Below are 57,671 nucleotides of genomic sequence, written 5' to 3'. Positions count from 1 at the left end.
GGCGGCATCGGCGGCACGCTCGCCGGCAACGCGCTGTCGCTCGCCGCGGTGGCCGCCACGCTGACCGAGGTGCTCACCGACGACGCGTTCGCGCACATGGAGGCCCGCGCGGTCGAGTGGACCGACGGCGTGCAGCAGGTGCTCGACGAGACCGGTGCGCCCTGGCACGTGACGCGCCTGGGCTGCCGCGCCGAGTACGCCTTCTCGCCCACCGCGCCGCACGACGGCGCCGAGGCCGCGGCGTCCGACGACTTCGCGCTGCAGCAGCACCTGCACCTGCACGCCCTGAACCGCGGCCTGCTGCTCACCCCGTTCCACAACATGGCGCTGATGAGCCCGGCCACGACGCCTGCCGACGTGCAGCAGCACACCGACGCCTTCCGCGAGTGCGCCACCGAGCTCTTCGCCCGACCGGGCGCCTAGGCACGGCGTGCTGCGCGCCGGGCCGACCGACTCGCTGACGGACGTCGCGGGGCTGCGGGTGGGCCACGCCACCCGCGACGGCGTCGGGTGGCTGACCGGCACCACGGTCGTGGCGGCCGACCCCGACCTGCTGCCGGACGGCGTGGTGGCCGGCGTCGACGTGCGCGGCGGCGGGCCCGGCACCCGCGAGACCGATCTGCTCGACCCGCGCAACGCGGTGCAGCGGGTGCACGCGATCACCCTCACCGGCGGCAGCGCGTTCGGGCTGGCGGCGGCGGACGGCGTGCTGGCCGAGCTCGAGCGGCGGGGTACCGGCCTGCCGGTGGGTCCCGGCGTCGTGGTGCCGATCGTGCCGGCCGCCGTGGTGTTCGACCTGGCGCGCGGCGGTGACGTCGCCCACCGGCCCGGCCCGGCGGAGGGCACCGCGGCGGTGCTGGACGCGTTGTCCCGCAACGGTTCCGGGCCCGTCGACCAAGGTTGCGTCGGTGCCGGCACCGGTGCCGTGGCGGGCGGGCTGAAAGGCGGCGTCGGGTCGGCGTCGGCGGTGCTCGGCGGCGGCGCGACGGTCGCAGCGCTGGTGGTGGTGAACGCCGCGGGGTCGGTGCTCGACCCGCGCACCGGACGGCTGTGGGGCGAGCGGCACCTGCTGCCCGGCGAGCCCGCGCCGGCGGTGCGGGAGGGCGCGCTCGCCGGGCACCTGGCCAGGGTGGCGGCGCTGCGCCGCGAGCTGCAGCGACCCTCGGCGGGGCAGGCGCTGGCGACCACGCTGGTCGTCGTCGGCACCGACCTGGCGCTCGACAAGGCGCGCTGCGCGAAGGTCGCCGGCATCGCGCACGACGGGCTCGCGCGGGCGATCGACCCGGTGCACACCATGGTCGACGGCGACACAGCGTTCGCGCTGGCCACCGGGGCCCGGCCCGAGCCCGACGCGGCCGAGCTGCACGAGCTGCTCGCCGCGGCCGGCGACGTCGTCACCCGGGCCGTGGTGCACGCGGTGCTCGCGGCCACCACGACCACCACGGCCGCCGGGTCGTGGCCGTCGTACCGCGACGAGCTGGCCGGCGGCGCACCCGTATCCTGACGCCTCGTGGCTTCGACGGAGGGCGTGGGCGTGTCGCAGGGTGTGCAGGGTGACTGGGTCGCCGAGGAGGCCGACCGGGTCGTCGCCGAGGCCGAGCGGCGCGGCACGCCGGTGGTGTGCGCGTCGGGCATCTCGCCGTCCGGACCGGTGCACCTGGGCAACCTCCGCGAGCTGATGACGCCGCACCTGGTCGCCGACGAGGTGCGCCGCCGCGGCGTCGAGGCCCGGCACGTGCTGTCGTGGGACGACTTCGACCGCCTGCGCAAGGTGCCGGCCGGCGTCCCCGAGTCGTTCGCCGAGCACATCGGCCGGCCGCTGACCGCCGTGCCCGACCCGTGCGGGCAGCACGCGTCGTGGGCCGAGCACTTCAAGGAGCCGCTGCGGGCGGCGCTGCACGAGCTGGGCGTCGTCGTCGACGAGATCAGCCAGACGCAGATGTACACCTCGATGGCCTACCGCGAGCAGGTGCTGCACGCGATGGCGCACCGCGCCGACATCGACGCGGTGCTCGGCCGCTACCGCACCAAGGGGCCGGACGGCGGCGAGCCCGACGGCTCGGACGACGCGTCGACCGGCCGCGACTACTTTCCGTACAAGCCGTTCTGCGCCGTGTGCGGCCGCGACAGCACCACCGTCGTCGGCTACGACCCGGCGAGCACCGAGCTGCGCTGGACCTGCGCCTTCGACCACGCCGGCTCGTTCGCCCTGGGTGAGGAGTCGCCCGGCAAGCTGGTGTGGAAGGTCGACTGGCCGATGCGCTGGGCGTTCGAGCGGGTGACGTTCGAGGCCGGCGGCGTCGACCACTCGGCCCCCAACTCCAGCTACACGGTGGGCTCGCAGATCGTCCGCGAGGTGTTCGGCGGGCTGCCGCCCGAGTACCTCGCCTACTCGTTCGTCGGCGCGCCCGGCACCGCGAAGATGAGCAGCAGCAGAGGTGGCGCCGCGACGCCGCTCGACGCGCTGCACGTCGTCGAGGCGCCGGTGCTGCGCTGGCTCTACACCCGCCGCAAGCCGAACCAGGCGATCACGGTGTCGCTCGACCACGAGGTCGGCCGGCTCTACGACGAGTGGGACGCGCTGGGCCGCAAGCTGGCCGGCGGCAGGGCGACCCCGTGGGAGACCGCGACGCAGGCCCGCTCGGTGCGCACCGCCGAGCGCGAGCTGACGCAGACGCCGCGCCCGTTCCCGTTCCGGTCGCTGGCCTCGGTGCTCGACGTCACCGGAGGCCGTGACGAGCAGGTGCTGCGGATCCTGCGCGACATGGCGCCCGAGGAGCCGGTCGCCGACCTCGACGCCGCGCGCCCCCGCCTCGACCGCGCCCGCGCCTGGGTCGAGGAGTACGCCGACGAGGCCGACCGCACCCGCGTGCGCGAGACCCCGGACGCCGAGCGGCTGGCCGCGCTCACCGACGACGAGCGCGAGTCGCTGCGGCTGCTCGTCGCCGGGTTCGACGCGCTCGGCGGGGACTGGACGCTCGACGCGCTCACCGACCTGGTCTACGGCGTCCCGAAGCAGCGACTCGGCCTGCCCCTCGACCTGAAGAAGCCGACGCCCGAGCTGCGCACCGCCCAGCGCGAGCTGTTCGTGCTGGTCTACGAGCTGCTCACCGGCCGCGACACCGGTCCCCGGCTGCCCACCCTGCTGCTGGCCATCGGGCCCGACCGCGCACGCGCCCTGCTCGACCCCGCCCGCCCCGCCTGACCCGACCGACTCGCCTGACTGGGTCGGCGTCCACCGGGCGCGGTCGCCGCCCCGCCCGCAGGCTGGAGGCATGACCGACCTCGTCCCGGCTCGCGACCGGCCGGTGCCCGTGCGCACCATCGCCACCACCATCGCGATGGTGCTCGGCACCCTGCTCGCCATCGGCCTGCTCTACGAGGCCCGGCGCACCGTCGTCTGGCTCGTGGTGGCCGCGTTCTTCACGGTGGCGCTGTACCCGGTGGTGAGCTGGATCGAGCGGCACGTGCGCTGGGCGCGTCGGTCGGTGGCGACGCTGGTCGTCTTCCTCGTGGTGCTGCTCGTGATCGCCGGCCTGGCGACCGCGTTCGCCGTGCCGCTGGCCCGCGAGGGCACCCAGTTCGCCGCCCAGCTGCCGCAGACGATCGACGACGCCCGCGCCGGCCGCGGTCCGATCGGCGACCTGCTCGAGCGGACGAACGCCCTGCAGTACGTGCAGACCCACCAGGAGCAGATCCGGTCGATCGCCCAGAACCTCACGACCCCGGCCGCGGGCGTGCTGCGCGGGGTCGCGACCGGCGTGGCCGGCGTGGTCACGATCTTCGTGCTGGCGTACCTCATGGTGCTCGAGGGTCCGAAGGTCGTCGACGGCCTGCTGCACCTGATGAACCCGCGCACCGCCGAGCGGGTGCGCCGGGTCGGCAGCGACTGCGCCGGCTCGATCACCGGCTACATCTCGGGCAACCTGCTCATCAGCGTCATCTGCGGCGTCCTGACCTATGCGACGCTGAAGATCGTCGGCATCCCGTTCGCCGGGCTCATCGCCTTGTTCGTGGCAGTCGCCGACCTGATCCCGCTGATCGGCGCGACGCTCGGCGCGGTGGTCGCCTGCCTCGCCGCGCTGGTCGACTCGGTGCCGTCGTTCGTCGTGGTGGCGATCTTCTTCGTGCTCTACCAGCAGCTGGAGAACCACCTGCTGCAGCCGCTCATCCTGGCGCGCACGGTGAAGCTCAACCCGCTGGCGGTGCTCGTCGCCATCCTGGTGGCGGTCGAGCTGGCCGGCATCCTCGGGGCCCTGCTCGCCATCCCGGTCGCCGGCATGATCCAGGTCATCTCGCGCGACCTGTGGGACCACCGCCGCGGGCGGATGAAGGACCAGCCGACCGTCGGCGAGGACCGCGAGGTCGTCGAGCTGCCGGCTGACACGGCGGTCGAGCACCGCTGACCCGTTTCCACGGAAGCAGATTCCGTGGAATGCATCTAGCACGCTGCCGGTTGACCCCGGCGTGACCGATCTCGGCGAGCTCTTCAGCGACCTCGTCCGCCTCGAGACCGAGCTGTGGGACGCCGTCGACCGGCGCCTGCGGGCGGAGACCGACCTCGGGGCGGGTGGGTACGACACCCTGCGGGTGATCGGCCGCACGCCGTCGTGCCGGGTGCTCGACGTCGCCCGGCAGCTGTCGATCACCGTCGGCGGTGCCAGCAAGGTGGTCGACCGCCTCGAGGCGGCCGGCCACGTCGCGCGACGTGCGCACCCCGACGACCGCCGCTCGTCCGTCGTCGAGCTCACCCCGCCGGGGGCCGACGTCCTGGCACGCGCGGCGGAGGTGGTCGACGCCGAGCTGCGCGCACGCGTCGGCGACGTGCTGCCCGCGCGCCCCCTCGCCCAGCTGCACACCACCGTCCGGCGGCTGCGGGCCGCCCAGAAGGAGCACTGACGTGCCTGCTTCCACGACGCCCACCACCATGCGCGCCGTCGTCCTGGACGGGCCCGGCCCGGCCGACGCCCTGCAGCTGCGCGAGCTGCCGGTGCCCGTGCCTCGGCCCGGCCAGGTGCTGATCCGCGTGCGCGCCAGCGGCCTGAACCGCTCCGAGCTGCACACCCGGCTCGGGCTGGCGGAGGGCGTCGTGTTCCCGCGGGTGCTCGGCATCGAGACCACCGGTGTGGTGGCGGCCTGCCCCGGCGGCGAGCTGGCGCCGGGCCAGCAGGTCGCCGCGATGATGGGCGGGATGGGCCGCACCTTCGACGGTGGCTACGCCGAGTACGCGTGCGTACCCGTGTCGCAGGTGGTGCCCTTCCGCAGCGACCTCGAGTGGTCGGTGCTGGGTGCCGTGCCGGAGATGCTGCAGACCGCCAACGGCTCGTTGGCGGCGATCGACGTGCCGGACGGCGGCAGCCTGCTGGTGCGCGGCGGGACGTCGTCGGTCGGGCTCGCGGCGGCGGTGCTGGCGAAGCAGCGGGGCGTCACGGTGCTGGCCACGACGCGCAGCGCCGCACGGGCCGGTGCGCTGCACGACGTCGGGGTCGACCACGTGCTGGTCGACGACGGCGACGTCGCCGACCAGGTGCGGGCGGTGCTGCCGGAAGGCGTCGACGGTGCGCTCGAGCTCGTGGGTGCGCCCACGCTGCGCGACACCCTGCGCGCCGTGCGCCCGCACGGCACCGCCTGCTTCACCGGCATGCTGTCGAACCAGTGGGTGCTGCCGGACTTCTACCCGATCGACGTCATCCCGAACGCCGTGCGGCTCACCGCCTACGCGGGCGACGCGAGCGACCTGCCGGCCGTGGTGCTGCAGGGGTTCCTCGACGCCGTCGCCGCCGGCACGGCCGTGGTGCCCGTCGGGCGGGTGTACGCGCTCGACGAGATCGCCGCCGCCCACGAGGCGATGGAGGACGGCACCGTGGTCGGCAAGCTGGTCGTCGTCCCGTAACCCGGGTCAGGCGTTCTGCGGGAAGCCCAGGTTGAGCCCGCCGTGGCTCGGGTCGAGCCAGCGGCTGGTGACGACCTTGCCGCGGGTAAAGAAGTGCACGCCCTCGGCGCCGTGCGCGTGGCTGTCGCCGAACAGCGACGACTTCCACCCGCCGAACGAGTAGTAGGCCATCGGCACCGGGATCGGCACGTTGACGCCGATCATGCCGACCTGCACCTCGTGCTGGAAGCGCCGGGCGGCGCCGCCGTCGTTGGTGAAGATCGCGGTGCCGTTGCCGTACGGGTTGGCGTTCACCAGCTCGAGGGCCTCGTCGTACGACGCCACGCGCAGCACCGACAGCACCGGGCCGAAGATCTCGTCGGTGTAGACGCTCATGTCGGGGGTCACCCTGTCGAGCAGCGTCGGCCCGAGCCAGAAGCCCTCGGCGGCGCCGTCGAACTCCTGCTCGCGGCCGTCGACGACGAGGTCGGCCCCCGCCTCGCTGCCGGCCGCGACGTACCCGGCCACCTTGTCGCGGTGCTGCTTCGTCACCAGCGGGCCCATGTCGCAGCCGCGGCGGCCGTCGCCGGTGCGCAGCGTCGCCACGCGCTCGGCGATCTTGGCGACCAGCTCGTCGGCGACCGGCTCGACCGCCACGAGCGCCGAGATCGCCATGCACCGCTCCCCCGCCGACCCGAACCCGGCGTTCACCGCGGCGTCGGCGGCCAGGTCGAGGTCGGCGTCCGGCAGCACGACCATGTGGTTCTTCGCCCCGCCGAGCGCCTGCACCCGCTTGCCGTTGCGGGTGCCGGTCTCGTAGACGTAGCGCGCGATCGGCGTCGAGCCGACGAACGACACCGAGGCGACGTCGGGGTGCTCGAGCAGCCGGTCGACGGCCACCTTGTCGCCGTGCACGACCTGCAGCACGCCCTCCGGCAGCCCCGCCTCGGCCCACAGCCGGGCGACGAGCAGCGACGCCGACGGGTCCTTCTCGCTGGGCTTCAGCACCACCGCGTTGCCGCAGGCGATCGCCACCGGCAGGAACCACAGCGGCACCATCGCCGGGAAGTTGAACGGGCTGATCACGGCGACCACGCCGAGCGGCTGCCGGATCGAGTAGACGTCGACCTTCGTCGAGACGTTCTCGCTGTAGCCGCCCTTGAGCAGGTGCGGGATGCCGCAGGCGAACTCGACCACCTCGAGGCCGCGGGTCACCTCGCCCTCGGCGTCGCTCAGCACCTTGCCGTGCTCGGCGGTGATGGCCGCCGCGACCTCGCCCTTGTGCGCGTCGAGCAGCTCGCGGAACCGGAACAGCACCCGCGTGCGCACCGCCAGGGACGCCTCGCCCCACGCCTCCGCGGCCGTCGCCGCGCCGGCCACCGCGAGGTCGACGGTCGCGACGTCGGCCAGGTCGACCCGGCCGGTCACCTGCCCGGTCGCCGGGTCGAAGACGTCACCGGCGCGCTCGCTGCTGCCGCCGAACGGCTTGCCGTCGATCCAGTGCGTGATGCGGGCTGGGCTGCTGCTGGTGGTCATGCCACCACTGTGGCCCACCGGGATCGCACCCCGAGACCACAGCCTGTCGCCGAACCCGCACGACGGCCGGACGATGTGTCAGGGCCGTGAGCCGGCGTCCGGCGTCGGCCGGGGCCTCGAGTCCGCGTCCGTGCAGGTCGTCGTCAGGTGGTGCGTGCAGGCGTGCGGACCCGGGTGCTTCGGTCTGCAACTGTGCGTGATCGGAAGACCCCTGTACGTGAGCGCCCCCGCCCCGTACAGTCGGGGGTACCCCGGCCGAGGACACCGCCCGGGAGCCACGCCTCTCCCGGCGGACGTGGGTACGCGCGTGCCAGGTCGGCACGCGGCGAGAGGCCCACGATGCTGCCCACCACCCCGACGACCCGACCCGTCGCGCCCGGGCCGACCCAGGTCGCACCGGCGGCGGACCCGCGCACGTCCGAGCGGCTGGCGCTGAGCCTGCTCGACGCCATGGAGGCCGCCACCTGCGCGGTCGACCGCGCCGGCCGCATCACCGCGGTCAACCGCGCCTGGCGCGAGGAGACCCGGCGCGGCGGGGGGCGTCCGGCTCGCAGCGGGATCGGGGTCAGCTACCTCGAGGTCTGCGAGGCGGCAGGCGGCGACGAACCGGTCGCGCGCGCGGTGGCGGCCGGCATCGGGTCGGTGCTCGACGGGACGGCCGGCCGTTTCGAGCTGGAGTACCTCTGTCCGGGGCCGACCGGCGACCGCTGGTTCAGCGTGCGCGTCAACCCGCTGTCGGATGACGGGGCCGTCGTTTCGCACGTGGACGTGACGGCCATGAAGAGCGCGCGGAGGGCGCTGAGGCACCTCACCCTGCACGACGCGCTGACCGGTCTGCCGAACCGGCTGCTGCTGGCCGACCGCATGGAGCAGGCGCTGGTGCGCGCGGGACGAACCGGCGCGAGCGTCGCCGTGGCCTTCCTGGACGTCGACCGCTTCCAGCTGGTCAACGACGCCCTCGGCCACCCGGCCGGCGACGAGCTGCTGCAGGCGCTCGCGTCACGGCTGCGGGGCCTGCTGCGCCCGGACGACACCCTGGCCCGCTTCGCCGGCGACGAGTTCGTCGTGGTCTGGCCGGACGTGGCGCCCGGCGACGAGGCCGAGCAGCTGGCGCAGCGGGTGGCCGAGGCGTTCCGCGACCCGTTCGAGCTCACCGGAGGCAGCGTGCGGATCACCGCCAGCGTGGGGTACGCGGTCGGGCGCCACCCGCAGCGGGGCGACGACCTGCTGCTCGACGCGGACGCGGCCATGCACGACGCCAAGAGCCGGGGCAGACAGGGTCCGCGCCGCTGCACCGACGACCTGCGCGAGCAGAGCGCCAGCCGGCGACGGATCGAGGCCGACCTCGTGCGGGGCATCGCCGGCGGGGAGCTCGCCGTGCACTACCAGCCGGTCGTCGACCTCCGGACGCGGACGGTGGTGGGGGTCGAGGCGCTCGTGCGCTGGCACCACCCCGACGGTCTGCGCATGCCGGACACCTTCATCCCGGTGGCCGAGGCCACCGGGTTGATCGTCCCGCTCGGCGCCTGGGTGCTCGAGGAGGCCTGCCGCCAGGGGGCCGCCTGGGCAGCGGTCGGCCTCGACCTGCGCGTGGCCGTCAACTTCTCCGCGAGGCAGATCGGCCACAGCGACGTGATCCCGGGCATCCGGCATGCGCTCGAGGGCAGCGGGCTGCCGCCCGACCGCCTGCTGGTCGAGGTCACCGAGTCGTCGGTGCTCGAGGACGCCGAGCTGGCGCAGCTGGCCTTCGAGCAGATCCACGACCTCGGGGCCAGGGTGGCCATCGACGACTTCGGCACGGGCTTCAGCTCGTTGCTGTACATCAAGCGGTACTCCGTCGCCGCGCTGAAGATCGACCGGCAGTTCGTGGCCGACGTGGGCCGCGACGGTGACGACGACGCGATCGTGGCGAGCGTCGTCTCGCTGGCTCGGGCGGTGCGGGCCGAGTGCATCGCCGAGGGCGTCGAGACGTTCGCGCAGCTCGACCGGCTCGACGCGCTCGGGTGCGGCTACGCGCAGGGCTACCTGCTGGGCCGCCCGGTGGCCGGCCAGGACCTGCCGGCGGCGGTGCGCGCTGCCGAGGCGCTGCTGACCGAGCACGACCGGTGCAGCGCGTGACTGACCCGGCCGATCAGCTGTCGAAGCCCAGGCCCGCCTTGTCGAGCGCCTTCAACCAGACGCCCCGCCGGCCCTGACGCCGGTCGGCGCGGGCGATGGCGCGGCGGGTCAGCTCGATGCCGGCCCAGCGGAACGGCTCGGGCGGGAACGGGATCGGCTTGCTGCGCACCATCTCCAGCGACGTCCGCTCGTTCTCGCGGCCGGCCAGCAGGTCGAGGCAGACCTGGGCGCCGAAGCGCGTGGCCCCCACCCCGAGCCCGGTGTAGCCGTTGACCGCCGCCACCCGCCCGCCGTGCGACGTCGCCCAGAACGCGCTGAACCGCGAGCAGGTGTCGATGGCGCCGCCCCAGGCGTGGGTGATGCGGACGCCGTCGAGCTGCGGGAACGTCTGCAGCAGGTGGTCGGCGAGCACCCGCTCGGTGCGGGCGTTGCGGGCTCGTCGTCCGCTCATGTCGTTGCCGAAGTAGTAGAGCGCGTCGTACCCGCCCCACAGCAGGCGGTCGTCGGCGGTGCGCCGGTAGTAGTGGAACTGGTTGCCGGCGTCGCCGATGCCGTAGCCGCGCGGCCACGACAGCGCGTCGAGGACGTCGGCGCCGAGCGGCTCGGTCACCAGCACGTGGTCCCACACCGGCACGACGTACTGGCGCAGCCGCCGCACCGGCGACGGGAACACGTTCGTGCCGAGCACCACCCGGCGGGCACGCACCGTGCCGGACGTCGTCCGCACCGCCACGACGTCGCCGAGGTCGAGCAGGCCGGTGACGCGGGTCTGCTCGTGCAGCCGGCCCCCCAGCCGCTCGACCGCGTCGGCCAGACCCCACGCCAGCCGGGCCGGGTCGAGGGTCGCGACGCCGTCCGGGTCGTAGAGGCCACCGAGGTACGTCGGGGAGTCGGCGAGGGCGCGGGTCTGCGCGGCGTCGAGCAGCCGGTGCCGCAGGCCGAGCGACGTCGCGACCTCGTGGTCCTCGCGCAGCCCGTCGAGCTGCCACGGCTCGACCGCGACGTCGAGCTCGCCGGCCCGGTCGAACGCGCAGTCGATCCCGTACCGGCGCACGGCGTCCTCGATGGCGTCCAGGTTCTCCTGGCCCAGCCGGGTCAGCAGCGGCATCTCGTCCGGCCACCGCTCGACGCCGTTCGCCAGCCCGTGCGTCAGGCTCGCGGCGCAGAAGCCGCCGTTGCGACCGGTGGCCGCCCAGCCGATGCGGTGCCCCTCGAGCAGCACGACGTCGGCGCCGGGCTGCTCCTCCAGCGCCAGCAGCGCGGCCCACAGCCCGGTGAAGCCGCCGCCGATCACCAGCAGGTCGACGTCGACGTCGCCCACCAGCGCCGGGCGCGGGGCCGGCCGGTCGGGGGTGTCGAGCCAGTACGGCGTCGAGCTCGCACCCTCGACGTGGATGCCGCTCACGGCAGGCTCATCTCGCTCGGCGCCGGCTCCCGATGACCTGGCCGGCGACGACGAGCAGCACGGCGAGGAGGAACATCGAGAAGCCGATCACGTTGGCCTGCGCGGGGATGCCGCGCAGGTACGACACGTAGACGAACTTCGGGAACGTCGTCGTGTCACCCGACACGAAGTTCGTGATGATGAAGTCGTCGAACGACAGCGAGAACGACAGCAGGGCCGCCGCCACGATGCCGGGAGCCACCAGGGGCAGGGTCACCCGGGTGAACGTCGTCCGCTCGCTGGCGTAGAGGTCCATCGCGGCCTCCTCCAGCCTCGGGTCGAGGCTCTGCACGCGCGCCTTCACCGTCACCACGACGAAGCTGAGGCAGAACATGATGTGCGCGATGACGATCGTCCAGAAGCCGAGCTTCAGGCCGACCCGCGCGAACCCCTGCACGAAGAGCGTCAGCAGGCTGGCGCCCATGACGACCTCGGGCGTGGCCATCGGCAGGAAGATCAGGATGTTCGTGGTCGAGCGGCCGCGGAACCGGTGACGCACCAGGGCGAACGCGATGAGCGTGCCGAGCACGGTGGCGACGACGGTGGCGATGAGGCCGATCTTCAGGCTGTTCGCCAGCGCGCCGCACACACCCGGTGCGCCGCAGGGGTTCTCCCAGTAGCGCAGGGTCGGGCTGCCCTCGGGGTTCCAGCTGATGTTCGACCGCTTGTAGTTGTTGAACGAGAACACGAACGTGTAGGCCACCGGCACGAACAGGTAGACCAGCACCAGCACGGCGACGATCGCGACGACGCGCCGCCCGAACCACGCGCGCGCGGCGGTCACACCAGCTCCTCGGTGCCGGCCCTGCGGATGTACAGGAACACCAGCAGCAGGATGAGCGCCATCAGGGTGAACGACAGCGCGGCCGCCACCGGGAACCCGTTCAGCACCCGGAAGAACTGGCTGTCGATGACGTTGCCGACCATCTTGGTGCCGCGGTCGGAGCCGAGCAGCTCGGCGTTCACGTAGTCGCCGGCCGCCGGGATGAACGTCAGCAGGGTGCCGGCCACCACGCCGGGCAGGCTGAGCGGGAACGTCACCTTGCGGAACGTGGTGAAGCCGCTGGCGTACAGGTCGCCGCCGGCCTCGATCATCCGCGGGTCGACCCGCTCGAGGCTGGCGTAGATCGGCAGCGTCATGAACGGCACGAAGTTGTAGGTGATGCCGGCGACGACCGCCATCCACGTCTCGGTGATGTGCCCGCTGGGCACCAGGTGCAGGAACTTCAGCGAGTGCGCCACCCAGCCGTCGTCCGCGAGGATCTGCCGCCAGGCGATGGTGCGCAGGATGAACGAGGTGAAGAACGGCGCCACGATGCAGATGAGCATCACCCCGCGCCACCGGCCGGCCTTGAACGCGATCGTGTAGGCCAGCGGGTAGGCCAGGCAGAACGCGAAGAACGTGGCGAGCGCCGCGTAGAGCAGCGACCGGCCGAAGTGCGGGGCGAACTGCGTGATGGCGTCGACGTAGTTGCCGAAGTTCAGGTCGCGGTAGTAGAAGCCCGGGAAGCCGGGGTACTGCGACTGCAGCGACACCGTGAACAGCTGCACCAGCGGTGCGACGAAGAAGATCGTCAGCCAGGCCAGCCCTGGCAGCAGCAGCAGGTACGGCAGCCAGCGGTTGCGCTGCTCCTGCGGGGGCGGCGGGGTGACCTTGTCGCCGACGCCGGGCGCGTGCCCGGTGGTGCCGGCGGCGACGGCGGTCACGCGCGGGTCCCGGTCGTGTCGACCGGCTCGCCGTGCCGCTCGGCGTCGGCCGTGGCGTCGCGCGCCACCTCGGCCGGCGTCACGGGTGCGGCCACCGCACCGGCGTCACCGCTGCCGCTGCCGGGCACCAGGTCGGGGTCGACGCCGGCGTGCAGGTCCTCGTCGCCGCGCAGCCCGAAGGTGTGCTGGGGGTCCCAGCACAGGCGCACCTCGTCGCCGCGGCGGGCCAGCGCCCCGAGCCCGGTGTTCTGCGAGAACACCGTGAGCAGGCCGACGCCGGGCACCCGCACCAGGTACTGCGTGCTGACGCCGAAGAAGGAGGCGTCGACGACCGTGCCGGGGCCGACGACGTTCGCACCGGACGGCGGCTCGTCGCCGGCCGCGAGCAGCGACACCTTCTCGGGCCGGACGCCGACCACGACCTCGCCCTCGCCGACCGGGCTGCGGCCGGCCGGCACGTGCACCCGGCCGCCCGCGACGTCGACGCCCAGCACGTCGCCCGAGCGCTCGACCACGGTGCCGCGCACCAGGTTCGACTGGCCGAGGAAGTTCGCGACGAAGGCGGTGGCGGGCTGCTCGTACAGCTCGGCGGGCGGGCCCATCTGCTCGATGCGCCCGTGGTTCATGACGGCCACGGTGTCGGCCATCGTCATGGCCTCCTCCTGGTCGTGCGTGACGTGGATGAACGTCAGGCCGACCTCCACCTGGATCTGCTTCAGCTCGACCTGCATCTGCCGGCGCAGCTTGAGGTCGAGCGCGCCGAGCGGCTCGTCGAGCAGCAGCACCTCGGGCCGGTTCACCACCGCGCGGGCCAGGGCCACGCGCTGCTGCTGGCCGCCGGACAGCTGCGCCGGCTTGCGGCGGGCGACGTGGGCCAGCTGCACCAGCTCGAGGGCCTGCGTCGCGCGGGCCGCGGCGTCCGGCTCCTTGCGGCGGCGCAGCCCGAACGCGACGTTCTCGTGCACGTCGAGGTGCGGGAACAGCGCGTAGCTCTGGAAGACGGTGTTGACCGGCCGCTGGTAGGGCCGGGTGCCGGTCAGGTCGGTGCCACCGATGCCGACCCGGCCGGACGTCGGCTGCTCGAGCCCCGCGACCATGCGCAGCGTCGTGGTCTTGCCGCAGCCCGACGGGCCGAGCAGCGCGAAGAACGACCCGCGCGGCACCTGCAGCGACAGGTCGTCGACCGCGGTGAAGTCACCGAAGGTCTTGGTGACGTGCTCGAGCGTCAGGTCGCCGGTGGCGCCTCGCACCTCGGATGCCCTGGCCATCAGTTCCCGATCACCTTCGACCACTCCTCGCTGTACCGGGCATCGCGCTCGGAGTCGAGCGCCTTGAACACCGACACGTTCTTCAGGAAGTCCGCGTCCGGGAAGATGAACGGGCTCTTGGCGAGCTCGGCGTCGATCTTCTCCATCTCGGCCTGCGCGCCCTCGACCGGGCAGACGTAGTTGACGTACGCCGCCACCTCGGCCGCGACCTCCGGCTCGTAGTAGTAGTCCATGACCCGCTCGGCGTTGCGCCGGTGCCGCGAGGTGATGGGGATCATCATGTTGTCGGACCACAACATGCCGCCCGAGTCGGGGATGACGAACTCCCAGTTCGGGTTCTCGGTCTCGGCGCGCAGCACGAACAGGTCGCCGCTCCAGACGATGCCGGCGATCGCGTTGCCGCTCTGCAGGTCCTGCAGGTAGCTGTTCCCCTTGATGCGGCGGATGTTGCCGTCGCGCACGCGCTTGTCGACCTCGTCGATCGCCGACGTGAACTGCGCGTCGGTGAAGTCGCCGCCGGGGTCGGCGCCCTGCTGCTTCATGATCAGGCCGAGGGTGTCGCGGAACTCGCTGAGCACCGTGATCTTGCCCTTGAGGTCGGGCGCCCACAGGTCGTCGAGCGACTTCAGCTCGCGGCCGACCTTCGACTTGTCGTACCCGATGCCGGCGAAGCCGCTCTGCCAGGTCAGCGAGTGCTCGCGGCCGGGGTCGAAGCCGACGTCCTTGAGGGTCGGCAGCAGGTTGCCCGCGTGCGGCATCTGGATGAGCTCGAGCGGCTGGCACAGCCCCTGCTGGATGACCCGGTTCGCCATCCAGTCGGTGAAGACGAAGATGTCGCGCTGGATGTCCTGCCCGTTGCGCAGCTGCGGCGCGATCTTGCTGAAGTAGCTGTCGTTGTCGTCGACGTCCTCGGAGTAGTCGACGCGGATGCCCGTCTCCTTGGTGAAGGCCTCGAGCGTCGGGTACTTCTTGGTGTCGTCGTCGTAGTCGAGGTAGGCCGTCCAGTTCGCCCACTTCACGATCTTCTCGGTCTCCGAGAGGTCCTGCGGCAGCTTCACCTGCACCGCCCCGCCCACCGGCGGGGTGGGCGGCGCGCAGGCGGCGAGGGCCGCGGCTGCGCCGGCTCCCCCGAGCCCGGCGAGGAACGCACGACGGCTGGTGGCGCCGCGGCCCAGCGCCGCGAGCTGGCGCACCAGCGGGTCCTGCGGTGGGCGTCGGGTCACGCGGGCTCCTCGGACGAGTCGACGGGGGTGGTGGTGCGGTCGGTGAACACCGTGCGGTGCCAGGGCTTGCGGGCGGTGCCGGTGAGGTCGGTCATCACGTGCTTGACGCTCGTGTACTCCTCCAGCGAGTAGGCGCTCATGTCCTTGCCGAAGCCGGACGCCTTGACGCCGCCGTGCGGCATCTCGCTGATGATCGGGATGTGGTCGTTGACCCAGACGCACCCGGCCTGGATCTCGCGGGTGGCACGGCCGGCGCGGACGACGTCGCGCGTCCAGGCCGAGGCGGCGAGGCCGTACTCGGTGTCGTTCGCCAGCTCGATCGCGGTGTCGTCGTCGTCGAACGGCACCACGCACAGCACCGGCCCGAACACCTCGTCGCGCCAGATCGACGCGGTGCGGTCGATGCCCGCGACCAGGGTGGGCTCGTAGTAGGCGCCGGCCGCCAGCGCACCACCGGGAGCCGCACCGCCGCAGACCACCTTCGCGCCCTCGGCGCGGGCCCGCTCGACGTGCGCCGCCACCCGCCCCTGGTGCACCCGGCTGATCAACGGACCCTGGTCGGTGTCGTCGTCGAGCGGGTCGCCCAGCCGGACGGCGCGCATCAGGTCGGCGACGCCGGCCACGAAGTCGTCGTGCAGCGAGCGGTGCACGATCGCCCGGGTCGCCGCCGTGCAGTCCTGGCCGGTGTTGATGAGCGCACCCGCCACGGCCCCGTGCACGGCCGCCTCCAGGTCGGCGTCGTCGAACACCACGAACGGCGCCTTGCCGCCGAGCTCGAGGTGCACCCGCTTCGCGCTGCCCGCAGCGAGCGACATGACCCGCCGCCCCACCGCCGAGCTGCCGGTGAACGACACCATCGCGACGCCGGGGTGCGCGACCAGGTGCTCGCCGACGTCCGGCCCGGCGCCGGTGACGACGTTCAGCACGCCCGCCGGCAGCCCGGCCCGGGCACCGGCCTCGGCCATCAGCAGCGCGGTCAGCGGCGTCAGCTCGCTGGGCTTCAGCACGATGGCGTCGCCGGCCGCCACCGCGGGCAGCACCTTCCAGGCAGCCATCTGCAGCGGGTAGTTCCAGGGCGCGATCGACCCGACGACGCCCAGCGGCTCGCGGCGCACCACCGAGGTGTGGTCGGCGCTGTACTCCCCCGCAGCCCGGCCCTCCAGCAGCCGCGCGGCACCGGCGAAGAAGGCGGTGTTGTCGATGGTGCCCGGCACGTCGAACTCGCGCGAGAGCCGGATCGGCTTGCCGGTCTGCGAGGTCTCGGCGCGGGCCAGCTCGTCGGCGACCGCCTCCAGCTCGACCGCCCAGCGGTGCATCACCGTGCTGCGCTCGGCCGGCGGCGCCGCGCCCCACTCGCGCTGCGCCCGGGTGGCCGCCTCGACCGCGGCGTCGACGTCGGCCGGCCCGGCCAGCCCACCGACCGCCACCGCGCGACCGCTGGCAGGGTCGACGACCTCGTGCCGAGGGGCGGCGTCGCCGGCGAGCGGGGCCCGGCGCGCGCCGTCCACCCACTGCAGCTCGGCGTCCACGGCGAGGTACCTCCGGGGGTCGGGGGGGATCGGTGCGGCCGATAGTGGCACGGGCTCGGACCATTGGGAAGGCGCTTCAACGGTTCGAGTGCCGATCGCGCGATCCAGCAACGAAATCGTGACCTGCAGCGCGGATCAGCGGTGCAGCACGGTTGACGGAGCGCGATTCGACGGTCACCCTCGGCACCAGCAGGATGACAACCGCGTCGTGCCGAGGGCCGACACGCTGTGAGGGGGCCGGGGTGCTGCCGACCGTGCGCGAGGTGCTCGAGCTGCCGGTGCTGGCCGCCGGCGACCCGCACGTGCTGAGCGGCGCCGACCGGCTCGACCACGAGGTGCGCTGGGCGCACGTGGCCGAGATCGCCGAGATCGGCGGGCTGCTGCGCGGCGACGAGCTGGTGCTGACCACCGGCGTCGCGCTGCCACGCTCCGACGCCGGCCTGGAGGCCTTCGTCACGACGCTCGCCGAGGTGCCGGTGGCCGGGCTCGTCGTCGAGCTGGGGCACGCGTTCACCGGACGGCTCCCGGGCGCCATGGTGCGCGCGGCGGCGGCGGCCGGGCTGCCGCTGGTCGAGCTGCGGCGCGGCGTCCCGTTCGTCGAGGTGACCGAGGCGGTGCACGGCCGGGTGATCGACGCCCAGCTGGCGACGCTGCGGCAGGCCCAGGCGATGCACGAGACGTTCACCGAGCTCGCGGTCGAGGGCGCCGAGGCCGCCGAGGTGGTGCGCCAGGCCGCGCGGATGGCGGGCGCGCCGGTGGTGCTCGAGACCCTGGCGCACCAGGTGGTCGAGCACGACGCGGCCGGGCAGGACGACGCCCGCCTGCTGGCCCGCTGGCAGCAGCGCTCGCGCGCCGTGCGGGTCGAGGGGCGGGCCGGCACCGACCCGGCGAGCGGCTGGGTGGTGGCCGGCGTCTCGGCGCGCGGCGAGGACTGGGGCCGGCTGGTGATGGTGCGACCGCCCGGGCAGGCCGGCAGCAACCAGGACGTCGTGCTGCTGGAGCGCGCCGCCACCACCCTGGCGCTGCACCGGCTGATCGCCCGCGACCGCGAGGGGCTCGAGCGGCAGACCCACCGCACGCTGCTCACCGCGCTGCTCGACCACGCCCACCCCGACGCCGAGATCGCGCTGCGGGCCCGCGCCCTCGGCGTCCCGCTCGACGGCCGGCGGCTGGTCGGCGCCGTCGTCCGCTGGCCCGACGCGACCGGCGCCGCGACCCTCGCCACCCAGGCCCGGCTGCCCGACCTCGCCGACGCGCTGGCCCAGCCGACCCGCGAGGCGAGGCTGCCCGCCCTGGTCGGCGCGCTCGACGACAGCACCGTCGGGGTGCTCGCCGCGCTCGACCGGCGTGACGCCGAGGTCGCGGTGCTCGACCGGCTCGGCCGGGCCGTGGAGAAGGTGGTGCGGGCCCGGCTGCCGCGGCTCGAGCCCGACCGGCTGGTGACCGCTGCCGGCTCGGTGGTGGCGGGCCTGCGCGACGCCCGCCGCTCGGTCGTCGAGGCGCAGCAGGTCGCCGACGCCGCCGAGCACCTGCCGCACCAGGGACGCTTCGTGCGGATGCACGACGTCGGGGTGCGCGGCCTGCTCTCGCTGCTGCGCGGCGACGCCCGGCTCGAGACCTTCGTCGAGCGCGAGCTCGGCCCGCTGCTCGCGCAGACCGACCGCCGCTCGGCCGGGCTGCTCGCCGCGCTGCGCGCCTACCTCGAGGCCGGCCGCAACAAGTCGGCTGCCGCCGCGGCGATGCACCTGTCGCGCCCGGCGTTCTACGACCGGATGACGCACCTGCAGGACCTGCTCGGCGTCGACCTCGACGACGTCGAGACCAGCCTCGCGCTGCACCTGGCCCTGCTCGCCCACGACACCCGCTGACCCCTATTGCGCGCGTCAGCCCGGTTTGCGCACGTCAGCCCGCTCCCGAGGGTGCCGGGAGCGGGCTGAGCCGCGGAAAGCGGGCTGACGCGCGGAAAGGGGGGGTGCGGGGTTCAGCTGTCGAGGTTGGCCATCACGTGCTTGATGCGCGTGTAGTCCTCGAAGCCGTACATCGACAGGTCCTTGCCGTAGCCGCTGTGCTTGAAGCCGCCGTGCGGCATCTCGGCGACGAGCGGGATGTGCGTGTTGATCCAGACGCAGCCGAAGTCGAGGGCGTTGCTGACCCGCAGGGCGCGTCCGAGGTCCTTCGTCCACACCGACGACGCCAGGCCGTACTGCACGCCGTTGGCCCAGGCGATCGCCTGGTCCTCGTCGGTGAAGCGCTGCACGGTGATGACCGGGCCGAAGATCTCTGACTGCACGGCCTCGTCGTCCTGGCGCAGGTTCGACACGACGGTGGGCGACCAGTAGTAGCCGTCGCCGAGGTCGGCGCGCCGCGCGCCCCCGGCGTCGAGCGAGGCGTGGTCGGGCAGCCGGTCGAGGAAGCCCTGCACGTGCGCGAGCTGGTTGGCGTTGTTCACCGGGCCGAGCAGCGCGTCGTCGTCGTCGGGCAGGCCGACCTTCGCGCCCTTCGCCTGCTCGGCGAGCGCCGCGACGAAGTCGTCGTGGACGCCGGGCGCGGCGAGCACGCGGGTGGCCGCGGTGCAGTCCTGGCCGGCGTTGAAGTACCCGGCGACCGCGATCGCCTCGGCCGCGGCCTCGACGTCGGCGTCGTCGAACACCACGACGGGCGCCTTGCCCCCGAGCTCGAGGTGCACGCGCTTGACGTCCTTCGAGGCGGCCTCGGCGACGGCCATGCCGGCCCGCACCGAGCCGGTGATCGACACCATCGCGGGGGTCTTGTGCTCGACGAGCGCGGCGCCGGTCGAGCGGTCGCCGGTGACGACGTTCAGCACGCCCGGCGGCAGGAACTCGGCGGCGATCTCGGCGAGCAGCAGCGTGGTCTCGGGCGTGGTGTCGCTGGGCTTCAGCACCACGGTGTTGCCGGCGGCGATGGCCGGCGCGAACTTCCAGACCGCCATCATCATCGGGTAGTTCCACGGCGTCACCTGACCGATGACACCGATCGGCTCGCGGCGGATCCACGACTGGTGGCCGGCCAGGTACTCGGCGCTGGCCCGGCCCTCGAGCACGCGGGCGGCGCCGGCGAAGAACCGGATCTGGTCGACCATCGGCGGCACCTCCTCCGACGCGGTGAGCGCGTACGGCTTGCCGGTGGTGCGCGCCTCGAGGTGCACGAGCTCGTCGGCCCGCGCCTCGATCGCGTCGGCGATCTTCAGCAGCGCCTGCTGCCGCTCGCTCGGCGTCGTGCGCCCCCACGACCTGAACGCCTCGGACGCCGCGCCGAAGGCCCGGTCGAGGTCGCCGGCGCTCGACACCGGCGCCTGCGCCACGACGGCGCCGGTCGAGGGGTCGACGAGGTCGGTGGCGCCGTCACCGGTGGCGTCGACGTACTCGCCTCCGACGAAGTTGCGCAGGGTGGTGGGCGACTCGCTCAACGGGTGCTCCTCAAGGTGGTCGACGACCCGGCGACTGTACCCGCTGGCTCGCCGGTATCGACAGCGGAGCGTGGTAGCAGACCACGAATCCGCGCTGCAGACGGCGTTCGGCGACGGATTCGCTTGCCAAAGCGGCATCGGCCGGTGAGGATGGACCGGTGACCACGCGCGACCGCTCGTCCTACGTGCTCGACGACCTGTCGAAGCGGATCATCGAGCAGCTGCAGGAGGACGGTCGCCGTCCGTACGCCCAGATCGGCAAGGCCGTCGGCCTGTCGGAGGCCGCCGTGCGCCAGCGCGTGCAGCGGCTGCTCGACGCCGGCGTCATGCAGATCGTGGCGGTGACCGACCCGCTCCAGGTGGGGTTCAGCCGCCAGGCGATGATCGGCATCCGCTGCGAGGGCGACCTCACCGCGGTGGCCGACGAGCTGTCCGACATGGCCGAGGTCGACTACGTCGTCATCACCGCCGGCAGCTTCGACCTGCTCGCCGAGGCCGTCTGCGAGGACGACGACGCGCTGCTCGACCTGATCAGCACCCGCATCCGCACCATCAAGGGCGTGACGTCGACCGAGACGTTCGTCTACCTCAAGCTGCGCAAGCAGCTCTACAACTGGGGAACCCGATGACCACCACGCCGCAGGAGACTCCTGCCGCACCGCAGGGCACCACCACGCCGAGGGGCACCGCGCGCACCGACGCCGCGCGCGACCACCTCTGGATGCACTTCACCCGCCACTCGACGTACGAGGAGGGCGGGCAGGTGCCCGTCATCGTGCGCGGCGAGGGCCACCGCATCTGGGACGCCGCGGGCAAGGAGTACATCGACGGCCTGGCGGGCCTGTTCACCGTGCAGGTCGGCCACGGCCGCACCGAGCTCGCCGAGGCGGCCGCGAAGCAGGCCAAGGACCTGGCGTTCTTCCCGCTGTGGTCCTACGCGCACCCGGCGGCGATCGACCTCGCCGAGCGGCTGGCCCACGAGGCGCCCGGCGACCTCAACCGCGTCTTCTTCACGACCGGCGGCGGCGAGGCCGTCGAGACCGCGTGGAAGCTCGCCAAGCAGTACTTCAAGATGACCGGCAAGCCCACCAAGCACAAGGTGATCAGCCGCGCGGTGGCCTACCACGGCACCCCGCAGGGGGCGCTGTCGATCACCGGCATCCCCGAGGCCAAGATGCCGTTCGAGCCGCTGGTGCCCGGCGCGCACAAGGTGCCGAACACCAACCTCTACCGCGCGCCCGAGGCGCTGCGCGAGGACCCGAAGGCGTTCGGCCGCTGGGCCGCCGACCGCATCGCCGAGGCGATCGAGTTCGAGGGCGCCGACTCGGTGGCCGCGGTGTTCCTCGAGCCGGTGCAGAACTCCGGCGGCTGCTTCCCGCCGCCGCCCGGGTACTTCGAGCGGGTGCGCGAGATCTGCGACGAGTACGACGTCCTGCTGGTCGCCGACGAGACCATCTGCGCGTTCGGCCGCATCGGCGAGATCTTCGCCTGCAAGGACTTCGGCTTCGTGCCCGACATGATCACCTGCGCCAAGGGCATGACGTCGGGCTACTCCCCCATCGGCGCGATGATCGCCAGCGACCGGTTGTTCGAGCCGTTCAAGAGCGGCCACGCGTCGTTCGCCCACGGGTACACGTTCGGCGGTCACCCGGTGTCGGCCGCCGTCGCGATGGCGAACCTGGACGTCTTCGAGCGCGAGGGCCTGGTGCAGCACGTGCACGAGAACGCCCCCCGGTTCCGCGCGACGCTCGAGAAGCTGCTCGACCTGCCCATCGTCGGCGACGTCCGCGGCGAGGGGTACTTCTACGGGATCGAGCTGGTGAAGGACAAGCAGACCCGCGAGACCTTCGACGACGACGAGGCCGAGCGGCTGCTGCGCGGCTTCCTGTCGAAGGCGCTGTTCGACGCCGGCCTGTACTGCCGCGCCGACGACCGCGGCGACCCGGTGGTGCAGCTCGCGCCGCCGCTGATCATCGGCCAGACCGAGTTCGACGACATCGAGCAGCGGCTGCGCGGTGTGCTGAGCGAGGCCTGGACCAGGCTGTGACGGCGTGAGCTCGCTCTGGCACGACACCGTGCCGGAGCGGCCCCGGCGCGCACCGCTGCCCGGCGACACCGTCGCCGACGTGTGCGTCGTCGGGGCCGGCTTCACCGGCCTCTGGACGGCGTACCACCTGCTCGAGCGCGACCCGTCGCTCGACGTCGTGGTGGTGGAGGCCGAGCACGCCGGCTTCGGCGCGAGCGGTCGCAACGGGGGCTGGTGCTCGGCGCTGCTGCCGCAGAGCGCCGACGCGATCGCCCGCACCCACGGCGTCGACGCCGCGCTGGCCATGCGCCGGGCGATGGTCGACTCGGTGCACGAGATCGGCCGGGTCACCGCCGCCGAGGGGATCGAGTGCGACTACGCGCTCGGCGGCACCGTCGTGGTGGCGCGCACCCCCGCCCAGCTCGAGCGGGCGCGCGCCGACGTCCGGCACGACCAGGGCTGGCAGGGCGTCGACGAGGTGCGGCTGCTGGACGCCGCGGCGACCCGCGAGCGGGTCGGCGTGCCCGACGCGCTCGGCAGCTCGTTCACCCCGCACTGCGCCCGCGTGCACCCGGCGAAGCTGGCACAGGGCCTGGCCGACGTCGTCGTGGCCCGCGGCGCGCGCCTGCACGAGGGCACGCGGGTGCGGAGCATCGAGCCGCGCGTCGTGCGCACCGACCACGGCACGGTGCGGGCGCGGCACGTCGTGCGGGCCACCGAGGCGTGGACGTCGCAGCTGCCCGGCAGCCGGCGCGAGGTGGTGCCGGTCTACTCGCTGGTGGTGGCGACCGAGCCGCTGCCGGCACACGTGCTCGACGAGGTGGGGCTGGCGCAGGGCGAGACGTTCAGCGAGCACCGCAACGTCATCGTCTACGGCCAGCGCACCGCCGACGGCCGCATCGTGTTCGGCGGCCGCGGCGCGCCGTACCACTGGCGCTCGGCCATCGAGCCGCGCTTCGACGAGGAGCCGCGGGTGTTCGCGGCCATCGAGCGGTACCTGCACCAGATGCTGCCGGCGACCGCGCCGTACGCGATCACCCACCGCTGGGGCGGCCCGCTCGGCATCGCCCGCGACTGGCACGCCGCGGTGCGCCACGACCCGGCGACCGGGCTGGCCAGCGCCGGCGGGTACGTCGGTGACGGGGTGACCACGACGAACCTCGCCGGCCGCACCCTCGCCGACCTGCTCACCGGAGCCGACACCGAGCTCACCCGACTGCCCTGGGTCGGGCACCGCTCACCGCGCTGGGAACCCGAGCCGGCGCGCTGGCTCGGGGTCAACGCGGGCCTCCAGGTGGCTCGCGCGGCCGACGCCGTCGAGCAGCGCACCGGCCGGGTCACGCCGCTCTCGCGGGTGCTGGCCCGGCTGACCGGGCACTGAGCGCCGGCGGCGCCACCCCGAGGGCCCAGGACGTCGAACGGCACCCGGCCCGCTGGTGCGGGTCGGGTGCCGTGGTGTCGAGCGGGTGGGCGGGCCTCAGGCCTCGGCGGCGTCGCGGCTGCGGGCGAAGGCCTCGAGGCCCTCGAGCAGCGCGCTGACCTGAGTCGGCTCCATGCCGACGAGGGTCTTGCGCAGTCGCTTGCGACGGGCGGTGCGCACGTCGTTCAGCACCCCGCGGCCGGCGGCGGTCAGCCGGATCTCGATCTCGCGGCGGCTGGTCGGGTGGGTGGCCCGCTCGACCAGGTCGCCGGCCTCGAGGCGGTCGACGAGCCGGCTGGCCGACGGCAGCGACGCCTGCGTCCACCGGGCGAGGGCACTCAGGTTGAGCGCACCCCGACGCGACAGCACGCTGAGCGCTCGCAGCTGGGCCCATGACACGTTGGGTCCCTCGTCGAGCGCGGACAGGTGCTCTTCGAGCAGCACCCGGGACAGTTCCTCGATCTCGCGGACGCGCAGATCCTTGTCGGTGGAGCGAGTCTTGGTTGGCACCACGTAACCGTATCAAGTCGTACGGGTAACGTGTGCCTTTCCAGCCGACGGGAGTGTCGGTCCACCCTGGCGGGTGAACGACGACCGGCGCCACGCGACCTGCGGTCGTCGCCTCCGCCGCGGCCCGGCTTCCCGGCAGCACACTGTCGTCGTGAGGTTCACCGACGGGTACTGGCGCACGAGGCAGGGGTTCCGGGTGCTGCACCCGGCCGAGGTCGAGCAGGTCGAGGTGCGCGGGCGCGAGCTCGTCGTGCACTCCCCCACGGCGCCGCTCCGCGGGCGCGGCGACACGCTGAACCTGCCGGTGGTGACGCACACGATCGGCTCGCCGGCCCCGGGCGTGATCAGCGTCCGCATCGAGCACCACGCGGGCGGCGTGCCGCCGCGGCCGGTCTTCGAGCTGGCCCGCGGCGACGAGCACCCCGTGCAGGTCGTGGTCGAGGACGACGTCGCCTGGCTGCGCACCGAGGACCTCACGGTGCGCGTGCACCGCTCCGGGCCGTGGCGGCTCGAGGTGCTGCGCGGCGAGCGGGTGCTCACGTCGTCCGACCGCCGTTCGGTGGGGCTGGTGACCGAGACCGCCACCGGCCGGCACCTCGTGCACGAGCAGCTCGCGATCGGCGTCGGGGAGACGCTGCACGGCCTGGGCGAGCGCTTCGGCCCCACGGTGCGCAACGGTCAGTCGGTCGACGTCTGGAACGCCGACGGCGGCACCAGCAGCGAGCAGGCGTACAAGAACGTGCCGTTCCTGCTGAGCAGCAGCGGGTACGGCGTGCTGGTCGACGACCCCGGGCCGGTGTCGTTCGAGGTCGGGTCGGAGGCCGTCTCGCGCACGCAGTTCAGCGTCGAGGGGCAGTCGCTGACCTACCTGCTGCTCGACGGGCCGACGCCGAAGGACGTGCTGCGCCGCTGCACCGCCCTGGCCGGGCGCCCCGCGCGGGTGCCGGCGTGGTCGCTGGGCCTGTGGCTCTCGACGTCGTTCACCACCTCCTACGACGAGGAGACGGTGACCTCGTTCGTCGACGGCATGGCCGAGCGCGGCATCCCGCTGAGCGTCTTCCACTTCGACTGCTTCTGGATGCGGCAGTTCCACTGGTGCGACTTCGTCTGGGACCCGGCGACCTTCCCCGACCCGCGCGGCATGCTGCAGCGCCTGCACGACAAGGGTCTGCGGGTCTGCGTGTGGATCAACCCCTACATCGCACAACGTTCGCACCTGTTCACGGAGGGGCGCGACCGCGGGTACCTGCTGCGCCGCGCCGACGGCTCCGTGTGGCAGACCGACGACTGGCAGGCCGGGACGGCGCTGGTCGACTTCACCAACCCGGACGCCGTCGCGTGGTGGACGGGTGAGCTGGCCGAGCTGCTCGAGCTGGGCGTCGACTGCTTCAAGACCGACTTCGGCGAGCGCGTGCCCACCGACGTGGTGTGGCACGACGGCTCCGACCCGCAGCGCATGCACAACTGGTACGCGCAGCTCTACAACCGCGCGGTGTTCGACCTGCTCGAGCGCGAGCGCGGAGCGGGCGAGGCGGTGGTGTTCGCGCGGTCGGCGACGGTGGGCGGGCAGCGGATGCCGGCGCACTGGGGCGGCGACTGCGAGTCGTCGTTCGCGGGCATGGCCGAGACCCTGCGCGGCGGCCTCTCGGCGGCGGCCAGCGGGTTCGCCTTCTGGAGCCACGACGTCGGGGGCTTCGAGGGCACCCCCGACCCGGCCGTGTTCAAGCGCTGGGTGCCGTTCGGGCTGCTGTCGTCGCACTCGCGGCTGCACGGCTCGGGCTCGGTGCGCGTGCCGTGGGCGTTCGACGAGGAGGCCGTCGACGTGCTGCGGTCGTTCACCCGGCTGAAGCTCGAGTTGTCGCCCTACCTGCTGGCCGCCGCGGACGAGGCGCACCGCGAGGGGGTGCCGGTGCTGCGGCCGATGCTGCTCGAGCTGCCCGACGACCCGACGTCCGCGCTGCTCGACCGGCAGTACCTGCTCGGCCCCGACCTGTTGGTGGCCCCGGTGATGTCGGCCGACGGCGACGTCACCTACTACGTGCCCGAGGGCACCTGGACGCACCTGCTCACCGGCGCCGAGGTCACCGGCCCGCGCTGGGTCACCGAGCGGTACGCCTTCGACGCGCTGCCGCTGCTGGTGCGCCCCGGCGCGGTGCTGCCGCTCGCCGTCGGCGCGCTGTCGCCCGAGCTCGACCCCGACCTGGAGATCGAGCTGACCGTCTTCTCGCCGCAGCTCGACCGCACCCAGGTCGTGCGGGTGCCCGACGGGCACGGCGTCACCGCGCTGGAGGTCGAGGTGACCGTCGCCGGCGGGCAGGTGTCGGCGCGCCGGCTGTCGGGCACGGTGCCCTACCGGGTCGAGCTGCCCTAGCCCGTCACGAGCGCAGCACGCCGGCGAGCGCGTCGAGCACCGCGGCGTCCTCGATGGTGCCGGGCACCGCGGGGCTGCCGCCGTCGGCGATCTCGCGCATCGTGCGGCGCAGCACCTTGCCCGAGCGGGTCTTCGGCAGCGCGGCCACCACGTCGACCCGCTTCAGCGCGGCGACGGCACCGACCTCGTCGCGTACCCGCTGCACGCACTCGGCGGCCACCGTCGCGTCGTCCCAGTCGCCGCCCTTCAGCACGACGAGCGCCCGCGGCACCTGCCCCCGCAGCTCGTCGGCGACGCCGATCACCGCGCACTCGGCGACCGCGGGGTGACCGGCGATCGCCGCCTCCAGCGCACCGGTCGAGAGCCGGTGCCCGGCCACGTTCAGGACGTCGTCGGTGCGGCCCATCACGAACACGTAGCCGTCCTCGTCGACGTACCCGCCGTCGCCGCTGAGGTAGTACCCCTCGTGCGCCGACAGGTACGACGCCACCATGCGCTCGTCGTCGTGCCACAGCGTCGGCAGCGTGCCGGGCGGCAGCGGCAGCCGCAGGCAGATCGCCCCCTCGGTGCCGGGCGGCACCTCCTGGCCCGCCGGGTCGAGCACCCGCACGTCGTAGCCCGGCATCGGCACGGACGGCGACCCCGGCTTGACCGGCAGCGGGTCGAGACCGCGCGGGCTGGCGCAGATCGGCCAGCCGGTCTCGGTCTGCCACCAGTTGTCGACCACCGGCACCCCGAGCCGCTCCCCCGCCCAGTGGTAGGTGTCGGGGTCGAGCCGCTCGCCGGCCAGGAACAGGGTGCGCAGCGACGACAGGTCGTGCGCGGCCATCAGCGCGCCGTCCGGGTCGACCCGCTTGATCGCCCGGATCGCCGTCGGCGCGGTGAACACCGCCGACACCCCGTGCTGCTCGACCACCCGCCAGAACGCCCCGGCGTCCGGCGTGCCGACCGGCTTGCCCTCGTAGAGCACGGTCGTGCAGCCGGTGAGCAGCGGCGCGTAGACGATGTAGGAGTGGCCGACGACCCAGCCGACGTCGCTCGCGGTGAACCACACCTGGCCCGGCTCGACGCCGAACACGTTCGTCATGCTCCAGCGCAGCGCCACCGCGTGACCACCGTTGTCGCGCACGATGCCCTTGGGCCGGCCCGTCGTCCCGCTCGTGTAGAGCACGTACAGCGGGTCGGTGGCGGCGACCGGCACGCACTCCGCCGGCGGCACCGCGCCCTCCTTGGTGACGGCGTCCCAGTCGTACCAGTCCGGGTCGACCTCGCCGGGCACCTGCGGCCGCTGCAGCACCACGACCGACTCGGGCCGGTGGGTGCTGCGGGCGAGGGCGGCGCGCAGCAGCGGCAGGTACTCGACCGTGCGGCTCGGCTCGATGCCGCCGCTCGCTGCGACGACGACGGTCGGCCGGGCGTCGTCGATGCGGGCCGCCAGCTCGGCCGGCGCGAACCCGCCGAAGACCACCGAGTGCACCGCGCCCAGCCGCGCGCAGGCCAGCATCGCGACGACCGCCTCGGGCACCATCGGCATGTACACGACCACCCGGTCGCCGACGCCGACCCCGAGCGCGCGCAGCGCCCCGGCGAACCGCGCGGTGCGGTCCAGCAGCTCGGCGTAGGTGATGGTGCGCACCGTGCCGGTCACCGGCGAGTCGTGGATCAGCGCGGGCTGGTCGGCGCGGCCCGCGATCACGTGCCGGTCGAGCGCGTTGAAGCAGGTGTTCAGCCGGGCGTCGGGGAACCAGCGCGGCAGCGGCGACGTGCTGCGGTCGAGCACCTGCGTCGGACGGCGCACCCAGTCGACCAGCCGCGCGGCCTCGCCCCAGAAGCCCTCCGGATCGCGCAGGCTGCGGTCGTGCGCGGCGCGCCAGGCGCCCGTCGTCGCGTCACCCATGCCTCGCATCCTGCCGTGCCCCTGCGCGCGGCGCACCTGCCTGCCAGGCTGTGCCGGTGAGGTTCGAGCCGAGTGCCCTGCCCCCCGACGTCCTGACGTTCCTGCGCGAGCGGCACCTGGCCACGCTCACCACGCTGCGCCGCGACGGCAGCCCGCACGTGGTGCCCGTCGGCTTCACCTGGGACGACGAGGCGCACGTCGCGCGCGTCATCACCGGCGGCGACAGCGTCAAGGCGCGCAACGCGATGCGCGGCGGCCGGGCGGCGCTGTGCCAGGTCGACGGCCGGCGGTGGCTCACCGTCGAGGGCGCGGTCGGCGTGCTGGTGCACCCCGACCAGGTGCGCGACGCCGAGCAGCGGTACGCCGGGCGCTACCGGGTGCCGCGCGAGAACCCGGCGCGCGTGGTGATCGAGGTGCGCGTCGACGGCGTGCTCGGGTCGCTGTAGCTCCTACGCGCCGACGCGGCCGATGATCGCGACGACGCGGTCGAGGAACCGGTCGACGGCGTCCTCGCTGTAACCCCGGCCGCCGCGCCGGGTGCGGAAGACCGCGGAGCGCAGCTGGTCGACGGTGAGCGGGGCGCTGCCGTCGAAGTACTCGGCGACCAGGTCGCACAGCTCGTCGACCTGCTCGACGTCGTAGGCGTGCGCCAGGAACGAACCACGGGCGAAGCGGTCGCCGTGCGGGCGGGCGAGCCGCGCCCGCAGCACCTGGGCCTGGCTGGTGACGTCGCCGACGAACTTGCGCTCGCCGAGCGCCGTGCGGGCCTGGTCGCGCTCCTCGCCGGCCGCGATGTCCTCCAGCCGGTCGAGCTCGGCGTCGACCGCCTCGACGTCGTACCCGCCCAGCCGCAGGTCGAAGCCCGCTCGCCGCACCTGCTCCGCGGTCAGGTGGGTGCCCAGCGCGCGAGCCAGGAAGGCGTCGACCTGCCCCACCGCGTACCCGCGACGGTGGCGCGGCACCCGGGCGAACCGCGGCTCGTGGCCGGACGCCGAGGGGGCGGCGGGTGCTCCGGCCGCGCGCTCGTCGGACTGCGACGTCGTCACGGCGCACAGCCTCTCACGCGGGCCGCTCGCGGCCGTGCAGGTCGCGGTGTCGAGCCGCGGTCGCGGTGTCGGGCCGCGGCTCAGCCCTTCGGGGCGGCGGCAGCGAGCTGGCCGCAGGCGCCGTCGATGTCCTGGCCGCGGGTGTCACGGATCGTGGTCGGCACGCCGCGCGCCCGCAGCGCCTCGACGAACGCGTGCTCGACGCGCGGGTCGCTCGCCGTCCACCTCGACCCCGGCGTGGGGTTCAGCGGGATCGGGTTGACGTGCACCCAGCCGCGGCCGCGGGCGTTCAGCAGCTTGCCGAGCAGGTCGGCGCGCCACGCCTGGTCGTTCACGTCGCGGATCAGCGCGTACTCGATGCTCACCCGGCGTCCGGTGGTCTCGAAGTACCGGCGGGCCGCGTCGAGGGCCTCGCCGACCTTCCAGCGCGTGTTGATCGGCACCAGCTCGTCGCGCAGCTCGTCGTCGGGCGCGTGCAGGCTCAGGGCGAGCGTCACCGGCACGCCCTCCGCGGCCAGCTTGTCGATGGCCGGCACCAGGCCGACCGTCGACATCGTGACACCGCGGGCGCTCAGCCCCAGGCCGTCCGGCGCGGCGTCGGTGAGCCGGCGGATCGCGCCGATCGCGGCCTTGTAGTTGGCCAGCGCCTCGCCCATGCCCATGAACACCACGTTCAGCCGGCGCCGGTCGCCGCCGTGCCGCTCGGCGACCTGGCGAGCGCCCCACACCACCTGGTCGACGATCTCGCCGGTCGACATGTTGCGGGTGAGCCCGGCCTGACCCGTGGCGCAGAACGGGCAGTTCATGCCGCAACCGGCCTGGCTGCTGATGCAGATCGTCGAACGGTCGCGGTAGTGCATGAGCACGCTCTCGACGAGCGCGCCGTCGAACAGCCGCCACAGCGTCTTGACCGTCTCGCCGTGGTCGGCCTCGCGGGTGCTCACCGGCGTGAGCAGCGTCGGCAGCACCTGCGTCACCAGCTCGGCGCGGCCGGCGGCGGGCAGGTCGGTCATGTCGGCCGGGTCGTGGGCCAGCCGCTCGAAGTAGTGCGTCGACAGCTGGCGCGCGCGGAACGCGGGCACGCCGAGCTCGCGCACCGCGTCGGCGCGCTCGTCGGGGGCGAGGTCGGCCAGGTGCCGCGGTGGCTTGGCCCGCCGCGGGGCGGTGAACGTCAGGGTGCCGGGGGTGGGGAGCGAGGTCATGGCCCCTCCAGTGTCCCCCAGTCAGCGCGTGGAGACGAACGTGTGCAGGATCGCCCAGGCGATCGGCGCCGTCATCACCAGCGAGTCGAGCCGGTCGAGCACGCCGCCGTGGCCGGGCAGCAGCTGGCCCATGTCCTTGATGCCGAGGTCGCGCTTGATCATCGACTCGCCCAGGTCGCCCAGCGTCGCGGTCAGCACGGTGGCCAGGCCGAGCAGGGCGCCGGCCCACGCCGGGCCGTCGAGCAGCAGCCAGACCAGCAGCGTGCCGCCCACCACGCAGGCCAGCACCGAGCCGCCGAACCCCTCCCACGACTTCTTCGGGCTGACGCTGGGCGCCATCGGGTGGCGGCCGGTCAGCACGCCCGCGGCGTACCCGCCGACGTCGCTGCACACGCAGACCGCCACGAACACCAGCACCCGGCGTGCACCGTCCGGCTCGGCGAGCAGCAGCACCGCGAACCCGGCCAGCAGCGGCAGGTAGGCGGCGGCGAAGACCCCGCCCGCGACGTCCGGCAGCGCACCCACCGGCCCCTCGGCGGCCCGCCACACGACGACCCCGAGCGCGGTGAGCAGGAAGCACACCGACAGCCCCTGCCCGCCGGCGGTGTACGCGGCGACCAGCATGCCGACGGCACCGACCGCCACCGGCACCACGGGGACGCGCACGTTCCGCTGGGCCAGCGCCTGCTGGAGCTCGACGAGCGCCAGGCAGACCGCGGCCACGACGACCCCGACGAAGACCTGCTTGCGGACGAACAGGCTGGCCACCACCACGGCCCCCAGGCCGAGCCCGACGCCGATCGCGACGGGCAGGTTGCGCCCGGCCCGGCCGGCCGACGCCCGAGCCGCCACCCGTGCCTCCCGGGCGGCGCGCCGGGTCGCCGGCGTCTCCTGCGGGATGGGCTGGTCACCGCCCGGCGCCGTCACCGGCGGCTCGGACGTCGGCGGGGTCGCCTCGCTCGTCACCTCGTGCACCTGTCGGACCCGCCGCTCAGACCGCGAGCAGCTCGGCTTCCTTCTTCTTCAGCAGCTCGTCGACGGTGTCGACGTGCTGCTTGGTGAGCGACTCGAGCTCCTTCTCGGCGCGCTGACCCTCGTCCTCGCCCACCTCGCCGTCCTTCACCAGGCGGTCGAGCTCCTCCTTGGCGCGGCGGCGCACGTTGCGCACCGACACCTTGGCGTCCTCGCCCTTGCCGCGGGCCAGCTTGATGTAGTCCTTGCGCCGCTCCTCGGTGAGCTGCGGCAGCACGATGCGGATGACGACGCCGTCGTTGGCGGGGTTGACCCCGAGGTCGGACTCGCGCAGCGCCTTCTCGATCTCGGTCATCGCCGAGCGGTCGTACGGCGTCACCAGCACGGTGCGCGCCTCGGGGATCTGCAGCGAGGCGAGCTGCTGCAGCGGGGTCGGCGCACCGTAGTAGTCGACGGTGATCTTCTGGAACATCGCGGCGTTGGCGCGGCCGGTGCGGATGGCCGCGAAGTCGTCCTTGGCCACCTCGACGGCCTTGTCCATCTTCTCCTCGGCATCGAGGAGGGTCTCGTCGATCACTGCGGCTCCCAGGTTCGGCTCGGTCGGCTGCTCACGGTCGGGCGTCGGTTCGCGGCCCCCCCGGGTCAGCCGGCGAGGACGCGCGTGCCGATCCTCTCACCCCGGATCGCACGGGTGACGTTGCCATCGCCCTCCATGCCGAACACGACCATGGGCAGCCGGTTCTCCATGCACAGGCTGAACGCCGCGGCGTCCACGACCTTCAGGCCCTGCTGCAGCGCGTCGGCGAACGTCACCTCGTCGAGGCGCGTCGCGGTGGCGTCGAGGCGCGGGTCGGCCGTGTAGACGCCGTCGACCCCGTTCTTGCTCATGAGGACGACGTCCGAGCGCGTCTCGAGGGCGCGCTGGGCGGCGACGGTGTCGGTGGAGAAGAACGGCAGCCCGGCGCCGGCGCCGAAGATGACGACCCGGCCCTTCTCGAGGTGCCGGATGGCGCGGCGCGGGATGTACGGCTCGGCGATCTGGCCCATCGTGATGGCCGTCTGCACGCGCGTGTCGACGCCCGCCGACTCCAGGAAGTCCTGCAGCGCCAGGCAGTTCATGACCGTGCCCAGCATGCCCATGTAGTCGGCGCGGGTGCGGTCCATGCCGCGCTGCTGCAGCTCGGCGCCGCGGAAGAAGTTGCCGCCGCCCACCACGACCGAGACCTGCACCCCGCTGAGCACCGCGCTCGCGATCTGGTCGGCGACGCCGCGCACGACCACGGGGTCGACCCCCACGCCGCCCCCGCCGAACGTCTCGCCGGAGAGCTTCAGCAGCACCCGCTCGTAGCGGCCCGGGTCGGGCCGCACGGACAGGTCGTCGATGGTCGGGTCGGCGCTGGTGTCCACAGGCGTCCTGTCGGGTTCGAGGGCGTGGGTCGGCGTCGAGTCTGCCCTACCCGGTCGCGTCGCGGCGAACCGCACCCCACGGTCGACGGCCGTCCGGGTGACCTCCGGTGACGTCCGGGGCGGCACCACACGACGAGGGCCCCGACCGCGCTGCGGTCGGGGCCCTCGGGTGGTGCGGTGAGCCGGGTGCGGCTCGTCGTGCGTCAGGCGCCGACGCGGAAGCGCGCGAAGCCGAGCGCCTTGACGCCGGCCTCGTCGAGCACCTGGCCGACGGTCTTCTTCGAGTCGCGGGCGAAGGCCTGCTCGACGAGCACGCTCTCCTTGAAGAACCCGTTGACGCGGCCCTCGACGATGCGCGGGAGGGCGGCCTCGGGCTTGCCCTCCTCGATCGCGGTCTCGCGGGCGATGCGCTGCTCGGTCTCGACCGTCTCGGCCGGCACCTCGTCGCGGCTGAGGAACTTCGTGGCCGGGAAGGCGGCGACGTGCATGGCGACCTCGCGGGCCACCGGCGTCTCGCCGTCGGTCGCCACGAGCACGCCGACCTGCGGCGGCAGGTCGGGGCTGGTCTTGTGCAGGTACGACGCCACGTAGGCACCCTCGACGCGCGCCACGCGGCGCACCTCGATCTTCTCGCCGATGGAGGCGTTGGCCTCGTCGAGCACCTCGCGCACGGTCTTGCCGTCGAGCGTGGAGTCGAGCAGGGCGTCGGCGTCCTGCGCCTGGATGGCGACGGCCTGGTCGAGCACGCGCTGCGCGACGACCTGGAACTTGTCGCCCTTGGCCACGAAGTCGGTCTCGCAGTTGACCTCGACGATCGTGCCGGCGCCACCGTCGACGTGGACGGCGACGAGCCCGTTGCTGGCGTCGCGGCCCTCGCGCTTGGCGACGCCCTTCTGGCCCTTGATGCGCAGGATCTCGGTGGCCTTGGCGCGGTCGCCGTCGGCCTCGTCGAGGGCCTTCTTCACGTCGAGCATGCCCGCGCCGGTCTCGCCGCGCAGGGCCTTGATGTCGGCGGCGGTGTAGTTCGCCATCGTCTGTCAGCTCTCCTGTCTGGGTCGGTGCGGCTGCCGCGCCCCGGCCCCCGCCCCGGCGTCAGCCGGGGCGGAGGACCAGCGCGCGGTCCGCGCCTGGAAGGTGAACGGGTGCAGGGCCTGGATCAGGCCTGCGCCTCGGTGGCCGAGGTCTCGTCGGCGGGAGCCTCGGTGGCGGGCACCTCGGCGGGCTGCTCGGCCGACTGCGCGGTCTCGGCCTCGGCGGTGCCGGGCTCGGCACCCACCGTCGCCGGGGCGTCGGTCGCGGCCTCGGCGGCCTCGTCGACGGCCGCAGCGGCCTCGGCGGTCGGCGCCGGCTGGTCGGCGCCGGCGAGCAGCTCGCGCTCCCACTCGGCCAGCGGCTCCTCGGCGGCCCGGCCGCCGTCGGCCTCGGCGTCGCCCGCACCGGAGCGGGCCATGAGCCCGTCGGCGACGGCGTCGGCGACCACGCGGGTCAGCAGCGTGACCGAGCGGATGGCGTCGTCGTTGCCCGGGATCTTGTAGTCGACCTCGTCCGGGTCGCAGTTGGTGTCGAGGATCGCGACGATCGGGATGCCCAGCTTCTTGGCCTCGTCGACCGCCAGGTGCTCCTTCTTGGTGTCGACGATCCACACCGCGCTGGGCACCTTGGCCATGTCGCGGATGCCGCCGAGCGTCTTCTCGAGCTTGTCCTTCTCGCGACGCTTGATCAGCAGCTCCTTCTTCGTCATGCCGCTGGCGGCGACGTCGTCGAAGTCGAGCTGCTCGAGCTCCTTGAGGCGCTGCAGGCGCAGGTGGATCGTCTGGAAGTTCGTGAGCATGCCGCCCAGCCAGCGCTGGTTGACGTAGGGCATGCCGACGCGGGTGGCCTGCTCGGCCACCGGCTCCTGGGCCTGCTTCTTCGTGCCGACGAAGAGGATCGAGCCACCGTGCGCGACGGTCGCCTTGACGAACTCGTACGCGTTGTCGATGTACGTCAGCGACTGCTGCAGGTCGATGATGTAGATGCCGTTGCGCTCGGTGAAGATGAAGCGCTTCATCTTGGGGTTCCAGCGACGGGTCTGGTGCCCGAAGTGCACGCCGCTCTCGAGGAGCTGGCGCATCGTGACGACGGCCATGCCGACGTCCTCCTTCATGCTCGGTTGCCAGCACGGTGCCGGGTGGCACCCTGCTCCTGGCGCTCGCGACGCACCCCACCGGCTCCCCGGGAGACCGGGTGAGCGCGGACCGACGGTGCGCCCCGGCACGAGGTGCCGGTCTGCGGGCGCGCGAATTCGACCGGCCGAGGCTGGTCGTCCCGTCAGTCTACGCCAGGTCGAGCGGTGCCCCGGCCGGGTCGGTCGGCAGGTGCGGCAGCGGCACCTGGCCGGGCTGCGGCGATCCGGTGTCCGTCTGCGCCGGTCGCAGCCCGCGCACCGACGGCGCGCACGCCAGGGCCACCGCGTACGCCGCGCCCACGGCCGCCGCGACGAGCATCGTCGGCCGGGTGCCGACGTGGTCGGCCACCAGGCCGACCACCGCGAACCCGGCCGGCATGCCCACCGAGGACGCGAAGTAGTCGAACGAGCTGACCCTGCTCAGCGACGCCGCCGGCACCTGCTGGGCGAGCGTCGTCTCCCAGACGACGAAGAGCACGCTCACGCAGGCCCCGCACACGGCGATGAGCACGGCCACCGCCCAGACGGGGAGGCCGGTGCCGGCGACCACCGGCTGCACCGACCCGCCGACGAGCAGCAGGGCGCACCAGACCATGGGACGCCGCGGCCGGCTGCGCAGCGCGACGACGGCGCCGAGCACCGCCCCCACGCCGAACGCCGACGTGGTCACGGCCCACATGCCGGGGCCGCCGTAAGCCCGCTGCGAGACCACCGGCCCGAGCACGAGCAGCGCCGGGAGCGAGATCGCGTGGTAGATCGTGAAGCCGCCGAGCACCGCGAGCAGCCACCGCCGCGACGTCACCTCGCGCCAGCCGGCAGCCAGCTCCTGCACGAACCCGACCCTCGGTGCCGCCACGTGCCGGGCGACGCGCAGCCGCAGCAGGAACAGCGCGCTCACGACGAACGTCGCGGCGTCGACCGCGATGGCGACACCGGGGTTCGCGATGGCCACCAGCACCCCAGCCAGGAGCGGGCCCACGATCATCGACGCGTTCTGGCTCAGCCCGACCAGCGCGCTGCCCTGGCCGAGCCGCTCCCGGCTGACCACCTGCGGCAGCATCCCCGCGGCGGCGGGCTCGAAGAACGCCTGCGCGGCCCCGGCGGCGGCCGCCAGCACCGCGACGTGCCACAGCCGCGCCGTCCCGCTGAGCAGCAGAGCCGCCAGCAGCGCCTGCACCACCGCCCGCGCCAGGTCGCAGCCGAGCATCACCCGGCGCCGCTCGAGCCGGTCGGCCCAGACGCCGCCGACCAGCAGCAGCACCGCGAGCGGCAGCGTGCCGGCCGCCACGACGAGCCCGAGGTCGGTGGCGGAGCCACCCAGGTGCAGCACCGCGAACGCCAGGGCGACCGGCGTCATGCGGTCGCCCAGGTGGCTGACCGCCTGCCCGGACCAGTAGCGGCGGTAGGTCGGCTCCCCCAGCGGCCCGAACCTGGCCCGCCAGCCGGCACCTCCCCGGGCGCGCTCGACGTCGACGCCGTCCGTCGGTGCGTCCTGGTCGCTCGGCACGGGATCCGGCTCGCTCACCGCCGTAGTGTCGCGTCATGGACCCCACCGTGCGCACCCCGTTCCTGGTCGAGCGGATGCGGGGCTTCGGCACGACGATCTTCGCCGAGATGACCGCGCTGGCGCAGCGCACCGGCGCGATCAACCTGGGGCAGGGGTTCCCCGACACCGACGGGCCCACGGCGGTGCTCGAGGCGGCGGTGGCGGCGGTGCGCGGCGGGCGCAACCAGTACCCGCCCGGCCCTGGGGTGCCCGAGCTGCGCGAGGCGGTCGCCACGCACCAGCGCCACTGGTACGGGCTCGACGTCGAGCCCGACGCCGTGCTGGTGACGGCCGGCGCGACGGAGGCGATCGCGGCGTGTCTGCTCGCGCTCGTCGAGCCCGGGGACGAGGTGGTGCTGCTCGAGCCGTACTACGACTCCTACGCCGCCGCCGTCGCGCTGGCCGGCGGGGTGCGCCGCACCTGCGTGCTGCGGGGCCCTGACTTCGCGCTCGACGAGGCGGAGCTGCGGGCCGCCTTCAGCGAGCGGACCCGGGTCGTGCTGGTGAACTCGCCGCACAACCCGACCGGCACGGTCCTCACGCGGGCCGAGCTCGAGCTGATCGGGCGGCTGGCGGTCGAGCACGGCGCGATCGTCGTCACCGACGAGGTGTACGAGCACCTGCTGTTCTCCGACGGTCCGACGGGCGGCGAGCACGTGCCGATGGCGACGCTGCCGGGCCTGGCCGACCGGACGCTGACGATCTCCTCCGCCGGCAAGACCTTCTCGGTCACCGGCTGGAAGGTCGGCTGGGTGCACGGGCCGCGCGAGCTGGTCGACGCCGTGCGCACCGTCAAGCAGTTCGTCACCTTCGTCGCCTCCGGCCCGTTCCAGCCGGCCGTCGCGCTCGGTCTCGGGCTGCCCGACGAGGTCTTCGTCGAGGGTGCTGCCCGGCTGCAGGCGGCCCGCGACCTGCTCTGCGAGGGGCTGCGTGCAGCCGGCCTCACGCCGGCGGTGCCCGCCGGCACCTACTTCGTGACGGTCGACGCCGCGCAGCTCGGCTACGACGACGGCCTCGACTTCTGCCGCCGGCTGCCCGAGCTCGCGGGCGTGGTGGGGGTGCCCGTGCGGGTGTTCCACGACGACCCCGACGCCGGCAGCTCGCTCGTGCGGTTCGCGTTCTGCAAGCGGCCCGAGGTGCTGCACGAGGCAGCGGAGCGGCTGAGCAGGCTGCGCGGCTGAGGCACTGCGGACGACCTGGACGGGGCCGCTCGACGGGTGACGTCGCGGCTGACGTCGCGGCTGACGTCGCGGCTGACGTCGCGGGTGACGAGGCACGTCGACGACCCTGCCCGCCGGCGCACCGCCGTGCTGTCGTCGCTCGTCCGCTGTGGACGACCGCTGTCGTCCACAGAGCCACCTGTGCAACCGCATGCCGAGTCCACAGCGGCGCGGCGGCGCCGGCGTCGTGCCTGCCGTCGGGGCAGGGTCGTCGCCGTGCCCCTCGTCACCGCCCTCGCCCCGACGCCGCTCGCCGCTCCGCTGCTGGCCGTCGCCTGCCTCACGGCGCCCGCCGTCGTCCCGGCCCCGCCGCCCACCACCATGCGCACGAGCGAGGTCGCACCGTCGTCCCGCACGGACCCGGCGCCGGACCTGGCCTCGAGGCCGACGGCGGGCGCTGACCTCCCGCTCGCGCCGGTCGGCCGTGCCAGGACCGCGCCGGCGAGCGGCTGGCGCTGGCCCCTCGAACCCCCCACGGTGCTCGCGCCGTTCCACCCGCCCCCCACGCCGTGGGGCGCCGGGCACCGTGGGGTCGACCTCGCCGCGACGGTCGGTCAGGTCGTGCGGTCGCCGGCGGCCGGCGTCGTCGCGTTCTCCGGCGTGGTCGCCGGCCGGGGGGTGCTGGTGGTGCGCACGGCGGCGGGCCTGCAGGCCGGGCTCGAACCGTTGTCGGAGCGGCTGCCGACGGGGACACCGGTACGAGCCGGCGAACGGGTCGGCGTGGTCGCCGCCGGCCCGGGTCACTGCCTGCCGGCCACCTGCGTGCACTGGGGCGTGCGGCGCGCCGGCGTCTACATCGACCCGTTGCAGCTGGTGCGGGCCGGGCCGCCGGTGCTGCTGCCCCTCGCCACGCCCGGCGCGGTCGGGCCGGTCAGCCGGCCGTGACCTCGGAGATCTTGCCCCGCAGCTGCAGAACGGCCTTGGTGTGCATCTGGCAGATGCGCGACTCGGTCACGCCGAGCACCTGCCCGATCTCGGCAAGGGTGAGGCCCTCGTAGTAGTAGAGGGTGACGACGATCTTCTCGCGCTCGGGCAGCTGGTTGATGGCGCGAGCGAGCAGGTACTTCGTCTCCTCGCCCTCGAAGGCCAGCACCGGGTCCTCGGCACCCTTGTCCTCGAGGGTGTCGCCGAGCGTGAGCTTGTCGCCCTTCTCGCCGCCGACGCTGAGCAGCTCGTCGAGCGCCACCACGTTGACGTACGAGACCTGGCTGAAGATGTGGTGCAGGTCGCCCACCTTGATGCCCATGCGCTGGGCGACCTCGGCCTCGGTCGGCGTGCGGTGCAGCTCGGCCTCGAGCTCGGCGTACGAGCGCTCGACCTCGCGCGCCTTGTGCCGCACCGAGCGCGGGATCCAGTCGATGGAGCGCAGCTCGTCGATGATGGCGCCGCGCACCCGGGAGATGGCGTACGTCTCGAACTTGATGGCGCGCTCGGTGTCGAACTTCTCGATCGCGTCGATGAGCCCGAAGATGCCGTACGAGACCAGGTCGGCCTGCTCGATGTTGGGCGGCAGGCCCACGCCGACGCGACCCGCCACGTACTTCACCAGCGGCGAGTAGTGGAGGATGAGCTTCTCGCGGAGCGCCGGGTCGGCGGTCGTCTTGTAGGCCCGCCACAGCTCGGCCACCGCAGCCGCGTTCGCAGCCACCTGCTCGGCCTTCGCGGCTGCCGCGGCCTCGGCGGCAGCCTCTGCCGCGGCCTCCGCCGTCTGGGCCGCCTCGGCGGTCGCGACCTCGTCCGCGTCGGGGTCCTCGACGTCGAGGTCACGGTGCGCGTGCTCGGTGGTCACGTCGTCCCCCTGCTCGTGGTCTGCGTGGTCGTCGATCGGCGCCACATCATCACCCTCGACCCGACCGCGTGCGACCCGGGGCCGCGAACCTGCGCGTCACGCGCGCGGGTGCGCCTGCTCGTACGTCGCCCTCAGCCGTTCGATCGAGACGTGGGTGTAGACCTGCGTCGTCGCGAGCGTAGCGTGACCGAGCAGCTCCTGAACGGCTCTCAGGTCAGCTCCCCCCTCGAGCAGGTGGGTGGCCGCCGAGTGCCGCAGCCCGTGCGGGCCGAGGTCGGGTGACCCCTCGACGTGCTGGAGCAGCCGGTGCACCGCCTCGCGCACCTGCCGCGGGTCCGCGCGCCGACCGCGTCGGCCGAGCAGCAGGGCCGGCCCGCTGTGCGCCTGCGCCAGGCGCGGTCGACCCTTCGCCAGCCACAGCTCGACCGCCGCGGCGGCCGGCGCCCCGAACGGCACCGTGCGCTCCTTGCGTCCCTTGCCGAGCACCCGCAGCGTGCGCCGCGTCAGGTCGACGTCGTCGACGTCGAGACCGACCAGCTCGCCCACCCGGATGCCGGTCGCGTACAGCAGCTCCAGGGCGACCAGGTCACGCAGGTGCAGCGGGTCGTCGTCGTCGGCCCGGACGGCGGCGACCTCCAGCAGCTGCGCGGCCTCCCCCTGCCGCAGCACGGCGGGCAGGGTGCGGTCGCGCCGCGGCGCCGCCAGCCGCACGGACGGGTCGATCTGCAGCCGACCGGTGCGAGCTGCCCACGCGCAGAACGTGCGGGCGGCCGCGGCCCGCCGCGCCAGCGTCGAGCGCGCCTGTCCGGCCGCGGCCAGGGAGGCAAGCCAGCCGCGCAGCAGCGGGAGGTCGACCGGGCCGGCGGGGCCGGCGGGGCCGGCGGGGCCGGCGGGGCCGGCGGGGCCGGCGGGGCCGGCGTCCACGAACCGCAGCAGCGAGCGCACGTCGGACAGGTACGCCCGTCGCGTGTGCTCCGACCGGCCGCGCTCGGCTCGCAGGTGCACCTCGAAGGCCGCCAGCGCGTCCTCGCCCCACGCGGAGAGCCGCCGCTCGGCTGCGTCACCGCGCGACGGGGTGCCGGTCGACGACCTCGGCTCGGGGGGCACCGGCTCACGCTACGGCGCACCCGACCGCTCGTCGGCGCGACGCTCCGGCGCGAGACGGGTCGGGCCGGTCCGCGACTCGCGCCGGCGCGGTGGGTGGAGCGGTTCACGGTCCGAGCCCGGGTCGAGCGCCGTCCGTGGCGACCCCTGCCATGCGCTCGACCTGCCGCTCGTTCGCGGCGTTCCACCGCTGCTCCCTCGAGGGCCGGGCCGGTCGCACGACGCGCCACCCCGTGCCGTGCCGTTCGGCCAGACCCAGCAGGTCGAGCCGGCCGAGGGCCGCCTGCGTCGTGGCCGGGTCGAGGCCCGCGGTCGCGCACAGCCGGTCGACGGGTCGTCCAGCGCGCACCGGCAGGGCGTCGAGCACGCGTCTGGTCACCGGGTCGAGGTCGTCCTCCGGCCGGTCGGTCCCGTGCGGCGCCTCGGCCGCGTCGTCACCGATGCGGCCCAGCAGGTCGACCACCTCGTCGGCGTCCGACACCAGCACCGCCTGCTGAGCGCGCAGCAGCGCGTGGCAACCTGCCGACGCGCTGGAGGTGACCGGCCCGGGCACGGCACCGACCGGACGACCGAGCCGCGCGGCCGTGCGAGCGGTGTTCAGCGACCCGCTGCGCACCGCGGCCTCGACGACGACCGTGCCGGTGGAGACTGCCGCGATCAGCCGGTTGCGCTGCAGGAAGCGCACCTTGGTCGGCGAGCAGCCCGGCGGCACCTCGCTCACGACCGCCCCGTCCTGCACCAGTCGCTGCATGAGCACGTCGTTGCCAGCGGGATAGGGCCGGTCGAACCCGCCGGCCACGAAGGCCACGCCCGACCCCGCGGACGCCAGCCCGCCTCGGTGCGCTGCGGCGTCGATGCCGTAGGCCAGCCCGCTCACGACGGTGAACCCTCGAGACGCCACCCCGTGCGCCAGCTCGCCCGCCACGTGCTCGCCGTACGAGGTCGCGGCCCGCGCGCCGACCACGGCGACCGAGCGGTCCGCGAGGGCACCGAGATCAGCCGGCCCCCGCACCCAGAGACACAGCGGTGGGCAGCGCAGCCGGTCCAGTCCGGCCGGCCACTCCAACGTCCCCGGCAGCACCACCCGGCCGCCGAGCCGCACCGCCTGGTCGACGTCCCGCTCGGGGTGCAGGTCGGGCACCCGAGCGCGGTAGCGCGCCATCCACGGCACGTCGCGCTCGAGCAGCGCCCGCAGCGCCTCGCCCGCGCCGACCTCGCGAACAAGCGCGTCGACCTTGCCGTCGCCGGGTTCGATCAGCCGGCTCCAAGCCACGCGCGCCCACCGGTCGTCGTCCGCCAGCTGCAGCAGGCGCCTGGTGCCGCACCCGTTGTGCCGCACGGATCGCACCACAGCGGGCGCTCCGGTGAGGGGCCCGCCCGCGCCCGAGCCAGGCGGCTCCTGCGCGGTCACGCCGCCAGGCCCGTCGGGTTGCGCAGGCTGAACGCCGCGCCGACGTCGTCCGCCGTCGGCGCGGTGCCACCACGCAGGTCGGTCACGGTCCAGGCGATCCGCAGCACCCGGTCGTAGCCGCGGACGCTGAGGGTGCCCCGCTCGAGCGCACCGTCGAGCAGCGACGTCACGTCGGGCGCGCACCGCCAGGGGGCGCGGCGCAGCTCCGTGCCGGGCGCGTGGGCGTTGAGCAACCACCCGGTGCCCGCCCAGCGCTCCTGCTGCGCCGCCCGTGCGGCGCGCACCCGTGCCGCGACCGACGCACTGGCCTCGGGTTGCTCGTCGGGCGACAACGCCGCGCGGGTCACCGGCAGCACGTGCACCTGGATGTCGACGCGGTCGAGCAGCGGTCCGGACAACCGCTGCAGGTAGCGCCGGCGCACCGTGGCGCTGCACTCGCAGCGAGCCGTCGGCGTGGTCGCCATCCCGCACGGACAGGGGTTGGCCGCGAGCACGAGCTGGAACCGCGCCGGGTAGCGGGCCGTGCCGTGCGCACGGTGGATCACCAGCTCACCGGACTCGAGCGGCTGGCGGAGCGCGTCGAGCACCCTCCGATCGAACTCGGGCGCCTCGTCGAGGAACAGCACTCCCCCGTGCGCGAGCGACGCCGCGCCGGGCCGTGGCGAGCCCGACCCGCCGCCGACGACCGAGGCCGGGGTCGCGCTGTGGTGGGGGTCGACGAACGGCGGTCGCTCGACCAACCCCCCGCCGGCCGGCAGCTCGCCGGCGAGCGAGTGCACGGCCGTCACCTGCAGCGCCTCGGGCTGCGGCAGCTGCGGCAGCAGCCCCGGCAGCCGGCTGGCCAGCAGCGTCTTGCCGGAGCCCGGCGGCCCGAGCAGCAGCACGTGGTGGCCGCCCGCAGCGGCCGTCTCCAGGGCCCACCTGGCCTCGAGCTGGCCCACCACGTCCGCGAGGTCGAGCGGGTGACCGGCCGGCGCCGTCGCGGCGGCCGGCGGGGCGTCGTCGAGCGGCTCTGGTGGCAGCTCACCGCGGTACCACCCGACGAGCGCCGCCAGGCTGCTCGCGGGCTGCACCCGCACACCGGGCACGAGCGCCGCCTCGCGGGCGTTCGCGGTGGGCACCACGACCCGCCGCGCCCCGGCCCGGGCCGCGGCGACGACCGCCGGCAGCACCCCGCGCACCGGCCGCAGCCGCCCGTCGAGCCCCAGCTCCCCGAGGTGGACCACGCCGTCGACCGCGGCCTGCGGCACCTGCTCTGCGGCGACCAGCACCGCCACCGCGATGGCGAGATCGAACCCGGTGCCTGCCTTGGGCAGCGAGGCGGGTGACAGGTTGACGGTCAGGCGCTGCATCGGGATGGGCACCTGCGAGTTGGCGCAGGCGGCGCGGACCCGGTCGCGCGCCTCGCCCAGCGCCGCGTCGGGCAGGCCGGTCACGGTGAACGCGGGCAGGCCGCTCGCCACGTCGGCCTCCACGTCGACCACGTGACCGTCGATGCCGGCGAGCGCCACCCCGAGGGTGCGGCCCAGCGCCATCACGCCACCCCGCGCAGGTGCTCGACCTGGGCGGCGCCGCGGGGCTGGCAGAGCACCGAGACGACGTCGATGCGCACGCCCGCCGAGTGCGAGCCGGACACCGCGAGGTAGCACCCCGCCAACCGCCGCAGGCGCCCGAGCTTGCGCCAGGTGATCGCCTCGACCGGCAGGCCGAAGCGGGTCGACCGGCGCGTCTTGACCTCGCACACGACGAGGCAGCCGCCGTCGCGGGCGACGATGTCGATCTCCCCGTGCTCGCAGCGCCAGTTGCGCCGCACCACCTCGTACCCCTGCTCGACCAGGTGCCGTGCGGCGACGTCCTCGCCGTACCGCCCGACCGCGTCCTTCGCCGCCACCGCGACCACCTCCGGCCGACCACACTGGCCCGTCGCTCACGGGGCGGGGCGGCGGCGGCGACTCGCTGTGGACGGCGGGCCGGCAGGCCGCTGCTGTGGACGACGAGCTGTGGACGACCAGGCGCTCGTCCACAGCCTGCCGCTGCGGGTCACCGCCGGGCGGCGCGACCGCCATCGTGGCCGTCATGCAACCGAGCCCGCACCGCCCGTCCGCGTCAGGTCAGCAGCCAGCCGTGCGCGTCGGCGATGCGCACCGCCTCGGCCCGGGTGCGCGCACCGGTCTTGCCGATCGCCGACGAGAGGTGGTTGCGCACCGTGCCCTCCGACAGGTGCAGGGCGGAGGCGATGTCGGCGACGGTGCCGGCGGAGCGGGCGGCCAGCAGCACCTCGTGCTCGCGCCGGGTGAGCGGGCTCTCGCCCACGGCCAGCGTCTCGGCTGCGAGCGACGGGTCGACGACGCGCAGCCCGGCGTGCACCCGGCGCACGGCGTCGGCCAGCTGGCGGGCGGGCGTGTCCTTGACGACGAACCCGCTCGCACCCGCCTCCATGGCTCGGCGCAGGTACCCGGGCCGACCGAAGGTCGTGACCACCAGCACGCGGCAGGCGGGGAGCGCAGCGCGCAGGGCCGCGGTGGCCGTGATGCCGTCGACCTCGCCCATCTCCACGTCGAGCAGCGCGACGTCGGGGCGGCTGGCGCGCGCGGCCTCGACCACCTGCGCGCCCGACGACACCTCCGAGACCACCTCGAGGTCGGGCTCGAGCTCGAGGAGCGCCGCGAGGGCGCCGCGGACGAGCGCCTGGTCGTCGGCGAGCAGCAGCCTGATGGCGTCGCTCACGCCGGCACCTCGACGCGCAGCAGGAACCCGTGGCCGGCGGCAGGGCCGACGACCAACCGGGCACCCTCGCGCGCCACGCGCTCGCGCAGACCGTCGAGCCCGTGGCCCTGCCGGCGGCCCGACGCGTCGGCAGACGGTCCGCACCCGTCGTCCTCGATCTCGACGGCGCGCGGCCCGAGCCGGACGACGCAGGAGGTGGCCCCGCTGTGACGCACCACGTTCGTGACCCCCTCGCGCACCGCCCACGCGTAGAGCTCCCGCCACCGGCTGGGCACCGCCTCGACCGCGCTGGGCAGGTCGGCTCGGATGCCGGCCGCCTCGAGCGCGGTCCGCGCTCCGGCCAGCTCGCTGGCCAGCGTGACGCCGCGCATGCCGCCGATGGTCGAGCGGACGTCGGCCAGCGCCTCTCGCGCCAGACGCTCGACGTCGGCGATCTCGGCACCTGCGCGCTCGGCGCCCTCGGCCTGCGCCATGCGACCGGCGAGCTCGGCCTTGATCGTGATGACCGTGAGGCTGTGCCCGAGGATGTCGTGCAGGTCGCGCGCCATCCGTCCGCGCTCCTCCGCGACCGCCAGGCGCTGGATCTGCTCGCGCGCCTGCACCAGCTCGGCGTTGCGCGAGATCACCTGCGTGATGCCCCAGGCGGCGAAGCACGACACCAGCACCTGGAAGGCGAAGAAGTTGTCGGCCTGCCAGCCGGGGACGACGCGCGGGACCACCTCGGCGGAGACGGCGAGCAGCGTGACGACGGCGACCGCTGCCCGCGTCGGCAGGGTCATGGTCGCTAGCACGCCCACGTAGATCAGACCGGCGACCACGTTGTCGCCCGCGGCGGGTGCGGCCAGCGAGAGCAGCAGCAGCATGGCCGCCAGCACGACCACGACCCGCCGCAGCGCACCCGGCTGGCCGCGGCGGGCGGGCCCGACGGTCGCGATGCCGAGCACGAAGCACGCGGCGAAGAGCAGCAGCGCACCGAGGCCGAGCCACCGCACACCGGCCGGGCGGTCCCAGATGGCCGCGACCGGGTACAGCAGGTAGATCAGCCACGGCGACCCGAACAGCAGGGGCCGCCAGCGACCGATCGGACCGGTGTCGACGGCCCGCCGGTCACCGGGTCGCTCGCGCGCCGACGGCGCCACCGGGGACGGCTGCGGTGCCGAGGTGCCCGGCGCGTCGACGGTGCCCACGGACCACACGGTAGAGGTCCGGGGCGCCGTCGACGCCGGGGTGCCGCGAGACGTCACACGCGCGCCGTGTCGCGCCGGAACCGCCACACGGCGCCACCGACGAACACCACGGCCCACGCCAGGACGTTGGCCAGCGCCGTCCAGGTCAGGCCGTCGCCGGTGAGCGGTGCGCGCGAGAGCGAGCCGAGGCCGTTCATCGGCGTGAACCGCGAGATGTCGGCGAAGGCGGAGTCGTCGTCGAGCGGCACGAACAGGCCGCCCGCGAACGCCAGCACGGCCAGCACCGGACCGAGCACCTGCATGACGTTCTCCGCCGGCAGCAGGTACCCCGTGAACAACCCGAAGGCCGCGAAGACCAGGGAGCCGAGCCACCCGATGACACCGCAGGCGAACCACACGTGAAGGGGCATCGACGCGTGCTCGAACCGACCGACGACGAACACGACGACGACCGCGGCCAGACCCATGGCCATCGCGACGACCACCTTGGTGAGCACGTACGCGATCGGGCTGAGCGGGGTCAGCCGCAGCTGCCGGCTCCAGCCCTGCGCCCGCTCGACGCTGACCATCGCGCCGCCCGACGTGGTCGCGAGCATGGCCCCGTAGACGGCCATGCTCACCATCACGTAGGCCGTCACGTTGCCGTGCGGCAGGCGTTCGGTGCGGTAGCGCTCGCTGGTGCCGAAGATCAGGAAGAACACCGGCGGCATGATCAGCGTGAAGACGACGGTGCGCCGGTTGCGCAGCAGCCGTCGCAGCTCCAGCCCCAGGTAGGTGAGGCTGAAGCCACCGCCGCGCGGCGCGTCGGCGGGCCGGGGGCCGGCGGTCGTCCGGGTGACGGTGCTCATGCGGGGCTCCGAGGGGTCTGGGGACGCTGGGTGGGTGGCTCGACGGTGGGTCCGTGGTCGGCGGTCAGGGCGATGAAGGCGTCCTCGAGCCCGGACGACGTGATCTCGAGGTCGTGGGCGGCGGTGCGCTCGAGCAGGAACCTCGCCACCGCGTCGGAGTCGGCCGCCCGCACGATGACCCGGTCGCCGCGCACCTCGACGCGCTCGACGCCCGGCAGCCCGGCGAGCGCCGCGTCGTCCGCGCCCGGGAGGGTCGCCGAGACGACGCGACCGGACGCGAGGTTCTTCACGGCGGCCGCGCTGCCGTCGGCGACCACCTGCCCGCGGCTGACGACGACCACGCGGTCGGCGTATGCGTCGGCCTCGTCGAGGTAGTGCGTGGCGAACAGCACCGTCCGCCCCTGCCGCGCGTCGGCGCGGATCGCGGACCAGAAGTCGCGACGGCCCTCGACGTCCATGCCGGTCGTCGGCTCGTCGAGCACCAGCAGGCGCGGGTCGGGCAGCAGGGCCAGTGCGAAGCGGAGCCGCTGCTGCTGCCCGCCGGAGCAGCGGCCGACCCGGCGGTCGGCGATGTCAGCGATGCCCGCCCGCTGCAGCACCTCGTCGACGTCGCGGGCGCCGCGGAACAGCGACCGCATCATGCGCACCGTCTCGCCGACCGTGAGGTCCTTCAGCAGGCCGCCGGTCTGCATCACGGCTGCGATCTCGCCGCGCCGCACCGCCTCCCGGGGGTCGTGGCACATCACCTGCACCACGCCGGACGTCGGGTCCGACAGCCCGAGCACCATGTCGACGGTCGTGGTCTTGCCGGCGCCGTTCGGCCCCAGGAAGGCCACGACCTCTCCCGGCTCGACGCGCAGGTCGATGCCGCGCACCGCGTGCACGTCACCGAAGCGCTTGTGCAGGCCCTGCAGCAGCAGGGCGGGGACGTCGGAGCCGGGCTGCTCCCTCGCCCCCGTGGTCTCGGACGTCGTCCGCTCGGCAGTGGTGTCCATGCCGACCAGCGTGCAGCCGGGACCGCAGCCGCTCAGGGGCCCGTCGTCACCGATGCCCCATGACGGGTGTCACGGTCGCGACCGTGCGACGACCGCCTGCCGGCTCGTGACGAGGACGGGCTCAGCAGCCGACCAGGCGCTGGGCGAGGTAGCCCTCCACCTGGTCGAGGGCGACGCGCTCCTGGCTCATCGAGTCGCGCTCGCGGATGGTGACCGCGTGGTCCTCGAGCGTGTCGAAGTCGACGGTCAGGCAGAACGGGGTGCCGATCTCGTCCTGTCGCCGGTAGCGGCGGCCGATGGCGCCCGCGTCGTCGAAGTCCACGTTCCACGAGCGGCGCAGCACCGCGGCGAGGTCGCGCGCCTTCGGCGAGAGGTCGGCGTGGCGCGACAGCGGCAGCACGGCGGCCTTCACCGGCGCGAGCCGCTTGTCGATGCGCAGCACGACGCGCTTCTCCAGGACGCCCTTGGCGTTCGGGGCCTCGTCCTCGGTGTAGGCGTCGAGCAGGAACGCCATCATCGAGCGGCCGACGCCGGCCGCAGGCTCGATGACGTAGGGCACCCAGCGCTCGTTCTTGCCCTGGTCGAAGTACGACAGGTCGACGCCGGAGTGCTTGCTGTGCGTCGTCAGGTCGAAGTCGGTGCGGTTCGCGATGCCCTCGAGCTCGCCCCACTCGCTGCCGGCGAACCGGAACCGGTACTCGATGTCGACCGTGCGGGTCGAGTAGTGGGAGAGCTTCTCGGTCGGGTGCTCGAACAGCCGGAGGTTCTCGGGGTCGATGCCCAGGTCGACGTACCACTGCATCCGGGTGTCGATCCACGTCTGGTGCCACTCGGCGTCGGTGCCGGGCTCGACGAAGAACTCCATCTCCATCTGCTCGAACTCGCGGGTGCGGAAGATGAAGTTGCCGGGCGTGATCTCGTTGCGGAAGCTCTTGCCCTGCTGGGCGATGCCGAACGGCGGCTTCTTGCGCGCGGACGTCGAGACGTTCAGGAAGTTCAGGAAGATGCCCTGGGCGGTCTCGGGGCGCAGGTAGTGCAGACCCGACTCGTCCTCGACGGCGCCGAGGTAGGTCTTCAGCAGACCGCTGAACGAGCGCGGCGGCGTCCAGGCGCCCCGCGTGCCGCAGTTGGGGCAGGCGACCGTGGACAGGTCGACGTCGTCCGGGTTCCCGAGGTGCTGCTTCTCGGCGACCGCCTCCTGCAGGTGGTCGGCGCGGAAGCGCTTGTGGCAGTGCTGGCACTCGGTGAGCGGGTCGGTGAAGGTCTCGACGTGGCCGGAGGCCACCCAGGTCTCGGTCGGCAGGATGACCGAGCTGTCGAGGCCGACGACGTCGTCTCGACTGGTCACCATCGAGCGCCACCACTGGCGCTTGACGTTCTCCTTCAGCTCGACGCCGAGCGGGCCGTAGTCCCAGGCCGACTTGGTGCCGCCGTAGATCTCGCCGCAGGGGAACACCAGACCTCGCCGCTTGGCGAGGCTGACGACGGTGTCGATGCGGGAGGCGGGCTTGGCGGCCACGGGCGGATCACTCCATCGGTGAGTCGGGCAGCGCCGGGCTGGCGGCTCGGCTGCGGCCTGCCAGCCTATCGGCCGCTCCGGGGGCGCCTCGACCGCGTTCGGCGGCTAGCGGCTCGGCGAGCGGTCGCTGTCGAAGTCGGCCAGCCCGTCGGGACCGCCCTCCACGAGCACCTCGTAGGCGGACGGCTCGTCGAGCGCGTGGTACATCACCGGCACGGCGCGCATCTTGACGTCGTACGACGAGAGCCCGCGGCGGTAGGCGCCCGCGCTGTCCCACTCGGTCTGCAGCAGCCACCGCTCCGGCTCGTCCATCGAGCGCCCGACGTGACCGCGGCGGCACCCGCGCTGGGCCTGCAGCGCGTCGAGCGCCTCGCGAGCCCGCTCGCGGAAGGTCGTCGCCTCCGCCTCGGGCACGACGTACCTGGTCACCACGACGAGCGACACACGCACCTCCGGGAGCTGGACGGGCTGGGCGTCGGAGCGGCCACCGGGCGGGCGGCCCAGCGGGCGACCCGGCGGGCTGCCGCCTCGGGCGGACGTCGTGGGTGGCGACGCGACGCCTGCGAGGATGGCACGTCACCGTCCACGACCCGGAGCCGACGTGCCTGCAGCCTCGAGACCGCCCTCGCGACACACCGTCACCACCACCACGCCGTCGTCCCGCACGCGGGCCGCGGTCGAGCGGGCCAGCCGTCCGCTGCTGACCCGGCTGAGCGGCGGGCACCGGGCGATCCCGTTCCTGCTGGTGCTCGCGCTGATGGTGGCTGGCGTCTTCGTCGGCGGCGTCCCGGGTGCGCTGCTGGTGCTCGTCGTGGTGCTGTTCATCGGCTGGCTGCTCTACCTCGGCTGGCCCGCGCTGACGACGGCCGAGCGGATGGGCCGCTTCGCGGTGCTCGCCGTGGCGGTCGCGGTCGGGGTGGTGCAGCTCTTCCCCCGGGGCTGACGCCCGCGGGATTGACAATCATTCTCATTTGCGCGCAGGATCACCGGGTGCCCACACCACGCCGTGCCGTCCTCGCCGCCACCACCTCGGCGCTCCTCGCCCTGGGCCTGGCGGCCTGCGGCGCGGGTGCGGCCGAGACCGCGGGCACGAGCGGCGACCGGGTCGACGTCACGGTCAGCTTCTACCCGCTCGAGTACGTCACCCAGCGCATCGGCGGCACGCACGTCCAGGTCTCGGACCTCACGAAGCCCGGGGCCGAGCCGCACGACCTCGAGCTGACCCCGCGCGACGTGGCGGGGCTCACTCAGGCCGACCTCGTGGTGACGGTCGGCGGGTTCCAGCCCGCGGTCGACGCCGGCGTGCGCACGGCGGCACCCCAGCACGTCCTCGACGTGCAGGGCCCCGCTCGCCTCGACCGCACGTACACGCCCATCGAGGACGGCGAGGTCGCGCAGGACGAGCAGGGCGCGCGCGACCCGCACTTCTGGCTCGACCCGGTGCGGCTGGCCGCGGTGTCGGGTGCCGTCGCCGCGCAGCTGCAGCGCGTCGACCCGGCGCACGCCGCGGACTACCGCGCGAACCTGGCTGCGCTGCAGCGCGACCTCACCGCGCTCGACGGCGACCTGCGCGCCGGGCTGGCGCACTGCGCCGACCGCGACGTCGTCACCAGCCACAACGCGTTCGGCTACCTCGCCGAGCGGTACGGCCTCACCCAGGTGGGCATCACCGGCATCAGCCCCGAGGGCGAGGTCAGCGCGCGGCAGCTCGCGGGCGTCGCCGACTTCGTGCGGTCGCACCGGGTGCGCACCGTCTACACCGAGACCCTGGTCAGCCCGGCGCTCGCCGACACGGTCGCGCGCGAGACGGGTGCCCGCACCGCGGTGCTCGACCCCGTCGAGGGGATCTCCGACCGCTCCCCGGGCCGCGACTACCTGCAGGTGATGCGGGCGAACCTGCGCAGCCTGCAGACTGGCCAACCATGCAGCTGACCCGATCGTCCGGGCCGGAGGCCGAGCGACCTGCCGTGGTGCGCATGCGCGGCGTCACGGTCGGGTACGGCGACCGCCCGGTGGTGCGCGACGCCGACCTCGAGGTGCACGACGGCGAGGTCGTGGCCGTGCTGGGCGCGAACGGCTCGGGCAAGACGACCCTGCTGCGCGGCCTGCTGGGCCTCGCCGAGGTGCAGGCCGGCACCGTCGAGGTGCTCGGCCGGCCGCTGCGCCACCGGCGCGACCGCTCGCGCATCGGGTACGTGCCGCAGCGACACACCCTCACCGGCACGGTCCCCACGACGGTGCGCGAGGTCGTCTCGTCCGGCCGGCTGCCACGCCTCGGCCTGCTGGGGCGTCCGCGCGCCCACGACCGCGAGGTGGTGCAGCAGGCGATCGAGGCCGTCGACCTCGGGCCGCTCGCCGACCGCGACCTGTCGGAGCTGTCGGGCGGTCAGCAGCGGCGCACCCTCATCGCGCGGGCCCTGGCCACCGAGCCGGCGGTGCTGGTGATGGACGAGCCGACCGCCGGCGTCGACCTCGCCAGCCAGCACGCGCTCGCCGAGGTGGTGCGGCGGCTGGCCGCGGCCGGCGTCACCATGGTGGTCGTGACGCACGAGGTGGGTCCGCTGGCGGGGGTCGTCTCGCGGGTCGTCGTGGTGGAGGGCGGTCGCATCGTGTCGGACGGCGCACCGACCGCGCGCCTGCTCGGGCTGACCGGTCACCTCGACGCCCACGACCACGGGGGCGCGGACCACGCACCCGAGCACGGCCACGACCACGGCCACGGCCACGGCCACAGCCCTGGCGACGGGCACCACGAGGACCCGCCGCACGAGCCGCGCGGCTGGCTCGACGCACCGGTCGGTGAGCGCTGATGGCCGGCGTCGAGCTGCTGCAGTACGAGTTCATGCAGCGGGCGCTGCTGGCGGCCCTGCTCGTCGGGCTGGCGGCGCCGGTGGTCGGCATCTTCCTGGTGCAGCGGCGGCTGGCGCTCATCGGCGACGGCATGGGGCACGTCGCGCTGGCCGGCGTGGCCGCCGGGGTGCTGACGCGCACCGCGCCGGTGTGGACGGCGCTGGCGCTGTCGGTGCTGGCTGCGGTCGCCATCGAGCTGGTGCGCGCCCGCGGACGGACCAGCGGGGACGTCGCGCTGGCCGTCATGTTCTATGGCGGCATCGCGCTCGGCGTGGTGCTCATCTCGAAGGCCCCCGAGGGCGCCACGGTCAACCTCGACGCCTACCTCTTCGGCGCCATCACGACCACCTCGCCGCAGGACGTCGCCGCCTTCGTGGTGCTGGCGGTGGTCGTGCTCGCGGTGGCCGCGGTGCTCACGCCGCGACTGTTCGCGGTGGCGAACGACCCCGAGTTCGCCCGGGCGGTCGGTCTGCCGGTGCTGCGGCTGAACCTCGTGCTCGCCGTGCTGACGGCGGTCACCGTGGTGGTGTCGATGCGCGTCGTCGGGCTGCTGCTCATCAGCGCGCTCATGGTGCTGCCGAACGCCGCCGCCCAGCAGGTCTGCCGCAGCTTCCGGTCGAGCCTGGCCACGGCCGTCGTCATAGGCGTCGCCGTGAGCCTCGGCGGCACCGGCCTCAGCTTCTACACCGCGACCCCGTCGGGCGGGACGATCGTCGTGCTCGCGGTCGCCGTCTTCGTCGTCGCCGCCGGCTGGACGGCGTCGCGCCGCCGCGTGCTCGGCCGACGGCACGCCCCGGTCGAGGGGCACGACGCCCACGAGCACGGCGTCCGCTGCGGGCACCCCGCCGTGCCGCACGGCGACCACGTCGACTACGTGCACGCCGGCCACCGGCACGCCCAGCACGGCCAGCACTACGACGACCACGACGACCACCACGACGACACGGGCCACGACGACCCGGGCCACGACGGCCCCGGTCCCGACGGCTCGGGCCACGACGACGCGCTGCCGGCCGCCCCGCGGCCGGGGCGCTAGAGGAGTCCCGCGTGTCCGCGCCCAGCACCCCGCGCCGCAGCACGAAGCAGCGCGACGCCGTCGCCACCGAGCTGGCGAGCGAGCCGACGTTCCGCAGCGCGCAGGACGTGCACGCGGCCCTGCGGGCGAGCGGCAGCCCGGTCGGCCTGGCCACCGTCTACCGCGCCCTGCAGGGCATGGTCGAGGACGGCGCCGCCGACGCGCTGCGCACCGGTGACGGCGAGGTGGTCTACCGCCGCTGCAGCCAGGGCCACCACCACCACCTGGTCTGCCGCGAGTGCGGCCGCACCGTCGAGGTCGAGGGCCCGACGGTGGAGCGCTGGGCGACCCGGGTCGCCGAGCAGCACGGCTTCCACGACGTCAGCCACACGCTCGAGGTGTTCGGCACCTGCGACCGCCACTGACCGCGCGCCGCCCTGGGCAGCTCGACCCAGCCTCGGGATCGGGTTCGACGTCCGCGCTCGACGACGGGTGAGACGCCTGGGTGCGCGCCGCCGGGTGCCCGGCCTCGAGGCGCGACGTCGGCGCTCGACGTCGGTGCTCGACGTCGGTGCTCAGCAGCCGACGTCAGGAGCGCGCGTCAGGCAGCGGCGCCGGCGGCGATCGCCCCGGTGAGGGCGACCGAGTGCAGCCGGTCGGCGACGCCGAGCGACTGGAAGGCGACGATCAGCTCGTCGGCGCGGGCCTCGGCGGCGAAGTCGTCGAGGTACCGGCCGACGTCGCTCGGGGTGCCGGCCACCGCGTAGCGCATCATGTCGGCGAGCTGGCGGCCCTGCGGCGTGGTGAGGAACTCGTCGATCTCGGCGTCGGTGTACTCGCGGCCGCCCGCACCGCGCTGCACCATGCCGCGCACACGGGTGCGGCGCATGGCGTCGAGCTGGGCGCGCGCGTCGTCGGCCTCGTCGGCGGCCACGACGTTCACGGCGGCCAGCACGTACGGCTCGGCGAGCTGCTCGGAGGGGCGGAACTGCGACCGGTAGAGCGCGACGGCCTCGTGCAGGGCGGCCGGCGCGAAGTGCGACGCGAAGGCGTAGGGCAGGCCGAGGGCGGCGGCCAGCTGGGCGCCGAACAGCGACGACCCCAGGATGTAGAGCGGGACGTCGGTGCCGGCGCCGGGCGTGGCCTGCACCCCCGCCACCCGCGACTCGCCCCGCAGGTAGCCCTGCAGCTCGAGCACGTCCTGCGGGAAGGTGTCGGCCGCCATCGGGTCGCGGCGCATCGCGCGCATCGTCACCTGGTCGCTGCCGGGCGCGCGGCCCAGCCCGAGGTCGATGCGGCCGGGGTGCAGCGTCTCGAGGGTGCCGTACTGCTCGGCGATGGTGAGCGGGGCGTGATTCGGCAGCATGACGCCACCGGCGCCGAGGCGGATGGTCTCCGTGTGCGCGGCCACGTGCGCGATGAGCACGCTGGTGGCCGACGACGCGATGGTCGGCATGTTGTGGTGCTCGGCGTACCAGACCCGGCGGAACCCGGCCCGCTCGGCGGCTCGGGCCAGCTCGACGCTCGCCGCGAAGCTGTCGCGGGCGGTCTCGCCGGGGGCGATGGGGGCCAGGTCGAGCACGGAGAGCGGCACGGTCATGTCAGGTGCAACGTGCCCCGGCCGCGATCATTCCGACAGCGGGCCGTCCGACGAGCCGGCCGGGCCGGCCGGCGGCGCGGCGTCGACGGCGCCCCCGTACCGGCGCTCGCGGGTGGCGTACGTCTCGATCGCTCGCCACAGGTCGCGGCGGTCGACGTCCGGCCACAGCACGTCGTCGAACACCATCTCGGCGTACGCCGACTGCCACAGCAGGAAGTTGGAGGTGCGCTGCTCGCCCGACGAGCGCCAGAACAGGTCGACGTCGGGCATGTCGGGCTCGTCGAGGTAGCGGGCGAGCACCCGCTCGTCGACCCGGTCGGGCGAGAGCCGGCCCGCGGCGACGTCACGGGCCAGCGCGGCCGCGGCGTCGGCGATCTCGGCGCGGCCACCGTAGTTGACGCACATGGTCAGGGTCAGCACGTCGTTGTCGCGGGTGAGCTCCTCGGCCGCCTCGAGCTCGCGCACGACGCTGCGCCAGAGCCGGGGACGTCGGCCGGCCCACCGCACCCGCACCCCCCAGGAGTGCATCTCGTCGCGGCGGCGGCGGATGACGTCGCGGTTGAAGCCCATCAGCCAGCGCACCTCCTCCGGCGAGCGGCGCCAGTTCTCGGTGGAGAAGGCGTACGCCGACAGGTGCCGGACGCCGATCTCGACGGCTCCGGCCACGACGTCGAGCAGCGAGGACTCCCCCGCCGCGTGCCCCTCGGTGCGGGTCAGGCCCTGCTGGTTCGCCCAGCGGCCGTTGCCGTCCATGACGACGGCGACGTGCCCGGGCACCAGCGCGGGCGGCAGGCTCGGGGGCCGGGCGCCGGACGGGTGCGGGGGCGGCGGCACCGGCGCGACCCGGGTCGGGGACGGCTCGCCGCGGCGACGGCCCCTCACGCGCGCTCGACCAGCCGCAGCGAGCGCACGCCGCGCTCGACGTGCCACTGCAGGTAGGCCGCCACCAGGCCGGTCGACTCGCGGCGGGCCCGCTCGTCGGCGGCCTCGGCGACCCCCCACTCACCGGCGAGCAGGGCCGCGAGCAGCACGAACGTGGCCGGCGCGGGCGACGCCGACCCGGGCGGCCGGCACTCGGGGCAGACGGCGCCGCCGGCCGCGACGGCGAACGCGCGGTGCGGGCCGGGGGCGCCGCAGCGGGCGCAGTCGGTGCAGCTCGGGGCCCAGCCGGCCACCGCGAGCGCCCGCAGCAGGTAGGCGTCGAGCACCAGCGACGCGTCGCGCTCGCCGCCGGCGAGGGTGCGCAGGCCGCCGACGAGCAGCAGGAACTGCTGCACGCTCGGCTGACCCTCCTCGGTGAGCCGCCCCGCGGTCTCGAGCATCGCCTGCCCGGCGGTCCAGCGCGGGTAGTCGGCGACCAGCCGCTCGCCGTAGGGGTGGATGGTCTCGACCTGGGTGACGGTGTCGAGCGACCGGCCGCGGTAGAGCTGCACGTCGACGTAGGTGAAGGGCTCGACGCGCGACCCGAAGCGGGAGCTGGTGCGCCGCACGCCCTTGGCCACGGCGCGCACCTGCCCGTGCTCGCGGGTCAGCAGGGTGACGATGCGGTCGGCCTCACCCAGCGAGTGGGTGCGCAGCACGACGGCCTCGTCGCGGTAGACCGTCACCCCGCCCTCACCTCGCTCACCACCACATCATCCACCCCGGCACCGACAGCGACGGCGGCGGCGCGCCTACCCGACGGCGACGCGGTTGCGTCCGGCCGCCTTGGCCTCGAAGAGCGCGGCGTCGGCGGTGCGCAGCACCCGCTCCGAGCTGGCACCACCCGCCGCGACGCCGACCGACACGCTCACCTGCAGCCCGGCACCGAGGTCGCCCCAGGGCTCGCGGTCGACCGCCGCCCGCACCCGCTCGGCGACGGCCGCCGCCTCGGTGGTCGCGGTCATCGGCAGCAGCACCACGAACTCGTCGCCGCCGAAGCGCACCACCACGTCGTCGTGCCCGCGGCAGTGGGCCCGCAGGATGTCGGCCACCCGCCGCAGCACCTGGTCGCCGACGGCGTGGGTGTGCCGGTCGTTCACCGCCTTGAAGCGGTCGACGTCGACGAACAGCACCGCACCCCCGACGGTCTCGGCGATGCCGGCGTCGAGCATGCGGCGGTTGCCGAGGCCGGTGAGCGGGTCGATCAGCGCGTCGCGGCCCAGCTGGGTGGCCTCGGCGGCGAGCGCGCGCAGGCTCATCCGGTCGCGCAGCGCCGCGAACCGGCTGGCTCGCTCCCACCAGAGCCGGCCAAGGATGAGCCGCCGCGACTCGGCGAACCACCTGCTGGCCGGGTGGTCGCCGTGCTCGGCGAGCTCGGCCTCGGCCAGCATCGACAGCGCGCCGATCTCCCAGACCAGGCGGTCGGTGGTGCGGCTGGCCTCCAGCACGCCGAGCAGCCGCTCGCGCGCCTGCGCGGTGCGCCCCCGCCGGACCTCGGTCCAGGCCACGGCCAGGCCGGCCAGCTGCACCTCGGGCAGCTCGCTGCGCTGCTCGAACCGGGTGGTCGCGTCGAGGATGCGGGCGCAGGCCAGCTCGTGGTCGCCGCCCATCCGCAGGCAGGCGAAGGCCTCCATGACGACGGCCCGCGCGTGCATCTCGGTGTCCTCGCCGCGGGTCAGCTCCATCATCCGGACGGCGACCTCGGCCGCCCGCACCCAGTGCGGCCGGCACGCCTCGCGGTCGCCGACGAGCTCGAGCGACGCCGCCCACGAGGCCTGCAGCACCGCGAGCTCCTGC

General features: G+C 74.3%; 53 protein-coding genes (2 of these 53 cut by a window edge). 20 read left to right on the top strand and 33 right to left on the bottom strand.

Annotated features, from left to right (window positions below; translation table 11 throughout):
- The 6 genes from ACYVI6_RS01220 to ACYVI6_RS01195 all read left to right on the top strand — a co-directional run.
- Positions 1 to 423, top strand: the 3' portion of a protein-coding gene (locus tag ACYVI6_RS01220; RefSeq protein WP_460444618.1) for a transaminase. Its footprint begins 957 nt before the window's first position; only the last 423 of its 1,380 coding nucleotides appear in the window; its start codon lies beyond the left edge, outside the window; the stop codon is at positions 421 to 423.
- 10 nt (positions 424 to 433) lie between these two features.
- The gene (locus ACYVI6_RS01215; RefSeq protein WP_460444636.1) at positions 434 to 1,504 is read left to right on the top strand and encodes a P1 family peptidase; all 1,071 of its coding nucleotides are present in this window, start codon (positions 434 to 436) and stop codon (positions 1,502 to 1,504) included.
- 6 nt (positions 1,505 to 1,510) lie between these two features.
- A complete protein-coding gene (gene lysS / locus ACYVI6_RS01210) occupies positions 1,511 to 3,205 on the top strand; it encodes a lysine--tRNA ligase (protein WP_460444617.1) in 1,695 nt (564 codons plus the stop codon).
- Between the two features lie 70 nt (positions 3,206 to 3,275).
- On the top strand, positions 3,276 to 4,406 hold the full coding sequence (locus ACYVI6_RS01205; protein ID WP_460444616.1) for an AI-2E family transporter: 1,131 nt from the start codon (positions 3,276 to 3,278) through the stop codon (positions 4,404 to 4,406).
- Positions 4,407 to 4,467: 61 nt separating this feature from the next.
- Positions 4,468 to 4,899 carry a MarR family winged helix-turn-helix transcriptional regulator gene (locus tag ACYVI6_RS01200; RefSeq protein ID WP_460444615.1) on the top strand — a complete coding sequence of 144 codons (432 nt, stop codon included), beginning with the start codon at positions 4,468 to 4,470 and terminating at the stop codon, positions 4,897 to 4,899.
- 28 nt (positions 4,900 to 4,927) lie between these two features.
- Positions 4,928 to 5,893, top strand: a complete 966-nt coding sequence (locus ACYVI6_RS01195; RefSeq protein WP_460444635.1) for a zinc-binding alcohol dehydrogenase family protein — start codon at positions 4,928 to 4,930, stop codon at positions 5,891 to 5,893.
- 6 nt (positions 5,894 to 5,899) lie between these two features.
- Here ACYVI6_RS01195 and ACYVI6_RS01190 read toward each other — a convergent pair whose 3' ends face one another.
- Positions 5,900 to 7,408: a CoA-acylating methylmalonate-semialdehyde dehydrogenase gene (locus ACYVI6_RS01190; RefSeq protein WP_460444614.1), complete on the bottom strand. Its 1,509-nt coding sequence runs from the start codon at positions 7,406 to 7,408 to the stop codon at positions 5,900 to 5,902.
- Positions 7,409 to 7,747: 339 nt separating this feature from the next.
- Between ACYVI6_RS01190 and ACYVI6_RS01185 the strand changes: the two genes are divergently transcribed.
- Positions 7,748 to 9,526, top strand: coding sequence for a putative bifunctional diguanylate cyclase/phosphodiesterase (locus ACYVI6_RS01185; protein WP_460444613.1), 1,779 nt, complete (start codon positions 7,748 to 7,750; stop codon positions 9,524 to 9,526).
- A gap of 13 nt (positions 9,527 to 9,539) precedes the next feature.
- Here ACYVI6_RS01185 and ACYVI6_RS01180 read toward each other — a convergent pair whose 3' ends face one another.
- From ACYVI6_RS01180 to ACYVI6_RS01155, 6 genes are read right to left on the bottom strand one after another with little or no spacing between them, the layout of a single operon-like run.
- Entirely contained in the window at positions 9,540 to 10,931 is a 1,392-nt protein-coding gene (locus ACYVI6_RS01180; protein WP_460444612.1) for an NAD(P)/FAD-dependent oxidoreductase, read from the bottom strand.
- 7 nt (positions 10,932 to 10,938) lie between these two features.
- The gene (locus ACYVI6_RS01175) at positions 10,939 to 11,754 is read right to left on the bottom strand and encodes an ABC transporter permease (RefSeq protein WP_460444611.1); all 816 of its coding nucleotides are present in this window, start codon (positions 11,752 to 11,754) and stop codon (positions 10,939 to 10,941) included.
- Positions 11,751 to 12,677, bottom strand: coding sequence for an ABC transporter permease (locus ACYVI6_RS01170; protein WP_460444610.1), 927 nt, complete (start codon positions 12,675 to 12,677; stop codon positions 11,751 to 11,753). Before ACYVI6_RS01170 ends, ACYVI6_RS01175 begins: the two co-directional genes overlap by 4 nt.
- Entirely contained in the window at positions 12,674 to 13,945 is a 1,272-nt protein-coding gene (locus ACYVI6_RS01165) for an ABC transporter ATP-binding protein (RefSeq protein ID WP_460444609.1), read from the bottom strand. Before ACYVI6_RS01165 ends, ACYVI6_RS01170 begins: the two co-directional genes overlap by 4 nt.
- Complete coding sequence (locus ACYVI6_RS01160; RefSeq protein ID WP_460444608.1) at positions 13,945 to 15,168, bottom strand: ABC transporter substrate-binding protein; 1,224 nt, start codon at positions 15,166 to 15,168, stop codon at positions 13,945 to 13,947. Before ACYVI6_RS01160 ends, ACYVI6_RS01165 begins: the two co-directional genes overlap by 1 nt.
- Positions 15,165 to 16,676, bottom strand: a complete 1,512-nt coding sequence (locus ACYVI6_RS01155) for an aminobutyraldehyde dehydrogenase (protein WP_460444634.1) — start codon at positions 16,674 to 16,676, stop codon at positions 15,165 to 15,167. The genes ACYVI6_RS01160 and ACYVI6_RS01155 overlap by 4 nt, the downstream gene beginning before the upstream one ends.
- A 263-nt stretch (positions 16,677 to 16,939) precedes the next feature.
- Here ACYVI6_RS01155 and ACYVI6_RS01150 point away from each other — a divergent pair, with 263 nt between their 5' ends.
- The gene (locus tag ACYVI6_RS01150) at positions 16,940 to 18,565 is read left to right on the top strand and encodes a PucR family transcriptional regulator (protein WP_460444607.1); all 1,626 of its coding nucleotides are present in this window, start codon (positions 16,940 to 16,942) and stop codon (positions 18,563 to 18,565) included.
- A 113-nt stretch (positions 18,566 to 18,678) separates the two neighbouring features.
- On the opposite strand, the gene ACYVI6_RS01145 is transcribed toward ACYVI6_RS01150, so the two are convergent.
- Complete coding sequence (locus ACYVI6_RS01145) at positions 18,679 to 20,124, bottom strand: gamma-aminobutyraldehyde dehydrogenase (protein WP_460444606.1); 1,446 nt, start codon at positions 20,122 to 20,124, stop codon at positions 18,679 to 18,681.
- 158 nt (positions 20,125 to 20,282) lie between these two features.
- Between ACYVI6_RS01145 and ACYVI6_RS01140 the strand changes: the two genes are divergently transcribed.
- The 3 genes from ACYVI6_RS01140 to ACYVI6_RS01130 all read left to right on the top strand — a co-directional run bounded on the left by ACYVI6_RS01140 (position 20,283) and on the right by ACYVI6_RS01130 (position 23,531).
- On the top strand, positions 20,283 to 20,753 hold the full coding sequence (locus ACYVI6_RS01140) for an Lrp/AsnC family transcriptional regulator (RefSeq protein WP_460444605.1): 471 nt from the start codon (positions 20,283 to 20,285) through the stop codon (positions 20,751 to 20,753).
- Between the two features lie 92 nt (positions 20,754 to 20,845).
- Positions 20,846 to 22,171, top strand: coding sequence for an aspartate aminotransferase family protein (locus ACYVI6_RS01135; RefSeq protein WP_460444633.1), 1,326 nt, complete (start codon positions 20,846 to 20,848; stop codon positions 22,169 to 22,171).
- A gap of 4 nt (positions 22,172 to 22,175) precedes the next feature.
- Complete coding sequence (locus tag ACYVI6_RS01130) at positions 22,176 to 23,531, top strand: NAD(P)/FAD-dependent oxidoreductase (RefSeq protein ID WP_460444604.1); 1,356 nt, start codon at positions 22,176 to 22,178, stop codon at positions 23,529 to 23,531.
- 96 nt (positions 23,532 to 23,627) lie between these two features.
- Here ACYVI6_RS01130 and ACYVI6_RS01125 read toward each other — a convergent pair whose 3' ends face one another.
- Positions 23,628 to 24,080 carry a MarR family winged helix-turn-helix transcriptional regulator gene (locus ACYVI6_RS01125; RefSeq protein WP_460444603.1) on the bottom strand — a complete coding sequence of 151 codons (453 nt, stop codon included), beginning with the start codon at positions 24,078 to 24,080 and terminating at the stop codon, positions 23,628 to 23,630.
- A gap of 151 nt (positions 24,081 to 24,231) precedes the next feature.
- Here ACYVI6_RS01125 and yicI point away from each other — a divergent pair, with 151 nt between their 5' ends.
- Positions 24,232 to 26,451, top strand: coding sequence for an alpha-xylosidase (yicI, locus tag ACYVI6_RS01120; protein WP_460444602.1), 2,220 nt, complete (start codon positions 24,232 to 24,234; stop codon positions 26,449 to 26,451).
- A 4-nt stretch (positions 26,452 to 26,455) separates the two neighbouring features.
- Here yicI and ACYVI6_RS01115 read toward each other — a convergent pair whose 3' ends face one another.
- Positions 26,456 to 28,348 (bottom strand): AMP-binding protein, encoded by a 1,893-nt coding sequence (locus ACYVI6_RS01115; RefSeq protein ID WP_460444601.1) that lies wholly within the window; start codon positions 28,346 to 28,348, stop codon positions 26,456 to 26,458.
- 56 nt (positions 28,349 to 28,404) lie between these two features.
- Here ACYVI6_RS01115 and ACYVI6_RS01110 point away from each other — a divergent pair, with 56 nt between their 5' ends.
- Positions 28,405 to 28,794, top strand: coding sequence for a PPOX class F420-dependent oxidoreductase (locus ACYVI6_RS01110; RefSeq protein WP_284287571.1), 390 nt, complete (start codon positions 28,405 to 28,407; stop codon positions 28,792 to 28,794).
- A gap of 3 nt (positions 28,795 to 28,797) precedes the next feature.
- On the opposite strand, the gene ACYVI6_RS01105 is transcribed toward ACYVI6_RS01110, so the two are convergent.
- The 8 genes from ACYVI6_RS01105 to ACYVI6_RS01070 form a co-directional block, all read right to left on the bottom strand.
- Positions 28,798 to 29,394: a DivIVA domain-containing protein gene (locus ACYVI6_RS01105; protein WP_460444600.1), complete on the bottom strand. Its 597-nt coding sequence runs from the start codon at positions 29,392 to 29,394 to the stop codon at positions 28,798 to 28,800.
- An 80-nt stretch (positions 29,395 to 29,474) separates the two neighbouring features.
- Positions 29,475 to 30,596, bottom strand: a complete 1,122-nt coding sequence (gene rlmN, locus ACYVI6_RS01100) for a dual-specificity RNA methyltransferase RlmN (protein ID WP_460444599.1) — start codon at positions 30,594 to 30,596, stop codon at positions 29,475 to 29,477.
- A 21-nt stretch (positions 30,597 to 30,617) separates the two neighbouring features.
- Complete coding sequence (locus tag ACYVI6_RS01095; protein ID WP_460444598.1) at positions 30,618 to 31,562, bottom strand: phosphatidate cytidylyltransferase; 945 nt, start codon at positions 31,560 to 31,562, stop codon at positions 30,618 to 30,620.
- Positions 31,563 to 31,587: 25 nt separating this feature from the next.
- Positions 31,588 to 32,145 (bottom strand): ribosome recycling factor, encoded by a 558-nt coding sequence (gene frr, locus ACYVI6_RS01090; protein ID WP_460444597.1) that lies wholly within the window; start codon positions 32,143 to 32,145, stop codon positions 31,588 to 31,590.
- Positions 32,146 to 32,210: 65 nt separating this feature from the next.
- Positions 32,211 to 32,975 carry a UMP kinase gene (pyrH, locus tag ACYVI6_RS01085; protein ID WP_460444596.1) on the bottom strand — a complete coding sequence of 255 codons (765 nt, stop codon included), beginning with the start codon at positions 32,973 to 32,975 and terminating at the stop codon, positions 32,211 to 32,213.
- A 203-nt stretch (positions 32,976 to 33,178) separates the two neighbouring features.
- Entirely contained in the window at positions 33,179 to 34,006 is an 828-nt protein-coding gene (gene tsf, locus ACYVI6_RS01080) for a translation elongation factor Ts (protein WP_284287578.1), read from the bottom strand.
- A 125-nt stretch (positions 34,007 to 34,131) separates the two neighbouring features.
- Positions 34,132 to 35,103 carry a 30S ribosomal protein S2 gene (rpsB, locus tag ACYVI6_RS01075; protein ID WP_460444632.1) on the bottom strand — a complete coding sequence of 324 codons (972 nt, stop codon included), beginning with the start codon at positions 35,101 to 35,103 and terminating at the stop codon, positions 34,132 to 34,134.
- A gap of 187 nt (positions 35,104 to 35,290) precedes the next feature.
- The gene (locus tag ACYVI6_RS01070) at positions 35,291 to 36,667 is read right to left on the bottom strand and encodes an MFS transporter (protein ID WP_460444595.1); all 1,377 of its coding nucleotides are present in this window, start codon (positions 36,665 to 36,667) and stop codon (positions 35,291 to 35,293) included.
- Positions 36,668 to 36,684: 17 nt separating this feature from the next.
- On the opposite strand from ACYVI6_RS01070, the gene ACYVI6_RS01065 reads away from it, so the two are divergent.
- Positions 36,685 to 37,869, top strand: a complete 1,185-nt coding sequence (locus ACYVI6_RS01065; protein ID WP_460444594.1) for a pyridoxal phosphate-dependent aminotransferase — start codon at positions 36,685 to 36,687, stop codon at positions 37,867 to 37,869.
- A 255-nt stretch (positions 37,870 to 38,124) separates the two neighbouring features.
- On the top strand, positions 38,125 to 38,793 hold the full coding sequence (locus ACYVI6_RS01060; protein WP_460444593.1) for a M23 family metallopeptidase: 669 nt from the start codon (positions 38,125 to 38,127) through the stop codon (positions 38,791 to 38,793).
- Here the strand turns inward: ACYVI6_RS01060 and whiG are convergent.
- The 11 genes from whiG to ACYVI6_RS01005 form a co-directional block, all read right to left on the bottom strand.
- The gene (gene whiG / locus ACYVI6_RS01055; RefSeq protein WP_460444631.1) at positions 38,780 to 39,556 is read right to left on the bottom strand and encodes an RNA polymerase sigma factor WhiG; all 777 of its coding nucleotides are present in this window, start codon (positions 39,554 to 39,556) and stop codon (positions 38,780 to 38,782) included. The genes ACYVI6_RS01060 and whiG overlap by 14 nt on opposite strands.
- Positions 39,557 to 39,793: 237 nt before the next feature.
- A complete protein-coding gene (locus ACYVI6_RS01050; RefSeq protein ID WP_460444630.1) occupies positions 39,794 to 40,717 on the bottom strand; it encodes a tyrosine recombinase XerC in 924 nt (307 codons plus the stop codon).
- Positions 40,718 to 40,907: 190 nt separating this feature from the next.
- Entirely contained in the window at positions 40,908 to 42,140 is a 1,233-nt protein-coding gene (gene dprA, locus ACYVI6_RS01045; protein WP_460444592.1) for a DNA-processing protein DprA, read from the bottom strand.
- Positions 42,141 to 42,208: 68 nt separating this feature from the next.
- Positions 42,209 to 43,747 (bottom strand): YifB family Mg chelatase-like AAA ATPase, encoded by a 1,539-nt coding sequence (locus tag ACYVI6_RS01040; protein WP_460444591.1) that lies wholly within the window; start codon positions 43,745 to 43,747, stop codon positions 42,209 to 42,211.
- Positions 43,747 to 44,103, bottom strand: a complete 357-nt coding sequence (locus tag ACYVI6_RS01035; protein WP_460444590.1) for a YraN family protein — start codon at positions 44,101 to 44,103, stop codon at positions 43,747 to 43,749. Before ACYVI6_RS01035 ends, ACYVI6_RS01040 begins: the two co-directional genes overlap by 1 nt.
- Positions 44,104 to 44,318: 215 nt before the next feature.
- Complete coding sequence (locus ACYVI6_RS01030; RefSeq protein ID WP_460444589.1) at positions 44,319 to 44,939, bottom strand: response regulator transcription factor; 621 nt, start codon at positions 44,937 to 44,939, stop codon at positions 44,319 to 44,321.
- The gene (locus tag ACYVI6_RS01025) at positions 44,936 to 46,126 is read right to left on the bottom strand and encodes a sensor histidine kinase (RefSeq protein ID WP_460444588.1); all 1,191 of its coding nucleotides are present in this window, start codon (positions 46,124 to 46,126) and stop codon (positions 44,936 to 44,938) included. The genes ACYVI6_RS01030 and ACYVI6_RS01025 overlap by 4 nt, the downstream gene beginning before the upstream one ends.
- 53 nt (positions 46,127 to 46,179) lie before the next feature.
- Positions 46,180 to 46,974, bottom strand: a complete 795-nt coding sequence (locus tag ACYVI6_RS01020; protein WP_460444587.1) for an ABC transporter permease — start codon at positions 46,972 to 46,974, stop codon at positions 46,180 to 46,182.
- On the bottom strand, positions 46,971 to 47,969 hold the full coding sequence (locus ACYVI6_RS01015; protein ID WP_460444586.1) for an ABC transporter ATP-binding protein: 999 nt from the start codon (positions 47,967 to 47,969) through the stop codon (positions 46,971 to 46,973). Before ACYVI6_RS01015 ends, ACYVI6_RS01020 begins: the two co-directional genes overlap by 4 nt.
- A gap of 121 nt (positions 47,970 to 48,090) precedes the next feature.
- Positions 48,091 to 49,488, bottom strand: a complete 1,398-nt coding sequence (locus ACYVI6_RS01010; RefSeq protein ID WP_460444585.1) for a glycine--tRNA ligase — start codon at positions 49,486 to 49,488, stop codon at positions 48,091 to 48,093.
- A gap of 105 nt (positions 49,489 to 49,593) precedes the next feature.
- Positions 49,594 to 49,917 (bottom strand): antibiotic biosynthesis monooxygenase family protein, encoded by a 324-nt coding sequence (locus ACYVI6_RS01005; RefSeq protein WP_460444584.1) that lies wholly within the window; start codon positions 49,915 to 49,917, stop codon positions 49,594 to 49,596.
- Positions 49,918 to 50,089: 172 nt separating this feature from the next.
- On the opposite strand from ACYVI6_RS01005, the gene ACYVI6_RS01000 reads away from it, so the two are divergent.
- Genes ACYVI6_RS01000 through ACYVI6_RS00980 form a run of 5 tightly spaced genes read left to right on the top strand, consistent with a single transcriptional unit; the run spans position 50,090 to position 53,778 of the window.
- Positions 50,090 to 50,431: a DUF6703 family protein gene (locus ACYVI6_RS01000; protein WP_460444583.1), complete on the top strand. Its 342-nt coding sequence runs from the start codon at positions 50,090 to 50,092 to the stop codon at positions 50,429 to 50,431.
- 47 nt (positions 50,432 to 50,478) lie between these two features.
- Entirely contained in the window at positions 50,479 to 51,420 is a 942-nt protein-coding gene (locus ACYVI6_RS00995; RefSeq protein WP_460444582.1) for a metal ABC transporter substrate-binding protein, read from the top strand.
- Complete coding sequence (locus ACYVI6_RS00990) at positions 51,411 to 52,298, top strand: metal ABC transporter ATP-binding protein (RefSeq protein ID WP_460444581.1); 888 nt, start codon at positions 51,411 to 51,413, stop codon at positions 52,296 to 52,298. The genes ACYVI6_RS00995 and ACYVI6_RS00990 overlap by 10 nt, the downstream gene beginning before the upstream one ends.
- Positions 52,298 to 53,374 (top strand): metal ABC transporter permease, encoded by a 1,077-nt coding sequence (locus ACYVI6_RS00985; protein WP_460444580.1) that lies wholly within the window; start codon positions 52,298 to 52,300, stop codon positions 53,372 to 53,374. Before ACYVI6_RS00990 ends, ACYVI6_RS00985 begins: the two co-directional genes overlap by 1 nt.
- Positions 53,375 to 53,385: 11 nt before the next feature.
- Positions 53,386 to 53,778, top strand: coding sequence for a Fur family transcriptional regulator (locus tag ACYVI6_RS00980; RefSeq protein WP_460444579.1), 393 nt, complete (start codon positions 53,386 to 53,388; stop codon positions 53,776 to 53,778).
- A 176-nt stretch (positions 53,779 to 53,954) separates the two neighbouring features.
- On the opposite strand, the gene ACYVI6_RS00975 is transcribed toward ACYVI6_RS00980, so the two are convergent.
- From ACYVI6_RS00975 to ACYVI6_RS00960, 4 genes are all read right to left on the bottom strand, one after another.
- Positions 53,955 to 54,953, bottom strand: a complete 999-nt coding sequence (locus tag ACYVI6_RS00975; RefSeq protein ID WP_460444578.1) for an LLM class flavin-dependent oxidoreductase — start codon at positions 54,951 to 54,953, stop codon at positions 53,955 to 53,957.
- 27 nt (positions 54,954 to 54,980) lie between these two features.
- Positions 54,981 to 55,835, bottom strand: coding sequence for an isoprenyl transferase (locus tag ACYVI6_RS00970; RefSeq protein WP_460444577.1), 855 nt, complete (start codon positions 55,833 to 55,835; stop codon positions 54,981 to 54,983).
- Positions 55,832 to 56,560 (bottom strand): DNA repair protein RecO, encoded by a 729-nt coding sequence (recO, locus tag ACYVI6_RS00965; protein WP_460444576.1) that lies wholly within the window; start codon positions 56,558 to 56,560, stop codon positions 55,832 to 55,834. The genes ACYVI6_RS00970 and recO overlap by 4 nt, the downstream gene beginning before the upstream one ends.
- A gap of 66 nt (positions 56,561 to 56,626) precedes the next feature.
- Positions 56,627 to 57,671: the 3' portion of a diguanylate cyclase gene (locus tag ACYVI6_RS00960; RefSeq protein WP_460444575.1), read on the bottom strand. Its footprint extends 557 nt past the window's final position; the window shows 1,045 of its 1,602 coding nt (coding positions 558–1,602); the start codon falls outside the window, past its right edge; it ends in the stop codon at positions 56,627 to 56,629.

The organism is Angustibacter aerolatus (genome assembly GCF_054776675.1).
Note: the sequence above shows the minus strand (reverse complement) of the source record. Positions and strands in the feature narration are given on the sequence as shown.

What these genes read in the sequence shown, in the direction of transcription:
- ACYVI6_RS01205 (WP_460444616.1), top strand. Translation starts at nt 3,276, where the DNA reads ATGACCGACCTCGTCCCGGCTCGCGACCGGCCGGTGCCCGTGCGCACC.
- ACYVI6_RS01195 (WP_460444635.1), top strand. Translation starts at nt 4,928, where the DNA reads ATGCGCGCCGTCGTCCTGGACGGGCCCGGCCCGGCCGACGCCCTGCAG.
- ACYVI6_RS01190 (WP_460444614.1), bottom strand. Translation starts at nt 7,408, where the DNA reads ATGACCACCAGCAGCAGCCCAGCCCGCATCACGCACTGGATCGACGGC.
- ACYVI6_RS01185 (WP_460444613.1), top strand. Translation starts at nt 7,748, where the DNA reads ATGCTGCCCACCACCCCGACGACCCGACCCGTCGCGCCCGGGCCGACC.
- ACYVI6_RS01165 (WP_460444609.1), bottom strand. Translation starts at nt 13,945, where the DNA reads ATGGCCAGGGCATCCGAGGTGCGAGGCGCCACCGGCGACCTGACGCTC.
- ACYVI6_RS01135 (WP_460444633.1), top strand. Translation starts at nt 20,846, where the DNA reads ATGCACTTCACCCGCCACTCGACGTACGAGGAGGGCGGGCAGGTGCCC.
- ACYVI6_RS01115 (WP_460444601.1), bottom strand. Translation starts at nt 28,348, where the DNA reads ATGGGTGACGCGACGACGGGCGCCTGGCGCGCCGCGCACGACCGCAGC.
- rlmN (WP_460444599.1), bottom strand. Translation starts at nt 30,596, where the DNA reads ATGACCTCGCTCCCCACCCCCGGCACCCTGACGTTCACCGCCCCGCGG.
- tsf (WP_284287578.1), bottom strand. Translation starts at nt 34,006, where the DNA reads ATGGCGAACTACACCGCCGCCGACATCAAGGCCCTGCGCGGCGAGACC.
- rpsB (WP_460444632.1), bottom strand. Translation starts at nt 35,103, where the DNA reads ATGGCCGTCGTCACGATGCGCCAGCTCCTCGAGAGCGGCGTGCACTTC.
- ACYVI6_RS01065 (WP_460444594.1), top strand. Translation starts at nt 36,685, where the DNA reads ATGGACCCCACCGTGCGCACCCCGTTCCTGGTCGAGCGGATGCGGGGC.
- ACYVI6_RS01040 (WP_460444591.1), bottom strand. Translation starts at nt 43,747, where the DNA reads ATGGCGCTGGGCCGCACCCTCGGGGTGGCGCTCGCCGGCATCGACGGT.
- ACYVI6_RS01020 (WP_460444587.1), bottom strand. Translation starts at nt 46,974, where the DNA reads ATGAGCACCGTCACCCGGACGACCGCCGGCCCCCGGCCCGCCGACGCG.
- ACYVI6_RS01015 (WP_460444586.1), bottom strand. Translation starts at nt 47,969, where the DNA reads ATGGACACCACTGCCGAGCGGACGACGTCCGAGACCACGGGGGCGAGG.
- ACYVI6_RS00990 (WP_460444581.1), top strand. Translation starts at nt 51,411, where the DNA reads ATGCAGCTGACCCGATCGTCCGGGCCGGAGGCCGAGCGACCTGCCGTG.
- ACYVI6_RS00985 (WP_460444580.1), top strand. Translation starts at nt 52,298, where the DNA reads ATGGCCGGCGTCGAGCTGCTGCAGTACGAGTTCATGCAGCGGGCGCTG.
- ACYVI6_RS00975 (WP_460444578.1), bottom strand. Translation starts at nt 54,953, where the DNA reads ATGACCGTGCCGCTCTCCGTGCTCGACCTGGCCCCCATCGCCCCCGGC.